General features: G+C 59.1%; 31 protein-coding genes, 1 tRNA gene and 1 pseudogene. 6 read left to right on the plus strand and 27 right to left on the minus strand.

The features are described 5' to 3' along the window. From ABY44_RS40595 to ABY44_RS40605, 3 genes are all read right to left on the minus strand, one after another. Positions 1–806 (minus strand): c-type cytochrome (locus ABY44_RS40595; protein WP_431643473.1); only part of this gene is annotated, 806 nt, incomplete at its 3' end. A gap of 15 nt (positions 807–821) precedes the next feature. Next, positions 822–3,056 carry a xanthine dehydrogenase family protein molybdopterin-binding subunit gene (locus tag ABY44_RS40600; protein WP_011546996.1) on the minus strand — a complete coding sequence of 745 codons (2,235 nt, stop codon included), beginning with the start codon at positions 3,054–3,056 and terminating at the stop codon, positions 822–824. Between the two features lies 1 nt (position 3,057). Next, the gene (locus ABY44_RS40605; protein ID WP_011546995.1) at positions 3,058–3,513 is read right to left on the minus strand and encodes a (2Fe-2S)-binding protein; all 456 of its coding nucleotides are present in this window, start codon (positions 3,511–3,513) and stop codon (positions 3,058–3,060) included. A gap of 610 nt (positions 3,514–4,123) precedes the next feature. Here ABY44_RS40605 and ABY44_RS40610 point away from each other — a divergent pair. Beyond that, the gene (locus ABY44_RS40610; RefSeq protein WP_011546994.1) at positions 4,124–5,812 is read left to right on the plus strand and encodes an FAD-dependent oxidoreductase; all 1,689 of its coding nucleotides are present in this window, start codon (positions 4,124–4,126) and stop codon (positions 5,810–5,812) included. A gap of 323 nt (positions 5,813–6,135) precedes the next feature. On the opposite strand, the gene ABY44_RS40615 is transcribed toward ABY44_RS40610, so the two are convergent. The 5 genes from ABY44_RS40615 to ABY44_RS40635 form a co-directional block, all read right to left on the minus strand. After that, positions 6,136–7,230 carry a LysR family transcriptional regulator gene (locus tag ABY44_RS40615; protein WP_011546993.1) on the minus strand — a complete coding sequence of 365 codons (1,095 nt, stop codon included), beginning with the start codon at positions 7,228–7,230 and terminating at the stop codon, positions 6,136–6,138. Between the two features lie 202 nt (positions 7,231–7,432). Further along, on the minus strand, positions 7,433–8,266 hold the full coding sequence (locus ABY44_RS40620) for an alpha/beta fold hydrolase (protein ID WP_011546992.1): 834 nt from the start codon (positions 8,264–8,266) through the stop codon (positions 7,433–7,435). A gap of 102 nt (positions 8,267–8,368) precedes the next feature. Then, a complete protein-coding gene (gene katG, locus ABY44_RS40625) occupies positions 8,369–10,555 on the minus strand; it encodes a catalase/peroxidase HPI (protein ID WP_011546991.1) in 2,187 nt (728 codons plus the stop codon). Positions 10,556–11,000: 445 nt separating this feature from the next. After that, entirely contained in the window at positions 11,001–11,720 is a 720-nt protein-coding gene (locus tag ABY44_RS40630; protein WP_011546990.1) for a hypothetical protein, read from the minus strand. 399 nt (positions 11,721–12,119) lie between these two features. Beyond that, the gene (locus ABY44_RS40635) at positions 12,120–12,542 is read right to left on the minus strand and encodes a transposase (protein WP_166488168.1); all 423 of its coding nucleotides are present in this window, start codon (positions 12,540–12,542) and stop codon (positions 12,120–12,122) included. Positions 12,543–13,103: 561 nt separating this feature from the next. Here ABY44_RS40635 and ABY44_RS40640 point away from each other — a divergent pair. Continuing rightward, on the plus strand, positions 13,104–14,084 hold the full coding sequence (locus tag ABY44_RS40640) for a GlxA family transcriptional regulator (protein ID WP_012339453.1): 981 nt from the start codon (positions 13,104–13,106) through the stop codon (positions 14,082–14,084). 582 nt (positions 14,085–14,666) lie between these two features. Here the strand turns inward: ABY44_RS40640 and ABY44_RS40645 are convergent. From ABY44_RS40645 to ABY44_RS40690, 10 genes are all read right to left on the minus strand, one after another. Further along, a complete protein-coding gene (locus ABY44_RS40645; protein ID WP_011546986.1) occupies positions 14,667–15,206 on the minus strand; it encodes a carboxymuconolactone decarboxylase family protein in 540 nt (179 codons plus the stop codon). Between the two features lie 119 nt (positions 15,207–15,325). Further along, positions 15,326–16,525, minus strand: coding sequence for an MFS transporter (locus ABY44_RS40650; protein ID WP_011694847.1), 1,200 nt, complete (start codon positions 16,523–16,525; stop codon positions 15,326–15,328). A gap of 61 nt (positions 16,526–16,586) precedes the next feature. Next, a complete protein-coding gene (locus tag ABY44_RS40655; protein WP_011546984.1) occupies positions 16,587–17,345 on the minus strand; it encodes an SDR family oxidoreductase in 759 nt (252 codons plus the stop codon). A 189-nt stretch (positions 17,346–17,534) separates the two neighbouring features. After that, positions 17,535–18,350 (minus strand): alpha/beta fold hydrolase, encoded by an 816-nt coding sequence (locus ABY44_RS40660; protein WP_011546983.1) that lies wholly within the window; start codon positions 18,348–18,350, stop codon positions 17,535–17,537. A gap of 81 nt (positions 18,351–18,431) precedes the next feature. After that, the gene (locus ABY44_RS40665; protein WP_011546982.1) at positions 18,432–19,382 is read right to left on the minus strand and encodes a GlxA family transcriptional regulator; all 951 of its coding nucleotides are present in this window, start codon (positions 19,380–19,382) and stop codon (positions 18,432–18,434) included. Positions 19,383–19,991: 609 nt separating this feature from the next. Next, entirely contained in the window at positions 19,992–20,804 is an 813-nt protein-coding gene (locus ABY44_RS40670) for an FRG domain-containing protein (protein ID WP_011546981.1), read from the minus strand. Positions 20,805–20,895: 91 nt separating this feature from the next. Beyond that, positions 20,896–21,630 carry a Qat anti-phage system TatD family nuclease QatD gene (gene qatD / locus ABY44_RS40675; protein WP_011546980.1) on the minus strand — a complete coding sequence of 245 codons (735 nt, stop codon included), beginning with the start codon at positions 21,628–21,630 and terminating at the stop codon, positions 20,896–20,898. Then, positions 21,627–22,913 (minus strand): Qat anti-phage system QueC-like protein QatC, encoded by a 1,287-nt coding sequence (qatC, locus tag ABY44_RS40680; protein WP_011546979.1) that lies wholly within the window; start codon positions 22,911–22,913, stop codon positions 21,627–21,629. Before qatC ends, qatD begins: the two co-directional genes overlap by 4 nt. Further along, positions 22,910–23,692, minus strand: coding sequence for a Qat anti-phage system associated protein QatB (gene qatB, locus ABY44_RS40685; protein ID WP_227746097.1), 783 nt, complete (start codon positions 23,690–23,692; stop codon positions 22,910–22,912). Before qatB ends, qatC begins: the two co-directional genes overlap by 4 nt. Positions 23,693–23,730: 38 nt before the next feature. Beyond that, positions 23,731–25,617, minus strand: a complete 1,887-nt coding sequence (locus ABY44_RS40690) for a KAP family P-loop NTPase fold protein (protein ID WP_011546977.1) — start codon at positions 25,615–25,617, stop codon at positions 23,731–23,733. A 310-nt stretch (positions 25,618–25,927) separates the two neighbouring features. Here ABY44_RS40690 and ABY44_RS40695 point away from each other — a divergent pair, with 310 nt between their 5' ends. Further along, positions 25,928–26,230 carry an H-NS histone family protein gene (locus ABY44_RS40695; protein WP_011546976.1) on the plus strand — a complete coding sequence of 101 codons (303 nt, stop codon included), beginning with the start codon at positions 25,928–25,930 and terminating at the stop codon, positions 26,228–26,230. 112 nt (positions 26,231–26,342) lie between these two features. Here ABY44_RS40695 and ABY44_RS40700 read toward each other — a convergent pair whose 3' ends face one another. From ABY44_RS40700 to ABY44_RS40730, 7 genes and pseudogenes are all read right to left on the minus strand, one after another. Beyond that, positions 26,343–27,128 carry a TniQ family protein gene (locus ABY44_RS40700; protein ID WP_011546975.1) on the minus strand — a complete coding sequence of 262 codons (786 nt, stop codon included), beginning with the start codon at positions 27,126–27,128 and terminating at the stop codon, positions 26,343–26,345. A 100-nt stretch (positions 27,129–27,228) separates the two neighbouring features. Continuing rightward, entirely contained in the window at positions 27,229–27,642 is a 414-nt protein-coding gene (locus ABY44_RS40705) for a hypothetical protein (RefSeq protein ID WP_226161401.1), read from the minus strand. 252 nt (positions 27,643–27,894) lie between these two features. Then, a pseudogene (locus ABY44_RS40710) lies at positions 27,895–28,170 on the minus strand (TniQ family protein); the annotation flags it as partial. Between the two features lie 84 nt (positions 28,171–28,254). Next, the gene (locus tag ABY44_RS40715) at positions 28,255–29,193 is read right to left on the minus strand and encodes a TniB family NTP-binding protein (protein ID WP_012339446.1); all 939 of its coding nucleotides are present in this window, start codon (positions 29,191–29,193) and stop codon (positions 28,255–28,257) included. A gap of 44 nt (positions 29,194–29,237) precedes the next feature. Then, entirely contained in the window at positions 29,238–31,226 is a 1,989-nt protein-coding gene (locus ABY44_RS40720; RefSeq protein WP_431643646.1) for a transposase, read from the minus strand. Beyond that, positions 31,226–32,233, minus strand: coding sequence for a hypothetical protein (locus ABY44_RS40725; protein ID WP_011546971.1), 1,008 nt, complete (start codon positions 32,231–32,233; stop codon positions 31,226–31,228). The genes ABY44_RS40720 and ABY44_RS40725 overlap by 1 nt, the downstream gene beginning before the upstream one ends. Before the next feature lie 183 nt (positions 32,234–32,416). Beyond that, entirely contained in the window at positions 32,417–32,824 is a 408-nt protein-coding gene (locus tag ABY44_RS40730; RefSeq protein ID WP_011546970.1) for a helix-turn-helix domain-containing protein, read from the minus strand. Positions 32,825–33,499: 675 nt separating this feature from the next. Here ABY44_RS40730 and ABY44_RS40735 point away from each other — a divergent pair. Continuing rightward, positions 33,500–34,693 carry an AAA family ATPase gene (locus ABY44_RS40735; RefSeq protein ID WP_012339444.1) on the plus strand — a complete coding sequence of 398 codons (1,194 nt, stop codon included), beginning with the start codon at positions 33,500–33,502 and terminating at the stop codon, positions 34,691–34,693. Positions 34,694–34,736: 43 nt separating this feature from the next. On the opposite strand, the gene ABY44_RS40740 is transcribed toward ABY44_RS40735, so the two are convergent. Both ABY44_RS40740 and ABY44_RS40745 read right to left on the minus strand, forming a co-directional pair. Next, positions 34,737–34,861: transfer RNA gene (locus ABY44_RS40740), tRNA-OTHER, on the minus strand. Positions 34,862–35,048: 187 nt separating this feature from the next. After that, positions 35,049–35,534, minus strand: coding sequence for a helix-turn-helix domain-containing protein (locus tag ABY44_RS40745; protein ID WP_011546968.1), 486 nt, complete (start codon positions 35,532–35,534; stop codon positions 35,049–35,051). 529 nt (positions 35,535–36,063) lie between these two features. Here ABY44_RS40745 and ABY44_RS40750 point away from each other — a divergent pair. Beyond that, on the plus strand, positions 36,064–36,966 hold the full coding sequence (locus ABY44_RS40750) for a hypothetical protein (protein ID WP_060067870.1): 903 nt from the start codon (positions 36,064–36,066) through the stop codon (positions 36,964–36,966). A 1,213-nt stretch (positions 36,967–38,179) separates the two neighbouring features. Beyond that, positions 38,180–45,651, plus strand: a 7,472-nt coding sequence (locus ABY44_RS40755) for an ESPR-type extended signal peptide-containing protein (protein ID WP_431643647.1), incomplete at its 3' end; no start/stop codon positions are given.

Consider the following 45,651-nt stretch of genomic DNA (forward strand, 5'->3'; position numbering starts at 1 on the left):
ACCATCGAACCGAACGCGGTCGCATGGCGGTTCGCGCCGGTCTTCAGGAACTGCGCGACCTCGGCCTCGTTCCAGCGGCCGAGCCCCGTGTTGGGCTCGCCGGTCAGGTTCGATGCGAACCAGTTGTCGATCGGCGCACCCGACAGGAACGCCGCGCCGCCTTCGTCGAGCGCCTTCTCCTGGAAGCCGACGCCGCGCGGCGTGTGGCACGACCCGCAGTGCCCGAGCCCCTGCACGAGGTACGCGCCGCGGTTCCACATCGCGTCCTTGGCCGGCTTGTCGGCGTAAGGCGTCGTGTCGAGGAACACCATGTTCCACAACGCGAGCGGCCAGCGCATGTTGAGCGGCCACGGGATGTCGGACGGCCGGTTCGCCTGCTTCACCGGTTCGACGCCGTGCATGAAGTACGCGTACAGCGCCTTGACGTCCTCGTCCTTCAGCTTCGCGTACGACGGATACGGCATCGCCGGATACAGGTTGTGACCGTCCTTCGCGACGCCCTTGCGCAGCGCGCCGGCGAACTCGGCTTCCGTATAGCCGCCGATGCCCGTTTCCGGATCGGGCGTGATGTTGGTCGTGTAGATCGCGCCCATCGGCGTGACCATCTTCAGGCCGCCGGCGAACGGCGTGCCGCGCGGCGCGGTGTGGCACGCGACGCAGTCGCCCGCTTTCGCGAGGTATGCGCCGCGAGCGACGAGCGCGCTGTCGGCCGGTGCCGTCTGCGCGGCCTGCGCGGCCGGGCCGGCCAGCATGGCGGACAGCGCGAGCAGCGATGCACGGAACGTATTCAGGGCGAGGTTTCGCATGATCGTCGCCTCCCCTCAAGCCGTCTTCAGCTGATCGCCGACCGGCAGCTTGCGCAGCCGCTTGCCGGTCGCCGCGAAGATCGCGTTCGACAATGCCGCGGCCGTCGCGGCCGTGCCCGGTTCGCCGATCCCGCCCGGCGCTTCGCCGCTTTTCACCAGATGCACCTCGATCGGCGGTGTCTCGTTGATCCGCAGCATCCGGTAATCGGTGAAATTGCTCTGCACGACACGGCCGTCCTCGATCGTGATCTCGCCGTACAGCGCGCCCGTGATCCCGAAGATGATGCCGCCCTGCACTTGCGCCTCGATCGTGTTCGGGTTGACGGACATGCCGCAATCGACCGCGCACACGACGCGCTTGACCTGCACCTCGCCGTTATCCACCGCGACGTCGACTACCATTGAGAAGAAAGTGCCGAATGCATACATCACAGACACGCCGCGCCCCTGCCCCTTCGGCAGCGACGGGCCCCAGCCGGCCGCCTTCGTCGCGACGTCGAGCACATTCAGCGCGCGCGGCGCCTTGCCGAGCAATGCACGGCGGTATTGCACGGGGTCGGTCTTGGTCTGCGCGGCCAGTTCGTCGATGAAGCTCTCGACGACGAACGTGCCCCGGGTCGGCCCGACGCCACGCCAGAACGCGGTCGGCACGTGGCGCGGCTCCTGGCGCACGTAGTCGACGAGCTGGTTCGGCAGGTCGTACGGCAGATCAGCCGAGACTTCGACCGCGTCAGGATCGATACCATTTCGGAACGCGGGCGGCGCGAAGCGCGCCATGAGCGACGAGCCGACGATCCGGTGCTGCCACGCGATCGGCTTGCCGTTCGCGTCGAGGCCGGCCGAAATCTTGTCGTAGTAGTACGGCCGATACATGTCGTGCTGGATGTCTTCCTCGCGCGTCCAGATCACCTTCACCGGCGCGTTGACCTGTTTTCCGACCTTCACGGCCTGGTCGATCATGTCCGTTTCGAGCCGCCGGCCGAAGCCGCCGCCGAGCAAGTGGTTGTGCACGACGATCTTGTCGGGCGACAGGCCCGTGAGTTGCTGCACGGTGTCAACCGCGCGCGTCGGCACCTGGGTGCCGACCCAGATCTCGCAGCCGTCGCCGCGCACGTGCACCGTGCAGTTCACCGGCTCCATCGTCGCGTGCGCGAGGAACGGCTGTTCGTAGACAGCGTCGACGCGCGTCTTCGCGTTTGCGAACGCGTGGCCGACATCGCCTTCCTTGCGCGCGACCGCGCCCTTGCCGCTCACCGCCGCCTGCGCGAGGTCGGCAACGATGTCCTTCGTGGACACCTTCGCGCCCGCGCCCTCGTTCCACTTCACGACGAGCGCCGATGCACCGCGCTTCGCGGCCCACGTGTGATCGCCGACCACCGCCACCGCGTTGTCGACGCGCACGACCTGGCGCACGCCGGGGATCTTCCTCGCGGCCGTGTCGTCGACGCTCGCGACCGTGCCGCCGAACACCGGGCTGTTCACGATCACCGCGTACAGCATGCCGGGCAGGCGCACGTCGAGCCCGAACTGCGCGGTGCCGTCGACCTTCTCCGGCGAATCGAGGCGCTTCGCGGGCGTACCGATCAGCTTGAAATCCGCCGGCTTCTTCAGCACGACGTCCTTCGGCACCGGCAGCTTCGCCGCGGCGTCGGCCAGCTGGCCGTACGATGCGCGCCGGCCGCTCGGCGGATGCTGCACTTCGCCGTTCACCGCACGGCAGGATGCCGGATCGACGCTCCATTGCTTCGCGGCCGCCGAGACCAGCAGCGTGCGCGCGGTCGCGCCCGCGCGGCGCATCGGTTCCCACGCGTAGCGCACCGACGTCGAGCCGCCGGTGAGCTGGCCGCCGAGCAGCGGATCCGTGAACAGTTTCTCGTTCGGCGGCGCATGATCGAGCGTCACGCTCGACAGCGGTACCTCGAGCTCCTCGGCGATCAGCATCGGCAGCGCCGTATAGACACCCTGCCCCATCTCGACCTTCGGCATCACCAGCGTGATCTTGCCGGCGCGGTCGATCTGCACGAACGCGCTCGGCGCGAACACGCCGGGCTGCGCCGGTTCGGCCGCGTCACCGCCGATCACCGAGCGCCGCGCATCGTCGCCTGCCGCCGGCAGGCTGAAACCGAGCAGCAGGCCACCCCCCGCCGCCGCGCCCAGCGACATGCCGAGCTTGAGGAACGAACGGCGCGATACGCCCGCGCCGGCGGCTTGTCCAGCGACCTTGCCTGCTTCGATCAGTCCTCGAGACATGTCACGCCTCCTTCGCGGCTTGCTTCACGGCCGCGCGAATCCGGTTGTACGTGCCGCAGCGGCAGATGTTGCCGGCCATCGCCGCGTCGATGTCGGCGTCGCTCGGGTTCGGGTTCGATGCGATCAGCGCGGTGGCGGCCATCACCTGCCCCGACTGGCAATAGCCGCACTGGACGACGTCGAGCTCGCGCCACGCCTGCTGGACCTTGTGGCCGGCCGGCGTCGCGCCGACGGCTTCGATCGTCGTGATCTTGCGGCCCGCGACGGCCGCGACCGGCAGCACGCACGAGCGCGCGGCGACGCCGTCGAGATGCACGGTGCACGCGCCGCATTGCGCGATCCCGCAGCCGAATTTCGTGCCGGTGAGGCCGACGACGTCGCGCAGCACCCAGAGCAAGGGCATATCGTCGGGGGCGTCGACCGTGCGGGTTTCGCCGTTGATGTTGAGGTTTACCATTCAGCCTCCAGGGCCGGTAATTGGGGAAGCGCCGCCGGCGCGCGCCTCTGTTGCTGCCACTGAGCGAGCCATCACTGCACGGCACGCTCCGAATAAGCCTGGTGTCCGCACTATATGTGCGTCAATACCACGACGCGCGACGCCACCGGCGAATATTTCGCGTATCACATACCCGGCGCGGACAGCCGCTGAAGCAGCAATGCCGGATCGCATCGATTCAGTCCGACATTGCCTGGCAAGCGCGTCCGCAGCGGTCAAGCAACCTCCGCGAGGGTGCGGACAATCTCATTGACGCTGCTCGCGCCGTCGACCATAACCACCCGCGATTGGCGCGAATATCATGCCGAAAATCCGCCACCGCCCATAGTCTCTACAACGACATTTACGGCTAGGATTTCGGACAAGCGGACGGGGCGCCTCCAACTTGGCCGACTCCGCTCGCTCCGCTTCTGGCCCGGTAACCTTGTCACACCGGGACTACATACCCACGTATAGTGGGACTCCCGCCTCGGACGTCGTACACTTTGCTCTCGAGTCAAGCAATGTTCCTCCCAGCGCGATCGACATCCGTATTTCGCACACTGTCCAGAATTCTCTTTCTACTTCAGCCATGCACGTGCGTTCAAATGATGATGGTAAGCAAGGCGATACCAACCCACTGTCCAGCCCGGTTGCGATTGGTGACACCGATTACCAACGGGAGCGATACCCATTACTCACCGAAGCGGAAATACACCGAATCACGCGATTCGGTGAAATCCGCGAGTGGAACGACGGCGATCAGATCTTCCGTGTGGGCGAGCCGGGCTTCGGTATGTTCGTCATCCTTTCGGGCTCGATTCGCGTCACTCGCCGGGATGCACTGAACCGACAGATTATTGTCAAAGAGCTGGGGGATCATCATTTCGTCGCCGAGGTTGGCCAGATATCAGGAGCGAGATGCCTAGTTGACGGCGATGCCGCAGGCAACGTCCGCGCACTTCAAGTTACACCGGCCAGGCTGCGGGCACTGATGATCGCAGAAGCAGAACTCGGCGAGCGCATCATGAGAGCCTTGATCCTGCGGCGAGCTGGACTCGTCGAAGGCGGCAGCGGCATCATCGTCGTCACGGAATCAAATTCGCCGATTCTCAATGCACTTCAGAACTTTCTCACACGGAACAGCATTCCCTACACCGTCGTCGATAGTTCGGATCTGGAGATTGCGCGCTACGTCAATCAATACCCCACCGATTCCGCAGACTATCCGCTCGTTATCTGCCCGGACGGAAAGGTTCTCTGCGCGCCAACCGAAACCGAACTGGCGACAGCGCTCGACCTCATTCCCGATTTTGATGAAGCCGAAGTGTTCGATGTCGCGATCGTCGGCTCGGGCCCTGCCGGCCTGGCCACTGCGGTGTATGCAGCATCGGAAGGCCTAGCTGCCGTCATTTTGGATAACCACGCACCAGGAGGACAGGCAGGCGCGAGCGCGCGCATCGAGAATTTCTTCGGTTTCCCGGCTGGTATATCAGGGTATGCACTGACCGCACGCGCATATATCCAGGCTCAGAAATTCGGTGCGCGCGTCGCGATCCCGGTGGATGTCGAAGCCCTGGAATGTGACACGTCTCCATTTCGCCTCCGGCTCGGTAATAACGGCACGGTGCGGGCCCATTCGGTCGTCATAGCTACAGGCGCGGCTTACCGCAAGCCTGCGATCGAAGGGATCGAACGTTTTCAGGGGCGAGGCGTGTATTACTGGGCCTCTCCGGTAGAAGCCAAACTATGCGCGGGGAAAAATGTCGTGCTTGTCGGCGCCGGAAACTCGGCCGGACAGGCCGCCGTCTATCTGGCATCGCATGCGAAACATGTCAGCATGCTTGTTCGGGGACCGAATCTATCCGACAGCATGTCGCGCTATCTCATCGATCGCATCGAATCGATGGACAACATCGACATTCACTTCAATACGCAGATTGCGTCGTTTCGCGGTGAGGATGAGCTGGAGGAAATCGAGATTGCCGGCTCCGACGGAAAGCGCACATCGAAGAAAGCGGAGCACGTCTTCCTGTTTATCGGGGCGATACCTAACACCTCGTGGCTTGACGGATGTGGGGTCACCGTCGACACATCCGGCTTTGTGCTAACGGGATCCGACGTTTCCGCACAGGCTGGAGAGCATGAAACCAGTGTCCGTGGCGTATTTTGTGCCGGAGACGTGCGGCATGATTCCACCAAGCGCGTGGCGGCCGCTGTCGGCGACGGAGCAGCGGTCGTCTCGCAGCTTCACAAGTTTCTTGCCAGCTTGACCGCATAAAACAGCGCCGATGACGGGTGCGGCAACGGTCATGCCACCATCACCTGAGACGGCGCCCCATGCAATCGGTCCGGCACTGCCTAGACACACGAATTGTCGGGCGTCATCATCATGCTCGAGCACCTTTCGCGCCCGTATTCCGGATAGATGACGGCAATGCAAGCAGTCGTCGTGGCCCGTTAACACATGACATTGACTATTGCAGATACGTTGACTTCGCAACGGGCTCAGCCGCCGATAAGGCACAACACATCGACTTCCGTCTTTCACGCTTTCCATGAAAGCAGAAGCGCAGTACCGTCCGACAAGAACACGTCACCCGGTCAGATTTCAAGCATCGCATGGAGAGCGGTCAGATCCAGTTCAACGTGCACGTCGGATTTCGCACGTCCGAAAACGAGGTGCTGTGCCCCTTCAGACTCCGCTGCAAACTGCGTGTTGCCGCGCGAAGCGTCCGTGCCCCAACACGACGGCAATGCGCGCGATTTTCCAATCTCCATCATTGATGGAGCAATCACATTCGCATTCCTCCAACGCAGCTGAATCTCGAGCCAGTCGATGAAAGCACGAATCGACCTCGGAATGTAGCGCTGGTCCACATAAAGGGCAAAGATCTGCAGCGATGTCGGACGATTTTCGGCTAAGAGGCTCACCAAACGTCCATTGGCTATTTCGTTCACTACCATTCGGCCGCACACCTGTGCGATTCCGATACCTTCAACAGCGTACTGAACTGCCGAACGCGCATCACTAACAGAGATCCGCTCGGGAAATTTCAAGCTCACCTCGCCTCCGTCCACGCAATATCTGAAGTCACGCACGGGGCCGAAACGGCGGGGGGAATAATGAATGATGTCGTGGCGATCCAAATCGCCAAGCTCATGCGGAACGCCGCGTCGGGACAGATAGGCCGGGCTCGCGACCGTCACTGCGTTGAAGTCGCCAATGCGTCGCCCGCGGAGCGACGAATCCGGCAGCGGCCCTACCGCGATCGCACAATCGATTCCGTGCTCGACCAGGCCGCCTGGATCGCCACCGATTTCTAGGCGAAGTTCCACTTCCGGAAATGTCAGGCGAAATTCCGGGATCAGCGGCAACACCGTATGAGCGATCTCCTGATCGATGTCCACCGACAAGCGGCCACGCGCCACATCCCGCGCGCCGGCGAGATGAGCCTTCACTTCTTCGATCTCGCCCAGCACCCGCTCGCAGTGCTCAAAATACTGCGCGCCCTCGGTAGTCAAGCGCACGCATCGCGTGGAGCGCTGCAACAAGGTCACGCCGAGATGATTCTCGAGATTGCGTACCAGGCGACTGGCCGTTCCGGCGCTGATGCCAAGCAGTTTTGCCGCTGCCGTGAAGCTTCCCACACGCACGATGTACGTGAAAATCGACATCGCCTGCAGTGTGATTTCCATGGTTTTCTCCGAACGAATTCTGAGGAATGGCAGTATCAAGCCCGTCAAAATCCAATCATCTCCTCACAATGCAATCGGTTTGGAATTTACGTCTGCTGATTCAATGACCGATGACCCATCTTGCTCACCCATCGGCATTTCGGGTCATCGGCAGATCCCGGGCCGAACTCGGTCATAGCCAGCATCCGGCCCAAGTTCTGCCTTACTTGCGTGTCGTGTTCTCGAAGAAAGCGAGCAGATCCGCATTGACCTGATCGGCGTGCGTGATCGCGATCCCGTGCGATCCGCCCGGATACACCTTCAGCGTCACATTCGGCGCAATCGCGGCCGTCCGGCGCGCCGACGCGTCGATCGGAACGATCTGGTCGTCGTCTCCGTGCAACACCAGTACCGGCACGTTGATCTTTCGAAGATCCTCGGTGTAATCCACTTCCGAGAACTCCCGGATACAGTCGAACTGGCCCTTGATCGAGCCCATCATGCCCTGCGACCAGAACGAATCTATCGTCCCCTGCGAAACCGTCGCACCCTCACGATTGAAGTTGTGGAACGGCACCGCCAGATCCCTGTAAAACTGCGAGCGGTTCTTCAAAACACCTTCGCGAATACCGTCGAACACTTCCATCGGCAAGCCGCCCGGGTTCGCTTCCGTCTTCAGCATGATCGGCGGTACCGCACCGATCAGCACCACTTTCGCCACACGTGCCGTGCCGTGACGGCCGATGTAGTGCGCCACCTCGCCGCCACCCGTGGAATGGCCCACCAGCATCGCACCGCGCACGTCAAGGTGATCGAGCAGCGCAGCCAAATCGTCCGCATAGGTATCCATATCATTGCCGTCCCACGGCTGCGCCGAGCGACCATGCCCTCGACGGTCGTGCGCAATGACCCGGTAGCCGCGACGGCCGAAGAACAGCATTTGCGCATCCCATGCATCCGAAGTCAGCGGCCAGCCGTGCGAGAAAACAACGGGCGTGCCATGGCCCCAGTCCTTGTAGAAAATTTCGGTATCGTCACCCGACTTAAAGTAACTCATTGCGCAACTCCAAACTTGTCTTGAATTGAATACATGTTCGGCGTATCGGCGGACGGCGCGTAACGGCATCGGACCATGACACGCCATCCGACCGTACTTCCGTTAATTGTGCTTGATATCGAAACGATCGGCGTTCATCACCTTCGTCCACGCGGCAACGAAGTCACGCACGAACTTCTGCTGCGAATCCTCGCTGCCGTACACTTCCGACAGCGCGCGCAGTTGCGAATGCGAACCGAACACTAGGTCGACACGCGAGGCCAGCCACTTGAGCTCGCCCGTCGCACGATCCCGACCTTCATAGGCTTCGTTGGCCTCCGAGGTCGGCTTCCACTCCGTGCCCATGTCGAGCAGATTGCGGAAAAAGTCGTTGGTCAGCACTTCGCGACGGTCCGTGAACACGCCGTGCTTCGAATCGCCCACGTTCGTGCCGAGCACGCGCAGGCCACCGATCAGCACCGTCATCTCCGGCGCCGATAGCGAAAGCAGTTGCGCCTTGTCGATCAGCAACTTCTCTGCCGGGATCGTATAAGCACCTTTCAGGTAGTTGCGGAAGCCGTCAGCGATCGGCTCGAGAACCGCCATCGAATCGACATCCGTCTGCTCGGCGCTTGCGTCGCCGCGCCCCGGCGTGAACGGCACCGTGATCTCGACCCCGGCTGCTGCTGCGGCCTGCTCGACACCCGCATTCCCCGCGATCACGATCAGGTCGGCCAGCGAAACCTGCTTGCCGCCCGTGGCCGCACGGTTGAATTCCACCTGCAGCGCGCCCAGCACCTCCAGCACCGTGGCCAGTTGCGCCGGCTGGTTCACTTCCCAGTCCTTCTGTGGCGCGAGACGCACACGCGCGCCGTTCGCTCCGCCGCGCTTGTCCGAACCGCGGAACGTCGAAGCCGACGCCCACGCAGTGGAGACCAGTTCTGAGACCGACAGACCCGATGCGAGCACCTTGGCTTTCAGCGCGCTCACATCCTGTTCGTCTACCTGGGGATGATCCGGCATCGGAATCGGATCCTGCCACAGCAATTCCTCGCTGGGCACTTCCGGACCCAGATAACGCACGCGCGGCCCCATGTCACGGTGCGTCAGCTTGAACCACGCGCGCGCGAATGCCTCGGCGAACTCGTTCGGATTCTCGAAGAAGCGGCGCGAGATCTTCTCGTAAGTCGGGTCGGCACGCAGCGCAATATCCGAGGTCAGCATCGTCGGTACACGGCGTTTGCCCGGTTCAAACGGATCCGGCACACTGTCCGCACCGGCGCCGCCCTTCGGCTGCCACTGATGCGCGCCAGCCGGACTCTTCGTTAGCTCCCAGTCGTAGCCGAATAGATTCCAGAAGAAATTGTTGCTCCACTGCGTCGGCGTCGACGTCCAGATCACCTCGAGGCCGCTGCCGATCGCATCGCCCGCCTTGCCTGACCCGAACGAACTCTTCCAGCCCAGCCCCATCTGTTCGAGCGGTGCCGCTTCGGGCTCAGGCCCGACGTGCGACGCATCACCCGCACCGTGGGTCTTGCCGAACGTGTGGCCGCCCGCGATCAGGGCGACGGTTTCCTCATCGTTCATCGCCATGCGTGCGAAGGTCTCACGGATGTCGCGCGCCGACGCCAACGGGTCGGGGTTGCCGTTCGGGCCTTCCGGGTTCACATAGATCAGCCCCATCTGCACTGCCGCCAGCGGCGTCTCGAGCTGACGATCGCCGCTGTAGCGCTTGTCGTCCAGCCAGGTCGATTCCATGCCCCAGTAAACGTCCTCGTCCGGCTCCCACGAGTCTTCCCGGCCGCCCGCGAAGCCGAACGTCTTGAAGCCCATCGATTCCAGCGCCACGTTGCCAGTCAGTACGATCAGGTCCGCCCACGAAATCTTGCGTCCGTATTTCTGCTTGACCGGCCAGATCAATCGCCGGGCCTTGTCCAGCCCGACGTTGTCTGGCCAACTATTCAGTGGTGCGAATCGCTGTTGACCTCGCCCTGCACCACCGCGGCCATCCCCCGTCCGGTATGTGCCGGCACTATGCCACGCCATGCGCACGAAAAACGGCCCGTAGTGACCGAAGTCCGCCGGCCACCAGTCCTGCGATGCCGTCATCAGCGCGCGCAGGTCGGCCTTGACCGCCGCCAGATCCAGACTATTGAATGCTTCAGCATAATCAAAGCCCGGATCCATCGGATCCGCCTCGCTCGAATGCTGGTGCAAAATCTTGAGGTTCAACTGGTTCGGCCACCAGTCGCGGTTCGTCGTCCCGTTACGCTTTCCATGGTTAAACGGGCACTTTCCCTCATTCGACATCTGGATTCTCCTCGTGTTGCAAATACGCAATCTTCAGTAAATCAACGTATATCCGAGCGTTCACTGATCCCGGAACTCTTCACTGCAAATCCGCAAAGTCAAAAAAATGGCGGAACACCTTCCGTAACGATCTTCCAGACGGCTTTGTTGCTCGAGACCATCTTGAGCGCACGCCCGGCGTTCTCGGTGACCTCACTTGCATTCTTACTCATGGTCGTCCCGAACCTGCTCGCATCGATCAGATGCGGAACATCGATCGCGCGAATTTAAACTCCCAATTCGGCGAGAGCAAATAGGCTTCAGTAGCATGACGTCCAGTCGAGCCGGCTGGCCTATCGACACGAGTTGCCTTCCTGGCTTCAATCGCCCGTGGCACGTCGACGCACAAACGTTTCCGTACGGGACAACACGCCCCGTCGGACGAGCTATATCGCTCCCTACCGATTCAAAGGAGTTCGATGTTCTCCAGATCAATTGATACGACCAGTGGTTCGGAAATCGAAGTACCGTCAGGCATGCGCGGATAAATCCGACGACGCATCGGAACTCGGATGCCGGAGACGGTCACATAGTCGCTCACGTAGTGCGCGCCAGGCGTGTTTCCGGCAATCTCTACGTCATAATCCAAACGGCGAATCAAGTTGTCGGGCCCGACATACATTGCCTGCACCTTGCTGAATACTTCGAGCGTCGCGGGGTACACTACATGGATCTTCCGCCACCGTTCACCTTGCTCCGACCACGGTCCGACGTCTTCACATTCGACACCATCGAAAGCAAGCAGGAACGGAGAATTCAGATACGTCCACATCGCACATCCGGCAAAAAAGGCCAACTGCAACGCATTCCACGGCGTCTCCAGCGTGTGGCCAGCGAACAATTCGCGCGGCTGCGCCTGGGCTTCAATGACGCGCCCCGAGTCGTCGAGGAGCGCAATGCGATCACCAGTGAACTCGCTTCGCGCGGCCACCGTCGCGAACGGTGCATGCGATGCCCACTGGCGATCCGTTGCAACCGAGACACGCGTGCGATCCAGCACGCCGCTCTGCCCTTTCAATCCCCACAGCGCGCCGCCCTGAATCAGATCGGCTCGGACCTCCCGAAATTTCCGCCATTGCTCGATCCCGCCATGCGCATCGATAATGCTTTGAGCGACCTTATTCATTTCTTCACCCCAAAGTTTAAATGGTTCATAGACAGAATCGTTCAGAACTTCACATCAATTCAAAAACTGATATCACACCAATCCATGCCAAATCCAGTTTGAGCGCCTCGATAAACGGACAAATCATCAAAAAAAGCAAATAGGTCACGGAAGAGTACGACATTCGATATAGCAAATGCGCATCTAAATACAATAAATCAGATACGCTCTATTAGATATTTCCACCCATAAACAAATTAGACAATATAATTCTCCAGCAAATCCAACACACGGATGATCTAATATTGTTGTTCACGATTTGCAACGCAGACAGACTGTGAGCCTGCGATCTCAGTCGTGCGATTGATTGATCCTGATCAGCAGTTCATTCGCCTGCACGTCGACGCATCGAAACTGCATTCAGGGGCCAGTAGGTGCTTGATACCGATACGTGACTGCCTCGGCAAGCGAACGATGAGGTAGCCACTTGCCCCCCCATTCTCGGCCATGCGTACGAACTCTCTGCACGCCTTCACTACGGACCTTCATCCCCGTACTGACGACCGCCGGATCAATCTGCTCGGTGCTTTGAAAAAGCTTCTGTTGAACCTCGTTCTTTTGCGACCAACAGCAGAGCACCGTGTAGCTCGGCCCGGGCAGGGTGATAGAGAAATCCAGATCACGAAGACTCCGCGCGGAACCCTGCAAAACACTCAGCGGCAAGCCGAGCACGGCCTTCAGACCAGACAATGCCCCAATAGGGGCATCGTCGCGCAGGCGTGAGCAATCACGCTTCAGTTCGGCATCGGCCGCACTCGCAATGGCGATTTCGTCGTCTCGCATCGTACCGATATCTCTGTTGATCAGTCCGGCGTTGCAGCCCACTCGGTTCCCGGCGCGATATCGCACCCTTGAATCTCGCGTATTGCTTGCGTGCCTGCTCATCTTTCTGACAAAAAAATCGATAACTTATGAAAGAGCACGAACTGTTGTCACGCGGTTCATGGTGCACCGTCGCACGTAACCTTCTTCATGCCCAACCTGACTGATGCTGCATTGCCGCGGCTCCTATGATCAACGCTGCTTACCAATTCTCAAAGGACATTTATGAGTATGATTTGAGACAAATCATCGACCCTATCCAACGCGTCACATTGAGTCTACAAACAGCCCTATTTTGGTGCAGCACCATCAGAACGTATCCATCTACCGAAGCACGGCCTTTCCATATGTTGGGATGTGACGACAAGATGTCGGCGCACAACGTTCCGTGGTCAATTCCCACAATAAAATTCGGGTTCCTACACAAATGATCGTTACCTTATAAAAATAATTTCGGATCCCTGCATTACTTCATTACACCCCCTATAATTCACCATTTTGATGAGAGACTTGGTGGGCAAAATGCATCGAATTGGTTTTCTCCTGACGGAAGGTTTCCAGGTGATGGCAATCGGGACTCAGGCTGTGTTCGAGATTGCGAACGTCGTAGCAAAAGAGCAGATTTACCATCTAACGAATGTTTCCGTCGCCGGCGGGCCGGTTCGTTCGTCGCTCGGTCTTTCGGTTCTGACTGAACCCGCAAACACGGCCGCTGCAGCCGATACATGGATGATCGGAGGTGTGATTAATCCGGGCACCCGGACCTCATCGGCCGCCGAACTTCAATTCATCAAAGAGATTGGCAGCAGTGCCCGGCGCGTGGCCGGGCTATGTACAGGTGCGTTCATCCTCGGCGAGGCGGGCCTGCTCAATGGAAGACGTGCCACAACCCACTGGGCCTATGCAGACGAACTGCAACGGCGCTTGCCGCTTGCCCAAGTCGTGCGCGACTGGATCTTTATTACCGATGGCCCGATTTGGACGTCCGCCGGGCTGACTGCAGCCATGGATCTCGCGCTCGGTATGGTGGAAGAAGATATCGGCCCCGAGTTTGCGAACTCGGTTGCGCGTGCACTCGTGATGAATCAACGACGTTCGGGCCGGCAATCGCAACAATCCGAGTTGCTGGCACTAGCTCCCAAGTCCGACCGGATACAACTCGCGCTCGAATACGCCCGCGCCAATCTGGCAGAGCCCTTGCGCGTCAGCGATCTCGCACGAGCCGCACATATCAGCACTCGGCAATTCGCGCGCATCTTCCTCGCGGAGACTGGCGAGTCTCCTGCCAACGCGATCAAGCGGCTGCGACTCGAAGCGGCAAGGGTCCTGATCGAGCGTGGCCGGCATACGCTCGATACCATTGCACGCGAAACGGGATTTCGCGACCGCAATCACCTCCGCGAAGCGTTCGTTCGCAGTTACGGCCTGACTCCTCAGGCGGTGAGAAGATCCGTTCGCAATTCGATCGAAGATCAGCCCGAGGAACTAAGCGAAGCTGCCTGACGAACTGGCACGCGCGGGACGAGTAATTGATCTCGCGTTCTCGGCCGATCAACCTCCATGAGCGGCGTTGATCCTGTCCTCACCACGCCCAATCGAGTCGCCAATCTGGCGACGTCAAGCCGCCCTCGACGAACGACACGCAATAGCCCGGTGCCACGCTTGTGTCGCGTGGAGATATGACGACATTGCCGATCACGATTTCCGTCGCGGACATCGGTCTTCGACCGACAAATGACCGCGAACGCCGAGCGTCAAGGTGGACACACCCACTGATCGGAAAAGTCGACGCCACCTGAACCTGCATCGCGATGCCAATCATTAGCATCACCTGATAGTTCAAGGGCGCCGCCTCAGACATCAAACGAAAGAAGCTGTCGATATCATCATTCGATTCGATCGTCAGCGATTCGGCTTCGGCATGTGCTCGCCAATTGCACAGTCCAGCAGCTCAAACATCAGCCGCACATGCCGCAGGCACCGGAACGTCGATTGCGTGGCCGCGCCCGGCACACTGTCGACAGTCCGATCGACGACGAATGACACTCCTGCGGAGCATCGAGTTCCTGCCCAGTAGCGGATGCCCTACTTCAACGCGGGGAAATCCACGACCGTGTTATTCACTCGATTGAATACGTTCGTGAACGTGATGAGCGCGATGGCCAGAGCAACATCAACGACGGACTCGTCCGAGTATCCTGCTGACCGGAAAGCCTCCAATTCCTCTGACGCAATTGTTCCGCGGCTTTCCTGAAGAACCCGAATGAACCGAATCAGCGCATCGCGACGTGCGTCACCAGTGGGCTCCAGGGCCCTAATCGCGCGCACGGCATCGACCGCGATACCGGATGCCTTGCTGGCCAGGCTATGTGCTGCCACGCAGTAGTCGCAACCGGAAATGGCGCTGACCACGAGTTTGATCGTTTCGCAATCCTGTGCGGACAGCGAGCCCTTCGAGAGCACCGCGTCGGCGGAAAGAATCGCCTGCAGCGCAGGCGTATTCAGAGCACCGATGGCCGCATAAGCGTTCGGAACCATGCCCACCGCCTTGCGGATGGTGGCAAAAACGTCGGCGGTCGCGCCAGTGGCCGCAGCAGCGGCAGGCGTATTGATCCGGGCAGTCATTTGGTCAGCTCCATTTGAGGTTGTCTTCGCGGGCGAGCCATTCGCCATCGAAATTTGATAGAAGTCTTGTTGATTGAATCGGTCAGGCACCGAGGGCACCGTACAAGCATCGTCCAGTTTCAGGCACGGGCGTTTCTGCTAAGGACCGCGTTGAGAGCCAAGGCGATCAGTTCGGCCAGCGCCGCCACGGCTCCGATGCCCCAGACAGCGCCTGAGCTCAACACTGCGGCGCCCAAGGTACTGCCGACAGAAAAACCGAAGTACATGGTGGACGTATTGAGCGCGAGGGCAACCGGCGCTTGCGCCGGCGCGCCGGCCGCGATGAGCCGCGACATCTGGGCCGGGAAGTACGACCAGACAGTAAAGCCCCAGACAGCGACTGCAACAAGCACCGGAACCAGGGCAACCTGCGGCGGCAGACGCGAGGCGATAGCCAGCGCCAGGAACGACAGGCCCAGCAGCATCAGCGATCCGTGCACCACCCGATTGGCCCCGAAGCGGTCATTGAACACACCTCCAGTCATCACCCCTGCTGCCGCAGAAAGCCCCCATAGAGAAACCGTCGCCGTGATTGCATTCGGGCCGAAAGCAAGGACGGCATCCAGGTATTCCGCGATGTACGGATAGGCAGCAAAGGCGCCGATCGACCAGAACAGGCTGACTCCAAGCAAGCGCTGAATCGGAGCCTGGCGGATCACGGACACACGTTCGCGCAGGCTCGCCACGGCAACTCCCTCTCCGGCGTCGCGGGCAATACCCGCGAAGATGCCCGCAATGGCGATGACGCTCATTGCGCCGACCAGCAGAAAGGTCGCACGCCAACCGAAAGCGTGACCGATCATCCCGCCTAGCGGCAGTCCGAGTGCGATGGCCAATGTCTGGCCCGCGCTGACGATGGCGAGTGCGCGGCCTCGCATGCTCGGCGGCACGATGACACCGGCGAGCCCATTGGCCGCTGGTACATACAGGCCTGCAGCGATAGCCATCAATACCCGTGCTCCGATCAGCAAGGCGAACGATGCGGACACCGCCGCCGTCACGTTGCCGATGGCGAACAGCGACATGGCTGCGAGCAAGACCCACTTGCGCGCCATCCGGCCGGTGGCAACCGTGGAGATCGGTGATGACAGCGCCAACACAAGGGTGAAGACGATGACGAGCACCGCAACGGTCGGGACCGGCAAACCGAAGTCCTTGGCCATGACCGGCAGCAGCGGCGCAATCATAAAGCCCTCGGTGCCGATGGCGAACGTTCCGAGGGCAAGGAACCCGGCCGGCATGAGCGCGGCTCGGGAGTTCACGGCGAGCGACACGTTCATGACGCGAGTCTCGTTGATGTGGGTCCGCACCCGTGCGGACCCAATGGTATGGCCGGATGCGTCAGACCGGGATAGGGTTCGCGGCGATCTCGGCGTTGAAGCCATCGATCAGCGCGTGTTCGCCCAGGCCGGGATTGTCGCGCAGCGCGCGAATCGCCTCGACAAAGACTTCGGGCTCTTCGGTCGCCAGGCCCTTCATCGTTTCTGCGATGAATGCATCGAGCGGCATGGCGCGCGGGTCGCCACTCTTCTTGATGAGGTCGGTGTCGACCCACGGAGGCGCGATTTCCTGCACGGACACGCTCGTGCCCTTGAGCATGAAGCGTTGCGACAATGCATACGAATGCAGCGCCGCCTTCGAGGCTGAATAGACCGCGTTGGTCGCGATCGGCACATAGGCCAACACCGAGGTGTTGTGGATGATCGTCGCGCGAGGCTGCGCCTTGAGGTGCTCGATCAACGCCGAGGTCAGACGAATCGGACCCAGCAGATTCGTGTCGAGGATTTGGCGGGAGACGGAATCATCGATCCGGCCGGAAGGATCATCAAACGGCATGATCCCGGCATTGTTGATCAACACGTTCAGCGACGGATAGTCGCGAATCAACTGCGCTGCGACGCGGTCGATGTCGGCCGCATCCGAAATGTCCAGCGCCACACCTTCCATGCCCGGATTGGCTGTCGTGACCTCATCGAGCAGAGCCTTGCGGCGCCCGGCGATGATGACCTTGTTGCCTAGTGCGTGAAACTGCTCGGCCAGCGCGCGACCAATGCCGGAAGTGCCGCCCGTGATGAAAATGGTATTGCCCGTCATCTGCATGATTCTTCATTTCCCTTGCGCCACCATGGCGCTTTCGATGTATGAACTATGCGCGAGTTGGGTTGCACCTCAAATGACATATAAACGGCGATAACAGTCATGCAAGACTCGTGACGGGAACGAATACCCGGTCGTCAGCTGGTTCCCATGAGAATCCTGCGCTCTCCCCAGGCAGCGGCCGAAGGACCATTACTCCAGAAACAGATCGATCTGCGCCGCGAAGTCGTCGATTTCCTGGAACAGGAAAGCATGGCCCGCGTCAGGGTAGAGAATCAGCTTGGCATCCGGCGCTTGCTGCGACAGGACATAGGACCGATAGGCCGGCAACATGACGTCATGCGCGCCGTTGGCGACCAGGACCGGCATGCGCAATTCTTTTGCGCGGTGCAAGACGCCCGGCCAAGTCGAAATGGCCTTGATCTGCGCCATGAAAGCCTCGGCCGTGACCGCTGGCCCCACATGCGACTGCTCGGCAATGCGATTCAGCGAAGCTTTGCCCGCAGCGACACTTGTTTCGGATTCGGGGTAGAACAGGAACAGGAAATCGGCGGCGTCGTTTACGCTGTGTGACATGACTTGCGGCACACGGGGGTGAGGCTGAGGGCCGTCCGTGATGCCGCCCGGACTGGACCCCGCGACAATCAGGCGACGGATGAGATGTGGAGCGTCCAGCGCAAGCTGTTGAGCGACAACGCCGCCGAGAGACCAACCGAGGACGTCGACCTGCCCTAGCCCCAGTTCCTCGACGACCTCGGCAACGACTACCGCCATTTCGGCAATCGTTTCCGGCACTCGACCTTCGGATCGACCGATGCCGGCACTGTCGAACCGAATCACCCGCCTGTCGGCCGACAAGACCTTGATGAACGCCGGATCCCAGTCGTCCATGGTGCCACGGAAACGCTGAAGCAAAACCAGAGGTACGCCACCGTCCGGTCCGTCCTGCATGGTGGCGAGTTTGCCACGGCGAGTGTTCAGCCAGCCGATGCGCGAGGTGTCGCCCATGTCATTCCCCCATCCCGTTGTGATGCCGGCAGGTTATCTCGAGACAGGGAAGCTTGAATGACGTAAAGGCGTCTAATCAGGTCATGTGACTGTGCCGTCTTCCATTGGCTTCGGGTCGCGCTTCAGGCTTGTGGGCGCTTGCCCATAGTTGCGCAGGAAGGCGCGCCGCATCCGGTCGCGGTCAACAAAACCGGTGTCGCGTGCAACGATGTCTAGCGGATGGCGCCCATCCTCCAGCATCACACGCGCGGCCTCCAGGCGCAGCCGCTCGACCGCTTTGGCTGGAGACTGCCCCGTCTCTTCGCGAAACACGCGACTGAACTGGCGCGGCGACAGGCTGGCTGCTTCGGCCAGTTCCTCGATCGACAGCGGATTGCGCAGGTTTTCGCGCGCATAGGTCAGGGCGCGCTTAATTCGGTCGGAGCGCGGTTCCAGCTCCAACATCGCCGAGAACTGAGACTGCCCGCCCGGGCGGCGATGATAGACGACCAGTTTGCGGGCGATGGACCGGGACAGAGCTGAGCCGTGATCATCTTCAAGCAATGCCAACGTCAGGTCGATCGCCGAGGACATGCCCGCCGAGGTCCAGATATTGCCGTCACGGATGAAGATACGGTCGTCATCCACCCGCACCTTCGGAAAGCGCAACTGCAGATCGCGCGCATGCGCCCAATGGGTCGTTGCCGTGCGCCCATCCAAAAGACCCGCCTGTGCCAGCACAAAGGCACCTGTGCAAACCCCTGCCACCCGTCTGGCTTCGCTACCGGCGCGGGCAACATAGGCGCACAGTCCGGCCGAAACGCTCTTGGGAACCAGTTCGCCAGCCACCATAAGCGTATCGGGCACGATGTCCACCGGCACGGTTTCAATGCCTGCGTTCATCGAGGAGTGGACCGTGCCGCCATGTTCGGACAGTAAAGTCAGCAGGTAGCCATCGTCGCCAAGCTCAGCATTGGCGAGCTCAAAGGCCGCCAGCGCAGCCAGCCCCATCAGTTGGAACCCGTCTTCAAGAATCAAGCCGACCTGTCGCATCAAGTCTTCGTCCCAAAAAAATGCAGGATCATAATAATTTTGCCGCGATCTTGCAGGGAACACCAGAATTCGTGGTGCTTGACATCCATCCGATCACATTGGCGTAAACGAAAATATAGTTATCGCCGTTTGACAAGTAAAAGTATCACTTCGCCAGTCATTGTCAGCCCGGAAATGCGAAATGCTCGTGAATTCATGAAGTCGCGCGTAGCGCACCAATGTTGTCACCGGAAGCGAGCCACGAAGGTCGAGTGGTGTTCAGGTGCAACTGCAATAGGCTCGCAGCCCTGTCCGTCGCCACCGCGTTCAGATGAATGTCGCCGTCGTGCTTTGAAGAATCACAACTGCCATGCCAGGGTCCTGGCGGCGTTGATCGATCAAATTGCAGTCGTGGGTGCTCAAGTTGCACTCCTGGGGGTCCTTGAGCCGATGTCGGGTTCGATACGGGAAAAGGCTGGCGGCAATGCGCAGGGGAGCGGCGGACGGGGGGCGTCTAGGCGGCGCCCTCGCCCGCTTGGCCCCCGGGCGCGAGGGTAGACGGCAGTGGCCCCGAGAACGGTGAATCTGACAAATCACCCACTTGGTAGGACGCGGGGCCGATCGCGTGCCTCAAAGATTCCCGGCGCCTGGCGTCGGTTGATCGTCGGGATATAGGATCGCGTCCGCGATCCGGCCTGCCACCCCGTCGAGGTCGGGGAACAGCACACCGCGGTTGATGCCGGCCGTCTGCAACTGCGCGCGCATGGGACCGAACGCGTCCGGCGGGATCCGGATGTAGCTCAGTCGCATTTTGAAATGCACGTTGGTGTCGAGAGAGACATACTTCATCCCCAGACCGTCCTCGACCCCTCGATGCACACTGAACCAACCGTCCTGAGCTGCAATCCGCCGTGATACATGCCGCGGCTTCAAGAGCTTCGTTTCAGTGATCTCTAGCGGGTTCGAGCGCTCGTCTAGATCGATCATGTCCGCGTCGGTCGCCGCTAGCAGCCAGACGGCGGCCGCCTTGGGCGAGCCGTCGTCACCCTTGATAGCTGGCCGCTTGATTGCAAACCACAACGCAGCAAGCGCACTGCCAGTCCAGTCGAGCAGCCGGGTCGGCATCGCATGGTGCTGCGCGATCGCCAGCCAGTCGGCATCGGCGAGTTCTACCGTCGACTCCAGGTGCGGGATGCCGCGCTGCTTGAATTCGCGCAGCATGCTCTTTTCGGTACCGGGCCTGACGCGGTTGGCGTACTGGGGGCGAGCAATACCGGGCTTGAGCAACCATGACTCGTCTTCCTGACCGCGAAACAGCGACATGCGGTAGCCGAGGGTCGGAATCCCTCGGGTCCAGCGGTCGACCAGATTCATGAACGTCGCAAGGTCACGCGCGTCCCCGAAGCGCTTTGCCGTGCGCTTGTAGTTGAAGGCAACTGTCATCTGTGACTCCCGTATTGGATGGTTTGAGGCAGTGCGCAAAGGGATTGCGTGCGCGGCGCACGGACGTACGCCTGGTTGACCGAAGTCCTGTTCAACCTGATAGCCGCAGCAAGTGCTGAAGGTTCTGCTTCATCTGCTCCCCTACCTCATCTTCCTGCATGCCCCATATTGCCGCCAGAGGGGCTCGCACGGACCATGCATCCCACGGCTGCAGTTGTATCCCGCCCACGCTCGTAAACGGACCATCCGTTTCAGGTAGCACTCGGTGTAGAGGCATTCGCGCCACCAGCGCCCGCCCCTTCTCACCCTCGAGCATCGTAGGGCCAACGCTGAACCAACAACCAATGCGAACAGCAGTCTCAAGTTCAGCGAACCCGCCCGAGAACCAATGAAGCACGGGTACGCCGGCATGCTTCGTCGTAGCCAGCAGTTCCACGACTCGGCGTGCAGCACCGCGCGAGTGGATGCTCATCGCCTTTCCTTGGTACCGTCCGCATTCAGCGAGGGCCGCTCGGAAGACTCTCTCCTGCACAGAAAGTGAGCCTCGAAATCTGGGGGAACCATCCATCCCAATCTCGCCAACAAAACGTGCTCGCGAGATTCCCTCAATAAGGTCGCCCAGCTCTCCTTGTTTGGCGGCAGCCACTTCCGGATGCAGGCCGATTCCCACCTTGATGTTCTTCAAACCGAGAAACACATTCGACGTTGCCCGGTAGGCGCGCGGACTAGTGGTGACCACGAGGGTAAACTCGTTCCTTCTGTTCACCTCCTGCGCAAGCTTGAGGCCATCGGGATACAGGTCAAGGTGTGAATGGAAGTCAATCACAGGATTTGTTCCTGCCGCAAAAGCACGCCCAGTTCCGCTAAGCCACGTTGCACGACGCCTTCGAACTCTCTTCGGAGGCTTGGCTCTGCGAAGGACAGCTGGCCAGCAGTGAAGAGGCGGACGCCACTCTGCTCGACCTTCAAAACCGCAACTGCGACTGCACCGATGTCGTTGGGCTCGTTTTCGAGTTGCGCTCCTCGAAGTGAGGGATACACGTAAGTCGTGTCGTCTCGGAGGTTGGCTCGAATAAATGATGCACGGCGAACCAAACATGGAACACAGCGGCCGCAATGTTTATAGCCGTTCCGGACGAAACGACCACAACTCGTGGCTTCCGAGGCAACATCAGCTAGCACTGTAGATGCCCGGCATTCGGCCATCATCTCCCCTTTGGTCATCGCCGCATACGGAAGACGCAGCACGGCACGAATTCCAAGCTCATCCCACAGCGCTTGTAACCGCGCCATGAACACCGGATGTGTGGTCTTGGTGCTAAGGCTTCCGACTCGGCCAGGGTTGAGCGGTATGTTTAAGCTGATGAGCCCGTTCTCTGGAACGAAGACTTCAACGGGTCTCGGCAATGCAGTGATCGTAGTCGCGAGATGGTCTGCAGCGACCGCCGCGAACGCGAAGAAGCCGATGGATCGCCCGCGCGTCGAACCTTCGATATCCTCCACCTTCGGACGGATATTCTGGTTCCATTGCAGATGCCGGTCGTTCCCGCCCAGTCCGATCGCAAAGCGACTCTGCGTCTCCTTATCACCCTTGGCGGTTTGGGACACAAGCAACGGGTGGCGGCCTTCTTCGGTCAAGTCAAGCGCTCCCACAAGGCTGTCCAGGCCGCCGGATAGCAAGCAAACACAGTCCGCATTGAAGATGGTCGGCATCTTTGGCCGCGGAGGGGGATAGCCGCCATCAGTAAAGGTGAGCGTCCAGAAATCGCCGGTTAGGAAACGTAAGGCCTCTTCAATCTTCGCGGTCAGGGCCTGGTACGGTTCGGGCTCGTAGAGCACCACCTCCAGCTCTATCTGCCGCGTCCAACCGTCCGGACTTTGCGCTCGCTCGAGGACGTTGTCGGCTGCGTTCACGGCCAGTGCAAGTGTCAAGAAGTCCCAGCTCCGAGCGCTCGGGGCAACACCAGCAGCGACGATGTCCTTGATGAGCGCCGTTCCAACCGTACTCACGTCCGCCAGGCCATCGTGCTCGTACATCGAGACGTAGTCGACTCCGAACTCTCGTTCAGTAGGAATGCAATCCTTCGGTCCACAAAACACGCGTGTCATAAACCTGCCTCGAACAGTTCAAAGGTCATCTTCAGGGTCTCCTGGAAGACCGCGTCCAGGTTCGACCGCGTAGGATTTGGATTCGTGCCCCGAAGCAGATCAAGGTGTTCACCGATCTCTAACTTGATGAAGATGCGCATTTCACGCTCGCGCTGGACCGCGATGGCTGGGTCGACCTTCGCACTCTCCAAGAGTGGACCGAGGTCAAAGCAAAGCCGATGAGTCACCTCCAATGCGAGGTAATTCTTCATGAGCTCCCAGATGTCGGGCGTCTGCAGATGCATTAGGTCTATGCCAGGGTTGTCCAAGACAAGTTCCGTTAGCGCCGACGCCATTGAACCACGAAGCGCCTCTTCATCGGCACTGCCACCCGGCGGAGAAAGCTCCCGGACAATGGCGTCGACTACGTCATCCGCGGTCGGACTGCCGCTTTGCAGGTCATGCACCCACTGTCGCGCCTCAACGGAGCTGCCTTGGCTAACTGCGTTGAGAAAGGAGAATAGTTCTGCGCCGGCTCGCGTCGCGGCGCGCATTCGGGTCGATGCTGCACTGGCCCCTCCGCTGCCCTTACGTGAGTAATGTCCGAGGGCGTCCCGAAGGCTGTCGGTGTTACCGCTCTTGATGAATTTTTTTAGCTCGCGCCGCGCCTCAGCGAAACGAGCAGGCTGAGCGGTTCCAAGTGCGCCCTCTGGCGGAACCGGTTCATCATCCGTAGCCGGAACCGTGTCGCCCCCAAGCCCCTCGAGCACGTCGTCAAGCCAAGGAGGATCAAGACTCACATTCGGGCCAGGCCCACGGCTTGAAGTCGAAGTTCCCATCAATTCCCCCCCTTGAACGTCTTCAGGTACTTCTTGACCGGCTCAGTCGACTCCAGGTCGTCGCGCCAGTCTGCGAGCAGAAGCGCTGCCCAAGGTTTGTTCTTCAGCTTGGGGAGGATTGCGACGGGCCTCTGAGCCGGCGGAATTTCCTCCAGTGCCTGAACAAACTGCCCACCTAGCTCAGGATGGGCCTCGGTGCAGTTCAAGCAGCGCAGAAGATCTACGGTGTCCCACTGCCCATCTCGAGCCTTTCGAATAACCCGGGTAAGGATGCGCGATACGTCCGCTTGGCTCAGCGCCATGAGCTGGGTTACCAGGACATTGGAAACTTCCTTTGCCTCCATCGTCGCCTCCAGAAGCCGCTTAGCCTCCTCAGACAGCTCGTCATAGGCCGCCAGTCCAAGCGAGCGGTCTCGACTCAGATGCAGAAGGGCTCGCAGGTCCGAACCTGCCAAGCGAGGACTCAAACGCACCCACTGCTGATAAAAGGACGTTGACCACGAGGGGTGCGGCGCAACGTACTCGTCGTCCGCCTGCGCAGCAACTTCTAGTGCCTCCAAAAACTCGGCCTCGCCATTAAGGCTAGAAGCGACCGCTTTGACGAAAAACTCAAACGCCGCTGGCGATGCCACGCGCTCGAGTAGCTGCACCTTCACCAATTGCTCGATGGCTATAGGCATATTCATCGCCTTCGCGATGGTCAGCCGAATCATGAGGTTATTCAGGAAACGCTTGATGAGTCGCGGATTGCCAGCGATATCGCTCGCGCTGACTAAAAGTGGTGCAAGCTGGTCTGCGATATCCAGTGAGTTCGAGATGCTTTTAGCCTCGCTACCGTACACCTTTGCCAAGTCGTCGCGCGCGATGCCCTTTCCCCAAGCAGTCTTCAGAAGTTGAAGAAGAGCGTCCTGCCCTTGCGCCTGAACCTTCGGAGTCAGTTGCCCTTGCCTCACGGCCAGTTCAGCCATTAGCAACGCGAGGTACACCTTCACCTCGTTCACACCGAGCCGAGGCACTTTGAGCGGAACCTGGATGAGCTTGTCGAAGTAGCTCGTCACCAGCCCGCTCTCTATATCTACCCCTGCGAAGTGCGCTCGGACCGCGCCGCGAATCATGCTTTCATCCGCGGCGATTACGAATGCCGTGTTCTTTACGTGCAGCAGTAGTCGCATGGCCTCTAAGGTTGCGATAGCAGTGTGAGGCAGGCATCGGTCCAAGTCGTCGACAAACACAACGAGAGTGACACCCATGTCGGCAAGCAGCTTTGCGAAGGTCTCCCTGAGCGCGTGAATCTCCTTGAGTAAAGAGTCTTCCTGACGCTCAGCAATCAGCTCCTTCAACTCAGGTTTGAGAGCAGCGTAGGCATCCTTTAGTGCTGTCAGCTGTTCTTCTCTCTTCGCCTCGTCGGAGAGGCCCTTCACGAAACCAGTCGCCGCGCCGATGAAAGCACCCAGAGGGCCGCCGGCGACCGAGCCAACGCCAGCGTGCGCGAGCATCGGTGCGGTGATGCGCGCCACCTTCAGCAGCCGAACGCGTTTTGCGAAATCTAGCGCTTTGTCGACAAATGTCTTACGCCCTTGCGCCTCTTCGAGGAGCCGGTCTGAGACCGACTGTAGGAGTGCTTGGCGCGCATCCTCATACCCTTGATAGAGCCACGCGTTAAACTCCATAACGACATACGCTCTAGATTCGGGAGCCCCCTTCGCCGCCCCGGTTTCGAGGTCAGCCTTGGTCAACTTTACGAGTGTCGACTTGCCAGTGCCCCAACCGCCCGACACACCAATGGTCAGCGGTGCGCCGCCCGCCTGTCGAATCAAATCCGCTGCCGCGCGAGCAACCACTCCGAAGTTGAGCAAATCAACTTCTGCCTCAATGTCGTGCCACATGTCGCTATTCCCCTAAGATACTATTATTGCTTTCTACCGATATTGCCACATTAAAGGCTGACTGCCACTCCTCGTCTGCCAACGTGGCAGGGCGAAGCGGGATTTCTCCTATACTTTTGTTCGCCCTCAAGCAACCCACACCTAAAGACAACAGATCTGCAGTCCGTGATGGCACCGACATAGCTTTTCGACAGCTCTTGCACTGACTGACATTGAGCACTTCTGTAGATTCCTTGCTGTGGCCACGGCGGAGTGCTCAGCTCACATGAAACCAGCTATCATGTCCACAGTACAACCAGAGGAGGACTAGATGGCGAGTTACAAAGAGCTGAAAGCGCAGATGGATGCATTGGCTGAGAAAACTGAAGCCGCTCGCATTGCTGAGTTTCAGGCCATTGTTGACGACATTCGCTCGAAAGTTTCCGAGTATGGCATCAACGAAAAGGACATCTTTGGCGGGCGCCGCGGGCGACCGGTAGCGCAGACGGCAAAAGTACCAGTAGAAGCGAAGTATCGTGATCCGAAAACCGGCGCCACATGGTCAGGTCGTGGCCGCGCACCGGCCTGGATCAAAGATGTCAAGAACCGTAATCGCTTCTTGATTCAGGAGTAAACATTCGCCTCATCAACCATACTGACTGCGGAGAAAATCTCTCCGCAGTCAGCGAGGCCGTGAACTGAGCGTATGTCAACGGCTGAGCTTGCAGCCCTAGCATAAATTGATCTCACGCCTCCTCCTCTGGTACCACACGTCCGGAGCTGTACATACACGGGATCTGCTGCGCAAGATCTCGCCAATCGCGACCGAACAACTTATCCATATCGAGTCCAACGTAATGCACAATCGACGAACGTTCGGATGGGATACTTCTGAGGTAACGCCCAACGAACATCGGCGCTAACTCTGGTATTCCGAGATCCGATACTCCTCCCCTTCGAACCCTTTCATGAAACCATCGCTGGAATACGATCATCTGATTTGCGATCTCATCACAAATCGGATTAGACGGTGCCGTATGCAAGGGTGTCGTACAATGGTAGCAAAATGAAGTCTCCCATATCGCCACTTGACCTGGTCTGCACGGGAATTTCCAAGTTAAATCGACCCTCCTCCCGCAATACACACAAGCGTCGAATAATGGACAACGATGGATTTCACATATAAAGTTATACGCGAACCTCCACGAGATTTTGAAGTGAGAAACTTCATCCCCCTTCAAACAAGAAGGGCAATATCTATATATTGGGCGAGATTCAGAAAAATCGTTAGTCAAACAAGAAAATCTCGATTTCCCTAGAATGGTGTGATCGAGGTACGTTGCCTCATCGAGGTCCTCCATATTGCACATCGTAGTCGAGGCAATTCTCAGCAGAATAGGCCGACCGATCGGATAGAAATCAAGAGCTGATGTGGGAGCTTCGAATCCCCACCTACGCATCAAACTGCCTGGCTTGATCCCATGATGCATGCATACGCGATGAATCCATCCGCTTAGCGCTTCATCTGGCACAATAGAAGGGGACCCTATCAATCGCGGGGCCGGATAGACATCGGCCTTTGCGCTTCCGCCCCATAATGCGAAAGTTTTATTACGTAGTTTATAAAGTCGATTAGCCAAATGGCAACTCCTTTTGATTTAGGCAAATTTTCAGAGAATTATTTCTCGCTTTTTTAGCTACATACGAACGCACATAAGCCACAAAAGCACCTCGCATATCAATTACGTCGCCACGACTTGTTAGTGCGACAATTTGCGCCCACACCGCCCTAAGCACTCTATCGACCATTTCAGCATCTCGACGACTACGCGTTCGATGCAATCGATCTAATCGATAAAAGAAAGACCCCGGCCAATCACGCATAATTTTCACCGCCTCGTCACAAACGGAAATTGCTCGAATCTTACTCATCGTGCTTTGGCCGCGAGTTGGAATACCCGCAACGAGCGTAGGGAAGGTTGCACCGAAGAACCAGAAGTATTGTAAAGTAGACAACAAATTGGTTTGGGCGGAAATCTTGTTCACCACATCAATTTCCGATAATAAATCCGATCCAGCGTTTCTCCAAATATCATTCTGAATGTCGCGCGCAATCTCGACTGCATCGCAAGATACGAGTACCGGCTTTATAGATCGATAGTCGTGACCACATCGACACTGGCACACTTTGTTTCGTCGAATACTAACCAGCAATCCACATTGCGGACATCTATCGACGAGCATAGTCCTATGGCATGGGCAACAAGAGACCAACGCAACGTCCCATATCGCTTTCGAGTACGGAGTTTCATCAAGGCAAACCGGGCAAAGTGCCGAACACGAACGCACCACATGCGGTCTTCTAGGTATCCACCATTCGCCTATCATGCTTTCATCTATACCATCACGTAGTCGCCAATACCCGGAAAGCTCGCAGACAGAAGCTGGATCAGATCGACAGAAATCTGCAAGGGCGCCTGCCTTTTCGAAAGTGAATCTGGATTTGCTACCAAACACTGCTTGAAGAAGATGCTGCGCTGACCATCCCAAGTTCACCTCGGAAATGCGCAACATATATCCGCCAACAGATTCGTCACAATATGGGGTGACAGAGAAAAATGGTGTGGGATCTAGCCTCACGGTTACCTCACGATGCACTCAAAGTGATAGTGCGTATCTTGCACTTTCAAAGTGATCAGGCGTAATGAACTGCCTGCCATCTGCGCAAGCTAGGCGCACGCATTCACTCAAATAGGACTTCAAGATTCTAAAATTTCCACGTGTAATCTGATGAATAGAGCCGGCTCGCGTGGCTTCCCCGAGGCCGGACTTCCGCTCCATCGGCAGCGCTTCGTCGATCACATCAAGTAAAATTTTCCACGTGTCGTCATATTTGTACTCTACGAGTCGGATGGTTCCCGGCCATCGACTTTTAAATTGCTTATCTGCATCAAACAAATCTCCCAAACTGGGTCTACCGCTCCAAACAAACGGCAATTTACATTTATCATAAAGATTTTTGGCGACATCACCCAATTCACCACCCAGCCGCTCCTTATTCCTTCGAGATCCAGACGAAGGAATTAAATGATGAGCCTCATCGATCATGATTATCTTGACGGAGCACTCGATTAATGCTTTAAGTAATATCGGAGTCAGTTTTTTTAGCGGTATGTCATCGCGAACAAATCGATACCCGAGTGCCGTCAGCAAATCAGCGACCAGCTGACGCGGAGTCGGCGTGGCAAAAAACTGCATCGCCAGGACGGGGCAAAAGGTACGCAACGCCGTCTCTTCAATTGGATAACGCCTAACAAAATATTCACTAATAAAACTCTTCCCCGTCCCTCCATCACCGATTATGCATAATCCCCCGGGACAGGATAGTGCCTCAGAGCGTTGCATTAAAGATTCAATGGTCGCCTGAGCTTGCTCGAACTCCGCTGTTCTAATCAGCATCGTCTCTACGTACTTTGCACGTTCAAGTGGACTTCTGGCCAATGCCTCCATACGCACTTCATGTGGCGACTTCTTCACTTCCTTATTAAAAACGAAAGGCGGTTCGAATAAAGTTCGATCGCGCTCGATGACATCCATTGAGCAATCCTCCGCACGCTGACATTAGGCCCACACCGCGATCATCAGATAACATCCCAACGCGGCCGCCGAATATCGGAAATTGAACTAACAACTTCGGTCGTCGAATCGGATCGAGCCCTGGATGGTGCTAATGGATCGAGAATTGTTCTACCCTCGCCACTCAAAGTAGCCTGAGAGTTGATACCCGCAAGGCGAGCCAGCGTCGTCTTTGATCTTGTATTCTTCGCCGCCAATTCATCTCTAACTCTCGCGTTGATTTCCGCCTTTACCGAAACTAGCCCATCTATAGATGATTTTTTATATTTTTCTCGGCAAATTTTTTTCATCCATTTATGCTGAAATAGTGAAAGTCCGTTCGCATAATCCGGCCACGTATTTGGAATCGGGATATTTTTGTTACTCCGAGGGTCCAGCACGTATGCAACCCCCAGATCGTTATCCGGAACTGAAAATTTAACGACCGCGCCTGGACCGAGATCCTTCATCAAATCGCGTAAATAGCTATCCGAATAAGTCATATTTTCATATCGCAGACCGACGTTCGAGAGGTGACTGGAAGCCACGTTGCCGAGGACTACTTCCAGTTGATCTAGATTAGCTGGTAAACTGGGAGGTGCAGTAATAATCCCCTCGTTCCACAGATCAATAGGACGAGCACCGGATCTACTGTTGGGGAATACGTTGTGGAAATCTGCAGCCCACTTGTGAAGCAGATATACAAGAACTGAAAATCGTATCACCGCGGTTCCAGACGAATCGTAATCCATACGGTTCGCAAGACAACGGAACGTTTTTCCTGGCAGACTCTCAAGAAATGTTGTTTCGACAGTTCCAAAGAATCTTTCGATTGATGCTTTGTGCCATGGAGTTCTGACTTCACAATACTGATATTCAGCACCAAGGCTTCGTATGGCCATCCGGTATCGAAGTGAGCGATAGTCCGATCCGCGATCGGAAACATATGTCGCAGCGAGTCCGGACGACAACCAAGGATTCTCTATATCCGGCCACTTGAGCGTCGCTAGATGGTGACCTTCCAATGAATGTCGAAGTAGCCCGAATGTACTTTGTAGACTGGGGGGAGAAAAGGTTAGATACAGACCGAGTACCACTCCAGAAAACCGATCTTTCATTGCCGATAGCCACGGTTTACCTAGTGGTAGATATGACTCGTCATCGATAACAAACAGGTTGAGCGGCGTATGGTCGGACTCGGCGTAATCCAACGGGTGACTCGCTGGCAGATGCCCTTCGATCATGGTGTAGCGCCGCTTTGCAACCTGAGCTCCGAATCGGGCCACATCTACTTCATACTTTGGGCGCTCGTCGATGCGGCGCACGTATGTTCGGTATGAGATGGGTACAAGAGGATCGAGTGAGTCCGATAGTCGCTCGCGATTCTCTGCCTCGAGGCTCCACCGGTACCACCGGTACGAGCTCGTCCTTGACGGCCTCGTCGGCAATAAGTAATGATCGTCGATTGATGTTTGGATAATATCTTCATGGTCAGGCCCCGTCGACTTCCGGCGAGATTTCGTAGCGAAGCCTGACACAACGGACGCAATGTCCCGACCGGAGCCCTCGAACTTACTCATCCATTTTCCTACCGTCGAAGCAGCGGGCGGCTTTTCCAAGTCTCCCAATTTTTTGGCGATTTCACGGAGCACCGCACGCATTTGCGTACGCTGCCCACACGTTATGCCACGGCGATTCAGTTCGCCCATGTAAAATGCCTTTCTATCAGCATCTTCTTGCCACCTTTCAGCCAACTGAGTGATATTTTTATCATTATTTTCACCTCCATCCGAACCTCTTTCCTCGTAGAGTAAATGTGTGGGCGTCGACGTCGCCTCTACTATGCAGAGTTTTCTCGATCTAAATTCACCCCAGAATTCAACCTCGGCAACCTGAATAACGGCCTGCGTTAGAACGTCTCGAAAGTAGAAAGTGCCTGTCGCACGTGAGATGTATTCATATACCGCCCCTTTCCACTTTATAACCAGTCCTTTCGCTATGATGAAATTTCTCATTACGCTCTCCTTTTTCGCTGCAGATTGCTCGAAGAGCGTGTTCGATTTCGAGCAGTTCGTCGGGAGCTAGAGTTTCGAAGTACATCGTCGGGTTCGTAGATACGACTTTTGCTCTTTTCGCTCGGAAAACCTCCAACAATTGATGGTCCTTCAGAAGTACGGCCTCGTTGTCCATCAATCTTCGCAAGCTCCAACATTCGTTGATCCTGCGGTCGATGACCCATAGCGAGTTGTGCCAGAAGAGGATAAAACCGACCCGAATTGATAAGCGTCTCAAACGCAAGCCCCTTGTTGTCGGATGTGGGTGTCGTCACGCTGGATCGGAGTGTGACTGTTTGGTCCCAATCGATAGTCAGATATCGCCTCGCGACCATCGTGTAGATCTCTCGGATACTCACCTCGCAACACTCAGTCAGTTCGCTGATAGATAGAGCACCGTCCGAGAGGCGTTGGACAACGGTACTGCTGCGCTGCTCGTCGAGTACACCGCTGATGTACCGACGCATCAGCATGACGTTCTCAACTCGCTCTTTCTTGGAAAGAATCTGCTCATCTGTAAGGAAAACTAAGTTTTTCCCTTTGATTCGCAGCTTTCGCGCAATTTCTGTGTATCTGCACAAGTTGTCGTCTCGGACGAGGATAGCCAGGGGCTTCACCTCGACGTAGTATTCGCCGCTGCCGCAACGAACAAATAGATCCGGGTAGTACCGGCGCGGCACCCCATCCAGTACATACTGCAACTCATCCGGTTGGGATGCCATCCACTCGACGTCCTGCGACATCGCCAAAGTTGCGTAACAAACTCGTTCCAGATATGACTCCCACTCGAGCGCATATGGCGCCCGATCTGGTAGGTCGAACCCTCCAACGATTCGATGTGGCACCACGGAAATGATCGACCGCGCCGGTTGTTTGTTCTTCTTGTCAGCGGGCAAAGAATTGAGATCGCCCCACTCGGCACTATCGTGGTCGCGCGATGCTGGCCTGCGCCTGGCTGCAAATGGCATATCTCTGCTCCATTTATGGGAGCACGGAGTTCCATTTCCTTCGCTCCCGTATTTTTGAGCAAAAAGAGCCCTTGACGTGCGTACCAGCGAGGCCACATACTGAAAACTCTCACGTGCTCAGTGCGGCATTGCTGGGTACACACGGCGGGGGGACTCGAAAGGGTCTTTCTCGCCGTTTCTCGTTTACATGGGCTCCTCCGTGGTAACCGGGGCGTCGCTATCTGCGACCGCCTTCAATATCGACGAAAGACATCTGAGTTGGGTTGCAGACAGCATGGGGACTGCTGCCAGAATTTCGCTTCCCTCTTGCGGCCAATCCGGTGGTGCTCGATGGTCCACATAGGATTGGAGGCCATGAGCAAACGCCAACCGATGCAATTGCCGCCGCTCCTCCTCTGTCGCATCGATAGCATCCAGCAGACGGTTTATCACCTCCGACGACGGAGGATTCCGGCGGCCAGTCTCAAGGGACGCGAGGTACGAGGGGTCCATGCCACTTCGATGAGCGACAGTCTTCTGCCGCTGCCCGCTGCGACGGCGGATTGCAGTGAGGTAGTCAGCGAACGATATCTGCGTTCGTGCAACGAGCATAAATGAACTCGCTTTTGACAATTTCGAATACGTTATCTCAGCGACTATTCGACGTCAAACACCAAAATAAATACTACAATTCAAAAAAATATCTGTTTTTTTATCCACCGGAATCCACTCACCTTTATAAATGTGGAACAGATATATTTACCTACACTTTTCATCGAGAACCGTAACTACCGGCGCATCGAACCCGATGTCGCATGCACCTCCACGCCGAGCCTGTTCCTTCAATAGCACTGTATTTGGGGTACGACTGTCATGCGGCATCGCCAAGTGGAGTGTTGTCAAATTTCCACGTCGGGTTAGTCATAACCCGACAGCCGCATGATTACCCGTAGCCCTTACTTTTCGGGTTTACACGGCATGGCCAGTGCTTCGCGAAAGGCAATTTTCTGCAAATCGGCCTAGCCATCTTTGGCCTAGGTGCAGTATCGTTGGATAACACGGAAGTAACTCGTCAACACCACGTGACCTTCTCCATGGCTGCCATCAGTATTCGTTACTGGCATGAACTGATCCGTTCGGTCGGGATCGGCAGCCTTGCATTCGCACGCCCCGTGCGAAATTCGATGCGAACTGACTGCTGAGTTCTCAGCATCGGACCAAACCGCGACGAAGGCGGTTTGGATGTCGTGGCTACCAGGCCGCTACATCGCATTTGGAGAATCCGTCATGTCGGTATCGAAACAACATGCCGAATGTCCTGCGGGATTTGCCCCACTTGGTGATCTGTCAACGATCCAGTGTCGCGATTCGCGGCGACTACTCGTTCCACAGAGCACGCACGATGAGCTTGCTGCGATCCGAGAGATTCAGCGAATGGCCTCTGAGCCAACGCAATCGCCGGTACACTCCGAATCGAAACTCACGGCAAAGCCGATAGCAAACAAGCCTTCACGTCGGCCTAGGGCTCGGCGTGTCCAAATATTCTCGCCAGATGCACTTGAGCAAGCAAACGCTGCTCTGGACGGCGCCGACGCGAGTCAACAGCAGTGCGCACGACCGCTGCTTGAGAAGGCCGGCAGCAACGATGGCTGTCGAAAGCTTCCCGATATTCAAAAGGCACTGAAGAGACTTGACGTTGCGCGCGGGAGCTTCGCCAACCTGAGCGAGCCCATTGGAAAACTAATGGTCGATCTCGTGCTCGCAAGTGCCGTGCGCAGCAGAGAGTTTCGCGTTCGCCCCATTCTGCTCATGGGCGAACCCGGCGTTGGTAAAACGCATTTCGCGTCCAAGCTCGCGGAGGCGCTCGCGGTGCCAATGCGAAAGTGGTCCGCCGGAAGCGCTCAGGCAAGCTTCCAACTCGTGGGCGGGGACAGTGGATGGCGCCAAGCGCGACCCGGGGCGATATTCGAAGTCCTTGCCAAAGGGGATTCGGCAGCTCCGGTACTGATACTCGACGAAGTAGACAAGATCGGAAGCAGTAGCAACTACCCTGTCGTTCCTGTACTGCTAGACCTCCTCGAGGCAGATACAGCTGGAGCGTTCTACGACGCGTTCTTTCGCATGGAATTTGATGCAAGCCGAATAATCATTGTGCTCACGGCGAATGATCTTGACCGGGTGCCGCTCCCCCTTCTAAGTCGTGTCGAGGTGTTCGATATTCCGACACCGGATCCGGAACAGCGAATGCAGATCATCCTTGCGAAGATCGACCACTTGCAACGCTCCACAGGGAAGCACATACAACTCGAAGAAGGCGGAGCAACTGGCCTTGCGGAACGCACAGACCTGGATCTGCGCAAACTTCACCGCATTGTGATCGATGCGTTCGCGGTCGCGCTAGCGACGGGAAAATGTATTGCCACGCTGGCGCTACCACCCTCAGCTAAACGACAACCAATCGGGTTCACGTGTCACGGATAGACGGTTGCGGATCCTCTGCAATCTGCACCGCAGTGAAAGCAGGGAGCAGCGCCGGGAATTGAACCCGGATCTCCGACGCGGTACGATGGAGGCACCACCCAACCGTCGTACACCCACTCTCCGCGAGTGGTGCTAGCGTCGGCGCTCTATCCTTTGAGCTACGCTGCGGAAATGTTACGTATTACCACGCTGCGCGTGGCCGTCGCCACGCGCTTTTCAGAAAAGGGGCAGCACCGGGATTTGAACCCAGATCACTAATGCGTACGATGAAGGTACCACCCAGCCGTCGTACAACCACTGTCCGCGAGTGGCTCTGCATCAGCGCTCTATCCTCTTGAGCTATGCTGCGTATTGCTTATGCCTTCCCGCCTTTGACGATTGCCAAGGGCTTCTTACGCGTCAAGCGGTCGGTTTGTTCCTTCTGCCTCCGCTCACGCTCCGCGATCTTTTCTTCGGCGAAAGGCTTAGCTGCCTTGATCAAACCGCTCAAGTCATACTCGTTCGTGTCGTTGTCACCGACGCTCGTCGTGCGGTAAATACGTTTGATGAATCCAGCAGCCTCCATCGCCGCAATTCGCTTTTGTATTGTGCGTGGAGCTACACCGATTGCCCTCGCCAAAGTACCCTTAGACGGGCGTGCATGTTCTCCGGGCCTCCACCAGTAGCCAGCGAGGTGAATCAAAATATTGATATCGAGCGGGGTAAGGCCCAACGCCTGCTGACGCTCGAAAATGATGTTCGGGAAAGAAGTCCATCCCGCTTTCGCCAACGGCGCCGACCACTTGGCCGCAACACTCTTGTCTACTGCATTGGTTGCCTGCGGTTTTGTCGCGACACTCATTTGCTCCCCCCGACGTTCATTGCGTTGAGTTAAGTATCGCGACGGCGCATCGGTCTTGCAAGATCAGGAGAGCGAATACGGGACGCCCTAAGCATCTCCCCCCGCACGTAGTTTGCTGTGTACTGGGTCTCTTCATCTAATTGGGTGCATCTCATGAATCAGGTGTGTGTTTTGGGAGGCTCCCGGTTCCTCCCTGGGGCTGGCCCAAAGGCCGCCCGGTACAGTTCTCGAAAGCTTCCCCGCGAGAATGTGGAGCCTCCCCCTATCCAATCACATGGGCTCACCTTGTTGACTCTGTGACCTTTTTCGTCACGTCACCGGGAATCTAGGGGGTCTTGTGCGCGTGTGCAGTGGGCTTACCGAGAGGCCGGGCGCGACATTCACTACCGCACGGGAGCCCTCTCGCTCGCCTTAGATGTCAATCCGCTCGGCTTTAGCGACAAACGACACGTGCGCATGGCCGCTCGAAAATACGCAATTACGGAAGCTATGCAAGAATCTTTCGATCCGTAATCGCACAACAATAGCCATGAGTGACACGCTGCAGGAACAGCACGCAGCCGCAGATCACGCAATGCGCAACTGGACCTTCGAGAGGCAAGGTCCGGTCCGGATCGGTTCCGATGCGCACATGCAGATGTTCTGCCGCATGCTGCTCGACACACACAACCCGTACAAGCCGGCGGTCATCGACTGGCCGGCGCTCAAGCCCGCCGAGCTCAAGCGGCTCACGTCGCTGCCGATCTGGGACATCGCGGTGCAAACCGAAGGTCGTGCATCGATCCGCGTCGCGACCTATGCGGCGACGGTCGGCGATCCGCTGCTGCGCCGCGCGCTCGAGATGGACGGCGGCGAGGAAGCGCGCCACAAGGTCGTGCTGTCGAAGCTCGTCGAGGCATACGGCATCCGGCTCGCCCCCGAGCCGCCCTACCCGGCGCCGAAGGATCCCGAGTGGTCGTGGATGGTTACGGGCTTCAGCGAATGCATCGACAGCTTCTTCGCGTTCGGCCTGTTCCGCTCCGCGCAGCGCTCCGGGTATTTCCCGCCCGAACTCGTCGACACCTTCGAGCCCGTGATCCAGGAAGAAGGCCGCCACATCCTGTTCTTCGTGAACTGGTACGCGTGGTACTGGCGCAGCCTGCCGTGGTGGCGCCGGCCCTGGTTCTTCGCGCGGGTCGCGGCCGTGTGGGTGCATTTGATCCGCGAGCGCATCGGCATCGCGCGCGGGATCGACGCCGACGGCGTCGCACGCGACGCGAACTTCCCGGCGACGAACACCGCCGACATCGGCGAAGCGCTGAACCCGCGCGAGCTGATCGAACTGTGTCTCGCCGAGAACGATCGGCGGATGGCCGGTTACGACAAGCGCCTGCTGCGTCCGTTGTTCGTGCCGCGTATGGCACGGCTCGCGCTGCGGTTTCTCAAGAAGTAAGGCAACCGCGCCGGGCAAGGGCCCGGTTGCCCGGTCGAACATCCTGGCAACCGGGCCTCGGCCATCATCACGTCCGGGCCGGCTGCATGCCGGCCGGAGCCGGCCGGTGGCAATCGCATCGTCCGCATCCGGGCGCGCAGCAGCGCAATACGCTGTGATCAACGTATCCGTTCTGCTCCGTGCCCCGCGTCCCGTTCACACCTCGATGCGCGTTCGTCACACTTTGCATGGCGAGCCGCATCGCTCGGGCTGCCCGGCCCGCCGCCCGCTCGACGCCGCCACATCGCTACATCGCATGCGGTGTGAAACCTCACCGGCCTGCATCCACCTGCCAGATGTGGCGCCCTCGACACATTCGCTCACGCCGTTTTTTCTTCGGCGCTTCGAGGCGCGCGGACAAATTGTCACACCCAGGATTTGACAATTCAGGGGCGTCGGCCAGCGGCTTTAACAACCTGCCGCCAGCACGCGCAAACCGGTAGCGGGTAATGCCTCCCGGACGGGCTCGCCTCGTCGTCAAACCCCACACGAATGTCAACATCAACGAAATAGTCAATAGGACAAATTCGAAATACGAATGACGACAGCCCTGACCATCGCCCTGTAGCACTTTTTTACAAATTCGACGCGCCATCCCGCCCGGAACGCCCGTCACACGGGCCATCGCAGCGAACGAAATGCGCATATCAGCACAGCCCCGCATTCTTAATTTTGAATTAAATTGATTTAAATATAATCCAGTAAATCAATAAGAAATCGAAACTCAAATCTCGAATTAACAAATTAACGAGGTGGATATCCCATTATCGCAAAACACGCCGCCAAACATTACAAATTAGAAAGGAATGCCTCACTCGCAAACGTTTGCTATTTCACTTTCCTTACTTTTTCTCCAAAAGCATCTGTAACCTGCCGCACAAAACAAACATAACCCATTGATTTTTATAGATAAAATGCCGCACATGCCAAGGGAGCTCGATCCTACATTTTTCATTCTTACATCTTACAAATTCATTCCTCATTGACGCATCAAAACACGGCCTATTAACCATCCTTTAACTTTTCAAACCCGGTATTTATCACTTTTTAGCAATCTGAAAAATCCTCCTCCAATAAACTCCGCCCATCAATTTTGAGATTCGCGCGAGCGCACGGAGCATTCCTCTAACAAAAGAGACCGGTGTGTGGCGTGCACATTTGGAGGTAGCAGGACATGAACCGCACATACCGCTCGATCTGGAACGAAGCCCTCGGCGCCTGGGTCGCTGCATCCGAACACGATTCGGCACGGGGCAAGCCGAACAAGTCGGCTGTCATGGTCGCAGCCGTCGCGGCCCTGGCGATCAGCCTGCCCGGGCTCGCCGAGGCCAATACGATCAACACACAGCAGACCTGCCTTACGGGAAGCAACGGCGCGGTCGGCCGCGTGAACCCGGGTGGCACGCAAAACCAGGCCGGCGACGGCTCCGGTACGTACTCGGTCGTGGCCGGGTGTAACTCCAACGGCAACGGTTTCACGGGTGTCACGGTTTATGGCGCGTTTGCACAAGCAAACGGCAACGGCGCCGTCGCCATGGGTATCCAGTCATCTGCCGCCTTGTGGGGTGTGGCAACCGGCCTTGAAACGACCGCCAGCGGCATCGGCGCGACCGCCCTCGGCTTCGGCTCGACGGCAGCCGCGCTGAACTCCGTCGCAATCGGCGGCGCGGGCGGCAACGGTACGACGCCGCTGGCGCAGGCAAACTCGACCATCGCATCGGGTGCGGGCTCGATCGCAATCGGCAGCAACGCAACGAAGGGCGCGCAGTCGGCCGCTTCGGACAGCATCGCGGTCGGCGGCCAGTCATCCGTCGCATCGGCCGCCACGTCGGGGATCGCACTCGGCCGCGGTGCGACCGTCAACGGCGCGTACGGCATCGCTCAGGGCGACGGCATCGTCTCCGGCGCAACCGGCCAGAACGTCGCGATCGGTTCGTCGGGTACGACGGCCAACAGTGGTAGCGCGAACGGCGGCGCGGTGGCAATCGGCCGCGCGCAAACGGCCAGCGGCGACGGCGCGGTCGCGCTCGGCACCAGCAACTCGGCGAACGGCACGGGCGCGGTCGCGCTCGGCATCGGCAACTCGGCGAACGGCACCGGTGCGGTTGCGCTGGGCAGTGGCAACAGCGTGACGGGGACGGGTTCGGTCGGTATCGGCAGCGGCGCCAAGGCGACCTATGCGGGTTCGAGCGCAATCGGTGCCTCGTCGTATGCGGGCGGGACTTCGGCGCCTGCCTCCGCTTTCGGGAACGGGAGTTCCGCGACGGCGAACTATGCAACCGCGATCGGCGTCAACGCCAGCGCTGCCGGCGGCGGCAGCGTTGCGCTGGGCGTGGCCACTGCGAGTGCGCTCCAGAGCGTTGCAATCGGCCAGCAATCCAATGCTTCTCAAGCCGGCAACATTTCGATCGGCTCGTTTGCGACGGCCAGCGGCAACGGCAATGCGGTCGCGATGGGCTATCAATCGACCGCTTCCGCCGGCAACGCGATGGCGCTCGGCTACCTGTCGACGGCCAACGTTGCAAACTCCGTCGCCCTTGGCAACAACTCGGCGACGATTGGTGCGGCGGACACGGCGACGGGCGGCACCGGTTCGGTCAGCTCCGCCACGATCGGTGGCCAGACGTTCGGTAACTTTGCGGGCGCAAGCGCCGCCAACGGCGTCGTCAGCGTGGGTACGGCGGGCAACGAGCGTCGCATCCAGAACGTCGCAGCGGGTCTCGTCACGTCGACCAGCACCGATGCGATCAACGGTAGCCAGCTCTACTCGGTCGCGAGCACGACGACGTCGAGCATCACGAGCCTGTCGACGTCGGCTTCGACCGGCTTGTCGTCGGCGAATAGCTCGATCACGTCGCTCTCGACCTCCACGTCGACGGGTCTGTCGTCGGCCAACAGCTCGATCGGCTCGCTGTCGACCGGTCTCTCGTCGACGAACAGCTCGGTCACGTCGCTGTCGTCCTCCACGTCGACGGGGCTGTCGTCGGCCAACAGCTCGATCGGCTCGCTGTCGACCGGTCTCTCGTCGACGAACAGCTCGGTCACTTCGTTGTCGACCTCCACGTCGACGGGTCTGTCGTCGGCCAACAGCTCAATCGGTTCGCTCTCGACCGGCCTCTCGTCGACCAATAGCTCGGTCACTTCGCTGTCGTCCTCCACGTCGACGGGCCTGTCGTCGGCTACCAGCTCGATCGGCTCGCTCTCGACCGGCCTCTCGTCGACGAACAGCTCGGTCACCTCGCTGTCGTCCTCCACGTCGACGGGTCTGTCGTCGGCCAACAGCTCGATCGGTTCGCTCTCGACCGGTCTCTCGTCGACGAACAGCTCGGTCACTTCGCTTTCGTCCTCCACGTCGACCGGCCTCTCGTCGGCCACCAGCTCGATCGGTTCGCTCTCGACCGGTCTCTCGTCGACGAACAGCTCGGTCACCTCGCTGTCGTCCTCCACGTCGACGGGTCTGTCGTCGGCCAACAGCTCGATCGGTTCGCTCTCGACCGGCCTCTCGTCGACCAATAGCTCGGTCACCTCGCTGTCGTCCTCCACGTCGACGGGTCTCTCGTCGGCCAACAGCTCGATCGGTTCGCTCTCGACCGGCCTCTCGTCGACCAATAGCTCGGTCACCTCGCTGTCGTCCTCCACGTCGACCGGCCTGTCGTCGGCTAATAGCTCGATCACGTCCCTGTCGACTTCGACCTCGACTGGCTTGTCGTCGGCCACCAGTTCGATCGGTTCGCTCTCGACCGGCCTCTCGTCGACCAATAGCTCGGTCACCTCGCTGTCGTCCTCCACGTCGACTGGCCTCTCGTCGGCTAATAGCTCGATCACGTCCCTGTCGACGTCGACCTCGACCGGTCTGTCGTCGGCCACCAGCTCGATCGGCTCGCTCTCGACCGGCCTCTCGTCGACCAATAGCTCGGTCACCTCGCTGTCGTCCTCCACGTCGACTGGCCTCTCGTCGGCCAACAGTTCGATCACGTCGCTGTCGACGTCGACCTCGACTGGCTTGTCGTCGGCCACCAGTTCGATCGGCTCGCTCTCGACCGGTCTCTCGTCGACCAACAGCTCGATCACTTCGCTGTCGACGTCGACCTCGACCGGCCTGTCGTCGGCCAACAGCTCGATCGGTTCGCTGTCCACCGGCTTGAGCACGGTCTCGACGAAGACAGACAACCTCGGCAGCAGCACGGCCTCGGCACTTGGCGGTGGCTCGACGTATGACCCGACAACCGGCAAGGTCTCGGCGCCGTCGTACACCACATACAACGCGAACGGCACGACGTCGACCGCCAACAGCGTCGGCTCGGCAATCGACAGCATCAACAGCCAGGGCATCAAGTACTTCCACGCGAACTCGACCGGCGCCGACAGCACCGCGACGGGCACCGACGCCGTCGCCATCGGCAGCGGCGCCATCGCCAGCACGAACAATTCCGTCGCGCTGGGCGCCGGCTCGAAGGCCGACACCGCGGCCGTCGGCACGAGCAGCGCAACCGTCGACGGCGTCACGTTCGGCGGATTCGCAGGCACCAAGCCGGTTGGCACCGTTAGCGTCGGCAGCGCCAACAACGAGCGGCAAATCACCAATGTCGCCGCCGGCCAGGTAACGTCGACCAGTACCGACGCGATCAACGGTAGCCAGCTTTATTCCGTCGCCCAACAGGTCGGTACCGCGACCAGTGCCATTTCGTCGCTGTCGACTTCGACCTCGACGGGTCTGTCGTCGGCCAACAGCTCGATCACTTCGCTGTCGACTTCGACGTCGACCGGTCTGTCGTCGGCCAACAGTTCGATCACGTCGCTGTCGACTTCGACGTCGACCGGTCTGTCGTCGGCCAACAGCTCGATCACCTCGCTGTCGACTTCGACGTCGACCGGTCTGTCGTCGGCCAACAGCTCGATCACGTCGCTGTCGACCTCGACCTCGACGGGCTTGTCGTCGGCCAACAGCTCGATCACGTCGTTGTCGACTTCGACCTCAACCGGTCTGTCGTCGGCTAACAGCTCGATCACCTCGTTGTCGACCTCGACCTCGACGGGCTTGTCGTCGGCCAACAGCTCGATCACGTCGTTGTCGACCTCGACCTCGACGGGTCTGTCGTCGGCTAACAGCTCGATCACGTCGCTCTCGACTTCGACCTCGACGGGTCTGTCGTCGGCCAACAGTTCGATCACGTCCCTGTCGACTTCGACCTCGACCGGTTTGTCGTCGGCTAACAGCTCGATCACTTCGCTGTCGACGTCGACCTCGACGGGTCTGTCCTCGGCTAACAGCTCGATCACCTCGCTGTCGACGTCGACCTCGACCGGCCTCTCGTCGGCCAACAGCTCGATCACGTCGTTGTCCACGTCGACCTCGACGGGTCTGTCGTCGGCCAACAGTTCGATCACGTCCCTGTCGACTTCGACCTCGACCGGTTTGTCGTCGGCTAACAGCTCGATCACTTCGCTGTCGACTTCGACCTCGACGGGTCTGTCCTCGACTAACAGCTCGATCACCTCGCTGTCGACGTCGACCTCGACCGGCCTCTCGTCGGCCAACAGCTCGATCACTTCGTTGTCGACTTCGACCTCGACGGGCCTGTCGTCGGCCAACAGCTCGATCACTTCGCTCTCGACCTCGACCTCGACCGGTCTGTCGTCGGCTAACAGCTCGATCACTTCGCTCTCGACCTCGACCTCGACCGGTCTGTCGTCGGCTAACAGCTCGATCGATTCGCTGTCGACCTCGACCTCGACGGGTCTGTCGTCGGCTAACAGCTCGATCACTTCGCTCTCGACCTCGACCTCGACCGGTCTGTCGTCCGCGAATAGCTCGATCACGTCGCTGTCGACCTCGACCTCGACCGGTCTGTCGTCGGCTAACAGCTCGATCACCTCGCTGTCGACCTCGACCTCGACCGGTCTGTCGTCGGCTAACAGCTCGATCACCTCGCTGTCGACCTCGACCTCGACCGGTCTGTCGTCCGCGAATAGCTCGATCGATTCGCTGTCGACCTCGACCTCGACGGGCCTCTCGTCGGCTAACAGCTCGATCACTTCGCTGTCGACCTCGACGTCGACCGGTTTGTCGTCCGCGAATAGCTCGATCACCTCGTTGTCGACTTCGACCTCGACCGGCCTCTCGTCGGCCAACAGCTCGATCACTTCGCTCTCGACCTCGACCTCGACCGGCCTCTCGTCGGCGAATAGCTCGATCACGTCGCTGTCGACCTCGACCTCGACGGGTCTGTCGTCGGCTAACAGCTCGATCACTTCGCTCTCGACCTCGACCTCGACCGGTCTGTCGTCCGCGAATAGCTCGATCGATTCGCTGTCGACCTCGACCTCGACGGGCCTCTCTTCGGCTAACAGCTCGATCACTTCGCTCTCGACGTCGACCTCGACCGGCCTCTCGTCGGCCAACAGCTCGATCACTTCGCTGTCGACCTCGACCTCGACCGGCCTGTCGTCGGCCAATAGCTCGATCACGTCACTGTCGACCTCGACCTCGACGGGCCTCTCGTCGGCCAACAGCTCGATCGATTCGCTGTCGACCTCCACGTCGACGGGCTTGTCTTCGGCCAATAGCTCGATCACCTCGCTTTCGACATCGACCTCGACGGGTCTGTCGTCGGCCAATAGCTCGATCACGTCACTGTCGACCTCGACCTCGACGGGCCTCTCGTCGGCGAATAGCTCGATCACTTCGCTCTCGACGTCGACCTCGACGGGCCTGTCCTCGGCGAACAGCTCGATCACCTCGCTGTCCACGTCGACCTCGACCGGCATCAGTTCGCTGTCCACTGGCCTGAGCAGCACGAACAGCTCGGTGTCGTCGCTGTCGACCTCGACTTCGACGGGCCTGTCCTCGGCGAACAGCTCGATCAGCTCGCTGTCGACCTCCACGTCGACCGGCCTCTCCTCGGCCACCAGCTCGATCACGTCGTTGTCCACGTCGACCTCGACCGGCATCAGCTCGCTGTCCACCGGCCTGAGCAGCACGGACAGCACGATCCTGTCGCTGTCCACGTCGACGTCGACCGGCATCGGCTCGCTGTCCACCGGCCTGAGCAGCACGAACAGCTCGGTGTCGTCGCTGTCGACTTCGACCTCGACCGCGATCAACGCCGCGAAGACGCACTACTACAGCGTCAACGACAACGGCACGCAGCAGGCCAACTACGACAACACGGGCGCCACCGGCACCAACGCACTCGCCGCCGGCGTGAACGCCAGCGCGGCAGGCGCGAGCAGCGTGGCAGTCGGCGACGGTTCGAACGCGCAGTCGGCAGGCGCGGTCGCGATCGGCCAGAACGCATCGGCCACGGGCGGCAAGGCCGTGTCGATCGGCTCCGGCAACACGGCAACCGGCGACGGCGCAGTCGCGATCGGCGACCCGAGCATCGCGACGGGTACCGGCGCGGTCGCACTGGGCGCGAACGACACGGCGACCGGCAACGGCGCAGTGGCGCTCGGCAACGCGAACACCGCAACCGGTGCCAGCGCACTCGCCCTCGGCAGCTCGAACCAGGCCACCGCGGACAACACGATCGCGCTGGGCAACCAGTCGACGGCCAGCGCCGTCGGTGCGCAGGCCTACGGCTCGAGCGCCACGGCCAGCGCCGCCAACGCGCTCGCCCTGGGTTCGAACGCCACCGCGAACGTCGCCAACTCGATCGCACTCGGCGCCAACTCGGTCACGGCCGCGGCCGTCGGCACCTCCAGCGCCACGATCGGCGGCGTCACGTACTTCTTCGCGGGCAGCTCGCCGGTCGGCGTGGTGAGCGTCGGCGCACCGGGCCAGGAACGCCAGATCACGAACGTCGCTGCCGGCCGGATCTCGGCCACGAGCACGGACGCGATCAACGGCAGCCAGCTCAACGCGACGAACAACGCGGTCAACGCGCTGTCGACGTCCACCGCATCGAACGTCGCATCGCTGTCGACCGGCATCAACTCGCTGTCGACGGGCCTGAGCACGACGAACAGCAACGTGGCCTCGCTGTCCACGTCGACCTCGACCGCGATCAACTCGCTGTCGACCGGCCTGAGCACGACGAACAGCAACGTCAACTCGCTGTCGACGTCGACCTCGACGGGCCTCGGTTCGCTGTCCACCGGCCTGAGCACGACGAACAGCAACGTGGCCTCGCTGTCGACCGGCGTGACGAACATCAACAATCAGTTGAACCAGCTGTCGACGTCGATCAACAACAACACGACGCGCGCCGCCAACAACAACGGCATCGCGGCCGACATGAACGGCAAGGGCACCGACGTCCCGACCGTCACCGCGGGTTCGAACTCGGTGGCAATCGGCGCGAATTCGAACGACGGCGGTCGCTCGAACGTGGTGTCGGTCGGCAACGACCAGCAGCAGCGCCAGATCACGAACGTCGCGCCGGGTACGCAAGGCACCGACGCGGTGAACGTGAACCAGCTGACGCAGGTGCAGACGACGCTGTCGACGGCACTGTCGGGCCAGCAGGCGCAGATCAACTCGCTGGGTTCGCAACTGCAGCAGACCGACCAGATGGCGAAGCAGGGTATCGCGGCCGTCGGCGCGATGGCGTCGATCCCGCAGCTCGATCGCGACGCCAACTTCGGGATGGGTGTGGGCACGTCGACCTTCCTCGGCCAGAAGGCGATGGCGGTCAACATGCAGGC

Source organism: Burkholderia sp. ZZQ-2 (assembly GCF_050768715.1).
GTDB classification, from domain to species: domain Bacteria; phylum Pseudomonadota; class Gammaproteobacteria; order Burkholderiales; family Burkholderiaceae; genus Burkholderia; species Burkholderia cepacia.

Bases quoted from the DNA above. Each gene is read 5' to 3' on its own strand.
- ABY44_RS40600 (WP_011546996.1), bottom strand. From the start codon at position 3,056: ATGTCTCGAGGACTGATCGAAGCAGGCAAGGTCGCTGGACAAGCCGCC.
- ABY44_RS40605 (WP_011546995.1), bottom strand. From the start codon at position 3,513: ATGGTAAACCTCAACATCAACGGCGAAACCCGCACGGTCGACGCCCCC.
- ABY44_RS40610 (WP_011546994.1), top strand. From the start codon at position 4,124: ATGCACGTGCGTTCAAATGATGATGGTAAGCAAGGCGATACCAACCCA.
- ABY44_RS40615 (WP_011546993.1), bottom strand. From the start codon at position 7,230: ATGGAAATCACACTGCAGGCGATGTCGATTTTCACGTACATCGTGCGT.
- ABY44_RS40620 (WP_011546992.1), bottom strand. From the start codon at position 8,266: ATGAGTTACTTTAAGTCGGGTGACGATACCGAAATTTTCTACAAGGAC.
- katG (WP_011546991.1), bottom strand. From the start codon at position 10,555: ATGTCGAATGAGGGAAAGTGCCCGTTTAACCATGGAAAGCGTAACGGG.
- ABY44_RS40630 (WP_011546990.1), bottom strand. From the start codon at position 11,720: ATGAATAAGGTCGCTCAAAGCATTATCGATGCGCATGGCGGGATCGAG.
- ABY44_RS40635 (WP_166488168.1), bottom strand. From the start codon at position 12,542: ATGCGAGACGACGAAATCGCCATTGCGAGTGCGGCCGATGCCGAACTG.
- ABY44_RS40640 (WP_012339453.1), top strand. From the start codon at position 13,104: ATGCATCGAATTGGTTTTCTCCTGACGGAAGGTTTCCAGGTGATGGCA.
- ABY44_RS40645 (WP_011546986.1), bottom strand. From the start codon at position 15,206: ATGACTGCCCGGATCAATACGCCTGCCGCTGCTGCGGCCACTGGCGCG.
- ABY44_RS40650 (WP_011694847.1), bottom strand. From the start codon at position 16,525: ATGAACGTGTCGCTCGCCGTGAACTCCCGAGCCGCGCTCATGCCGGCC.
- ABY44_RS40655 (WP_011546984.1), bottom strand. From the start codon at position 17,345: ATGCAGATGACGGGCAATACCATTTTCATCACGGGCGGCACTTCCGGC.
- ABY44_RS40660 (WP_011546983.1), bottom strand. From the start codon at position 18,350: ATGGGCGACACCTCGCGCATCGGCTGGCTGAACACTCGCCGTGGCAAA.
- ABY44_RS40665 (WP_011546982.1), bottom strand. From the start codon at position 19,382: ATGCGACAGGTCGGCTTGATTCTTGAAGACGGGTTCCAACTGATGGGG.
- ABY44_RS40670 (WP_011546981.1), bottom strand. From the start codon at position 20,804: ATGACAGTTGCCTTCAACTACAAGCGCACGGCAAAGCGCTTCGGGGAC.
- qatC (WP_011546979.1), bottom strand. From the start codon at position 22,913: ATGACACGCGTGTTTTGTGGACCGAAGGATTGCATTCCTACTGAACGA.
- ABY44_RS40690 (WP_011546977.1), bottom strand. From the start codon at position 25,617: ATGTGGCACGACATTGAGGCAGAAGTTGATTTGCTCAACTTCGGAGTG.
- ABY44_RS40695 (WP_011546976.1), top strand. From the start codon at position 25,928: ATGGCGAGTTACAAAGAGCTGAAAGCGCAGATGGATGCATTGGCTGAG.
- ABY44_RS40715 (WP_012339446.1), bottom strand. From the start codon at position 29,193: ATGGATGTCATCGAGCGCGATCGAACTTTATTCGAACCGCCTTTCGTT.
- ABY44_RS40720 (WP_431643646.1), bottom strand. From the start codon at position 31,226: ATGAGAAATTTCATCATAGCGAAAGGACTGGTTATAAAGTGGAAAGGG.
- ABY44_RS40725 (WP_011546971.1), bottom strand. From the start codon at position 32,233: ATGCCATTTGCAGCCAGGCGCAGGCCAGCATCGCGCGACCACGATAGT.
- ABY44_RS40730 (WP_011546970.1), bottom strand. From the start codon at position 32,824: ATGCTCGTTGCACGAACGCAGATATCGTTCGCTGACTACCTCACTGCA.
- ABY44_RS40735 (WP_012339444.1), top strand. From the start codon at position 33,500: ATGTCGGTATCGAAACAACATGCCGAATGTCCTGCGGGATTTGCCCCA.
- ABY44_RS40745 (WP_011546968.1), bottom strand. From the start codon at position 35,534: ATGAGTGTCGCGACAAAACCGCAGGCAACCAATGCAGTAGACAAGAGT.
- ABY44_RS40750 (WP_060067870.1), top strand. From the start codon at position 36,064: ATGAGTGACACGCTGCAGGAACAGCACGCAGCCGCAGATCACGCAATG.